Here is a 55837-nt window from a genome sequence, read left to right as displayed (position 1 = left end):
GAGGAGCGACAGGCTAAGCCCCGCCGACGAGGCAACCCCGACGGTCACGCCGTCCCAACGCTTTTCTCCGATGAGGTTCAGACCCCGAGCGAATATCTGCACGATGCCGAGCGCCGAAGCGTAGGTCAGCGCCAGCGCAGGGCTCAGGCCTTCGGCCTTCAGCAGCTCGATCAGAATGGAGCTGAAGCCGAAGGTGATGAAGGCATTGAGCGCGATGGCCGCAACGATGAAATAGAATGTCCGGTCATAGGACCTTGCCGGACCCGGGGACGCCGCCGCCTGGATATCCGCCGCGGCTTTGTTCCTGCGCGGCAGGCCGAAAATGTAGAGCGGCAGGCAGACCACGATCAGGACCGCCGCATAGGTTTCACACGTGCCACGCCATCCGATTTCCCGGGACAGGAAAGATGCCAGAGGCCAGAACACCGTGGCCGACAGGCCAGAAACCAGCATCAGGCTTGCGATCGCCCGCTTGGAATTGCGGCCGGCGATCTCGTTGAGAAGGATATGGGCCGGCGTGGTGAGAGTAGCGCTCCCGCCGGCGCCGAGAACCAGCCAGCCGAGGAAATAGATCGCTGGCGAGTACGACAATGCGACGAGCACGAGGCCGAAGGCCGACACGACCGTTCCGCCGATCATGACGGCACGCGCCCCGATCCCGGTAAAAAGGCGCGAAAGAAACGGCGCGCAGGCACCCATCGTAACGTAGAAGACGGTGGTGCCCGCAAAGACCGAGGCTATGTCGATATTGAGATCCGCCGCCATGTCCCGGCTGACGACCGCCGAGAAACTGACCGCACCCCAGCCGATCAGCTGCGCGAGGGAGAGTACGATCAGGGGCAGCAATATGCCCCTCTCCGATTCAGATTTGTCCACGAATCCATTCCTAATTGCAATTGCAAATCATTAGCAAATAAACAGCAACAGCTTTATGACAGCGAGCCCGATGCGGCAGGCTCTCTGGGCTTGGGTCGATATTCGGCCGCGTCTCCCATCCAGCTTTCCTGATCGCTCGCCTTCCCTTACAATCCATTTCGGACACGGAGGATTGCACCATGAGCGAAGACGCCTTCAATATGTCTATCCGGAAGTTCCTGAAGGAAGTCGGCGTGACCTCGCAGCGCAAGATCGAGGAAACCGTGCGTGACGGGCAGATCGCCGGCAAGAGGCTGAAGGTCCGCATGACGCTGACGGCGGAAGGCGCCGCCCTCAACCATGTGGTGGAGGGCGAAATCGAACTTCCCTAGAGCGCCGTGCGTCCATTCGAACGCACAAATTTTCGAGCCGATGCTGTAGAGCATGTCGCGCAATCTGTGCAGCGACATCAGCCGTCGGCGCGGCCATCATTAGTAAGGCGAGACGCACACTTGCCGCGGACCGTGATTGGGCTGGAACGTGTCGTCGTAAGCCCTATAGGACCGGTAGCGCGCGAGGCACCAGCGCACATGCGAACTGCCGCCATAGTAGTAGGCCCGGCGATAATAATAGCGCGGCGCATAGTAGTGCGGCGCGTAATATCGCGGGTGATGGCCGAACTCGTAATAGCCGGAGTCGTAATAGCCGGAATTATAATAGTTCCGATCGTAATAGCCGGAATCGTAGTAGCCGCCATAATAGGGCTGTGCCAGCGCTCCGCCGATGATCAAGCCGGTCGCCAGGCCGCCGAGCGCCCAGCCCCAGCCGTTGCCGCCATGGTGGTGATAGTATCCGCCATGGTAGCCGCCATAGTAACCGCCGTGATAGCCCCCGTGGTAATCTACCGGCTGCGCCTGCAACGCCTTGACATCGGGAGCGGCAATGATGGGAAAAGCCTCGGCCGGCAGCGCGCTCGTCAGCGCCGTCGCCAGCGACAGGGCAATGATTGGGAGCCTCTTCATTTGCTTCACCTCCGTCTAAATCGCAGCCGAGCATTATAGCGCGGAAAGGACGGCGTAGCACTTAATTTCGAAGTCGGGATGGTGCGTCAGTGGCCTCAGCCGCTCAGCGGAATATCGCATAGATGTGGAAACCGGCCATCTGTTAAATTGGCCTCTTCTTCTGCACCCCTGCCGAGTATCTGATTGCGATGAGGGTGGCGTCCGGCCCTCTGCTCATGGCCGCCCTTCAAGCGCCTCAAGCGTAATGTCCTGCCCGCCGTAGAAGATCCCCAACACCAAAACGTGCTCCTCTTCGACCACGAAGCGATACTCACGCTCCGGCGGTAACCAATAATGCGAAGGCCCGGGATGAGACCATCCCTGACCGTTCCCGCTTAGAGCGCCGTGCGTCCACTCGGACGCACAAAGGACGCTCTAACTCTTTGAATCTGCGCATCAGGCTTTCCGAAAATCGATTCCGATTTTCGGGCCGATGCTGTAGGGGAACGTCGCCAACTCCGCGATGAATTGGCCGATACCGCTGACATAATTCCAGGCAATAACAGGTCCGGCTTTGTCGTCGCTGGCAAGATCGAGGTAAAGCTGCCGCAATTCCCCTCAGCCCGCTCATGCAGGACAATCTTATATGTCTTCATCCTACTTGGTTTTCGTCAACCGGGCCTGATGTTCAGCCTCAAGGCGGGCGAAGGCATCATCAAGGGAAACACCCTTGGAAGGGTCACGCTTCAATTCTGCATAGCGGCTCGGAACTTCCTGACTCAGCCAGCGTTCGCGAGCTTCTTCCTGATCTTCCAGCAGCCGCAAGCCAGCCCGGACTTGTCTTTGCCTTAAATCCCGGTCACACCGAAGACATGGCCGAATTGAGGGCTAACGGTCTACCAGCCTTAGCTCGGCAATTCCTGCCGCAGCGATCAGGCCATTGCCCGCTCGCCGGCGGGTGCTGCGCGATAGGCCTCCCGGCCGCCGACGAAGGTGCGGCGAACGGCAGGCGTCCCACCTTCCGGCCAGTCGACCAGCACGAGATCCGCCCGCTTGCCGAGCTCGATCACGCCGCGATCGGTAAGGCCGGAAGCACGCGCCGGATTGCCCGAGACGAGCGGCCAGAGCGCATGGAGCGGCGCCACGCCATCGGCCTTCAGCCGTGCCAGGCCGAGCAGCATCGCCGGATAATAATAGTCCGAGGCGAGAATGTCGCAGAGCCCTTCGCGGATCATGTCGGCCGCGCCGATCGAAGCGAGATGGCTGCCGCCGCGGGTGGCGTTCGGCGCGCCGAAGACGATGAAATCGCCGGCATCGCGTGCGGCCCGCGCCACCCGCCGGTTCATCGGGAATTCCGAGATCCGCGCCCCGCGCTCACGGAAGAAATCGCGCGTCTCGATCTGGCTGTCGTCATGCGAGAGCATCGGTGCGCCGGCGGCCTTCCCGAGGGCTGCCACCTCCTCGACGGCACCGGGCACCTGCGGCCGTCGCGCCCACATGTCCCGCAGCAGCGCCACCATGTCCGCGACCGGGATTTTCGCCCGCTTGGCGCGCTCGGTCATCTTCTCGGCGAAGGAAGGCGTTTCAGGATCGACCGTCGGAAAATCCGGGTCGAAATCGAAGGGCCGCTCCTGCAGCGAGATCGAGGGATGCAGCATCGCCATCGACGTATGGTCGTTGAAGGCGATCGACGGCAGGCGCGGGCCGGCAAGCGCCTCGCGGATGAGATCGATCGCCTCGAAGCAGAAGGTTTCCCAGCGCAGCTGCACGCGATTGTCCACCGTCAGCCGCGGCGTCAGAGTATCGAGCGCCCGCACGATGGCATAACCGGTTTCGACCGAGCGCAGCCCCGGCTCCCAGCTCAGCGTCAACGCATGATAGGCGGTGGCAATACCGTTGGCGGCCAACTGACGATCGGTTTCGAGCAGCGCGGCTGCGACCGGCAGCATGGTGCCCGGCCGCGGCATGACCTGCCGCTCGAAGGCATCGCCATGAATATCGACGAAAGCCGGCCCAAGCAGATGGCCGCGCCCATCGACGATATCGGCTCCGTCGCGCGCGCCATCGATAGCAACGATCCGCCCGCCTTCCACGCGCACGGAGGCCCGTTCCAGGCGGTCCCTGAAAACCACGGTGGCGCCCTCGATGATCACTGGCCTGTTGTTCTGCATGGGTCTGGTTCCGGAAAAGAAGAGATGAAAGCCGCCGATCGGCTGCGCCGGCCGCCGCTTCTAACGAGACCATATGACAGATTTGCGAACGTTGTTGTGCATTGATGAGCATCGGTTTGTAAAGGTTCGTTTCGTGCCGCAACCACCGAAATTGCTGCACGCCACCAAGCAGAAATCGCATGCGCTTGATCTCTGCTATGGAACCTCAGCATAGCGGATGATGCTCTGGTTTTGGACGTTGGCGACCAATTCATCAGAGCGAGACAAAAATCGGCGGAGCAAAGGCGAGGAATTGGAATCGTTGTATCCTAAGGTGAGATCAATTGTCGGAGGCACACCCTCGAGTGCTCTGGCAACGACATTTGGCGTCAGCATATTTTGCGCATAAAGCGGAATAAGCGTTATTCCACCTGTAGACACGACGAGCGACATCGCTGACGGTAGACCGTCACCTTCGTACTCTGCCTTGAGTGTGATCCCAACGTTCGACGCGTAATCCTCGATCACGGATTGCAATACGGGAGAAATTTTAGCCGCACTGACGTAGGTTTCGCGGGCAAGGTCCTGCGGCTGGATCTTTTTGCGCGACGTCAAGCGATGGTCCGCCGGCAGCACGGCGATCAGTGGCTCCTTGGCTAAAAACTTGTAGGACACACCAACACTCAGCGTCTCGGGGCGAAGGAAAGCGACGTCCAGCTTGCCTCGCATCAGTGCCAGAGCAAGGTCCGGGGAAGACTGGCTGGACAATATGATTTCAACCTCCGGCGCTTCCTCACGAATAATGCGCAATGCATGGGGTAGCCACACAATCTCTTGCCCTGCGAGAAAACCGATCGTGAACGACTGCTTTTCCGGCCGTTCTGCCCGCCGGGCCCCTTCTGCAGCCGCCTCGACCTGCAATAGCGCCAGCCGCGCGTGATCGAGAAACACTTTACCGGCGGCGGTGAGCGTCACGCCGCGCGACTGTCGCTCCAACAGTTTTACACCGACCTCGGTTTCCAGATCGCGAATTTGCCTGCTGAGTGAGGGTTGGGACGTGTGAAGCCGCCGTTCTGCTGCAGTCAGTAGGCTTCCCTCCTCCGCAACGGCAACAAAATAGCGCAAATGCCTCAGTTCCATCGGGTCCCCGCTATACCTTCAAGGCATAGCTCGAACGTACAAGGTATTTGTCTTCGATAAAAGGGGGATTTAATTAACGTCGCAATTCGGAACATAATCTAACGCGCCTCACCGAAGTATTTCTCAATCAACTCTGTCCAATCGGAGAGGGAACGCTAAATGTCTGAAAGGGCTATTGCAGTAGCGCGTGGATAAATGGCTCTAATCGATTGATTCTGATCTTAAAATTAATGTTTAAACATCGCAGATGGAGCGACGCAATGCCTACGATCACAACTAAAGACGGCGTAAACATCTTCTATAAGGATTGGGGGGCAGGCCAGCCAATCGTTTTCAGCCACGGTTGGCCGCTGACAGCGGACGACTGGGATGCCCAAATGACATTCTTCCTTCATCAGGGCTATCGGGTGATCGCCCACGACAGGCGCGGCCACGGCCGGTCCGACCAGCCCAGCACCGGCAACGACATGGACCACTGGGTTGCCGACCTTGCGGCCCTGACGGACCACCTCGACCTGCGCGACGCGATCCATATCGGCCACTCGACAGGTGGCGGTGAGGTGGCTCGCTATGTTGCTCGCCACCAGGAGCGCGTCGCGAAGGCGGTGCTGGTCGCTTCGCTGACGCCGAACATGTACCGCAGTGAGGAAAACCCGGCCGGTCAGCCGCCGGAGTGGTTCGAAGCGATCCGGGCAGGCGTGCTTGGCAACCGGGCGGAGTTCTACCGCTTCGTCCCTGAGAATCCGTTCTACGGCTACAACCTCGATGGGGCGAAGCCTTCGGAGGCGGTCATTGCGAACTGGTGGCGCCAGGGCATGGCCGGCGGTGCCCTCGCTCATTACGCAACCGTCGCCTCTTGGCTCGAAGATTATACCGAAGACCTCAAGAAGATCACTGTGCCGGTGCTGGTGATGCATGGCGAGGCCGATCAAGTCGTCCCGTTCGCAAGCTCAGTGCCACGTGCGGTCGACCTGCTTAAGAACGGGTCGCTGAAGACTTATCCCGGCTACCCCCATGGCATGCTCACTACGCATGCGGATGTCCTCAACCCCGACCTGCTCTCCTTCATCAGGTCTTGACGACATTGAGCGGATCACGACCGACACCCAACGTCATCAGGACGATCTGTCACCCGGCAGTGCCGGGTGACACCTGTTGGTGCTGGCAGATGGAGCGTTCCCGAAAGGGCGCTTCCGGCAGTGGCAAATGGCAGCTTTGGGACGCTGACCATCGTGTCTGAACGGCTGAAATGTGGACTGTCATTCAATTATCCCGACTTCGAAGTCGCCGCGCTAGCAGCGACATCACACTTTTGGGAGCCACCTCATCGCGCATTGCCAGCAACACGGAATGACTTATCCTCCGCCCCCATATTTTCGCTGGAGAGCGGTGACATCTCATGTTCTGCACATTGCGACGCCTGCCATTTGCCGCCTTCCTTTTTCTCCTCGCCGGCACAGCCGCCCGTGCCGACGAAATCCTGACCTATAAATGGCAAGGCGTAGACCGCACCGCGATCCTGCATATTCCCGAGGGAGCGGCGGGGCGCCCTGCCCCTGTCGTCATCGTCATGTACGGGTCCGACGACAAGGCCGTCAATTTTCAGAAAAACAGCGGATTTGATGCCGTCGCGGATCGCGATGATTTCATCACCCTTTATCCCGAAGCGATCGATGGCGCCTGGAATATCAGATCCAGGAAACCCGCCATCAATGGCGAGCCGGTCGACGACATCGGTTTTTTCCGCACCATGATCGACGATCTGGTGAACCGGAAGATTGCCGACGGAACACGGATCTATGCCACCGGCTTCTCCTTCGGTGCGCTGATGACCTATACGCTCGGCTGCGCGCTGCCTGACAGGATATCGGCGATCGCGCCCGTCGCCAGCGCGATCAATGAGAGACAGGTCGAAGACTGCAAGCCCGGCCACCCCATGCCTGTCATGATGGTGAACGGCACGAGCGACGACGTGCAGCGTTACGACGGCTATATCCGCTCCTTTGGCAGGCTGCTTTCCGTGCCGGAGGCGGCGGAATATTGGCGCCGGGTCGACGGATGCAGCGGGGAAAACCTCACGCCGCTGCCGCATCTCAACCCGCATGACCTGACGCGCGCGAGCCTCGTCCAGTGGACCGGATGCCAGGCCGGGACTGCGGTCCAATTGTATCGCATTGAAAATGGCGGCCACTGCTGGCCGCGTCTTGCAAGATCCGATGCCGGCTCCGGTATTGATCCGGCAGACGGCCCCCGTTTCGGGGGATGCAGCAACGATTTCGAGACGGCGGTCGAAGTATGGAACTTCTTCCGACAGTATCACGGCGTATGATCGAGCCAGCACGATGAAGTCGTCGGTTATAGGGGCGAAAGCCTCGACTGCTTATCGGGGCTCGCCGTCAATGCATCCCTCGCCACTGTGCCGGCGTGACGCCCTCCCAGGATCGGAACGCCCGGTAGAACGAGCCGGTGTCCTGAAATCCGAGCAGGAAGGCGATCTCCTCGATGCCGTTCTGCTCGTCCGAAAGCAGGCGCCGGCCAAGCTCCTGCCGCGCCTCGTCCAGCAGCCCGCGATAGCTCGATCCCTGCGCGGTGATACGGCGTTGCAGCGTCCGCTCGCTCATGCCGAGTTCGCGCGCCACATCGGCGACATCGGGCCTGCCGCTTGCAAGGCGGCGTTTGATCAGGATCTTCACCTGTTGCGATAGCGAGGATTGTGCCTCGATCTCCCCGAGGGAGGCGGCAAGTGCCGGCTCCAGGATCGCCAGCAGTTCGGGGTTGTGCCCGGCGAAGGGAAGATCGAGATCGTCGCGATCGAGCACCAGCGCGTTCTCAGGACAACCGGTGCGCATGGGCGCGTCGAAATAGCTGCGGTGCGCCTCGGAAACCGGTCCCTGCCGCACCATTTCGGCTCGAAGCGGCCTGATATGCCTGCCGGTTCCCCTGCGCCCGAGTTCGAGGATCGCGGCGAAAGTGACATCGGCTGCGGCGTTCGGCTCGGCCTCGCCGGCATGGAGCCAGCGCACGGAGACCCGGCATTCGCCGCCGCTTTCCGTTACCGAAAGTCCTTCGGGCGTGCACAGTTGCTTGAAACGCGCCAGCCGGTGCAGTCCGTCGCGATAGTCGCGGGCAAAGAAAGCCGACATGGTGGCGGGCGGCTGCACCGACGTGTCGGTCTCGACCGTCATCCTGATGCCGGCGGCCGGATCCTGCGAGAGGTCCTCGACCGCCCGCCACAGCGCGAAATATTGCGCCGTGGTCAGCCATGCATCCGGCGTGACGTGCAGCGTGGCCGGAAGCTTGGCCTGCCGCAGCAGAGCCGGGGCTGGAAGCCCCATGCGCTCCGTCGCCCGCCAAAAGGCCTGCGGCAGCCTGCACCTGTCGCTCACATTCCTGCTCACGCACCATCCTCCAGTCTTTCTACATCTGGCTCTTGATCACCCTGTCGAAGGCCCGGTCGCCGAACCACTTGCGCACGCCGATCAACATCCTGGCATATTTGCCCGCCGCATAGCGCGTCCTCGGGCGAGTGGATCTGACCGCGTCACCCACCAAGTCGGCGATGACCTTGGGATCGGTGCCCTGACCCTTGCCGTAGCTTCGCTCTATGGAAGCAGCGATGCTCTGCGCCATCTTCGCATAGGGACCATTGGCCGAACGTTCGAGAAGACCCTTCGAGGCAGCCGAACCGAAGCCGGTCTCGATCAGGCCCGGCTCGATCACGACAACACGGATGCCGAACGGCTCGGCTTCCAGACGCAAACTGTCCGACCAGCCTTCCAGCGCGTGTTTGGTCGCGTGATACCAGGCGCCAAGGACGGTGTAGATCTTGCCGCCCATCGAGGTGATATTGACGATCGTGCCCCTGCCCTTGGCCCGCATGGCCGGCAGCAGGAGCTGGGTCAGGCGGGCGGGGCCGAAGACATTGACCTCGAACTGATAGCGCGCCTCGTCGAGCGGTATCTCCTCGACAGGTCCGTAGAGCCCGTAGCCGGCGTTGTTGACGAGCACGTCGACGCCGCCCGATCGCTCCGTGATCGCAGCAACGGCTGCGACGATGTCTTCGTCGCTTGAGATGTCCATGCGCAGCGGCACCGCACCGAGTCTTTCCAGATCCGCCATCCTGTCGACGCCGCGCGCGGCGACATAGACCAGATAGCCATCGGCGATCAGGCGTTTGGCGATGCTCTTGCCCATGCCGGACGATGCGCCGGTAACGAGGGCGGTGGGTTGGGTTCGCGTAGTCATGTCAGCACCTCTTGCTCTTGCATTTGAGGCAAACATAACTCGCTCATCATGCCACAGCATTGGCGGAAGACGCCACGGCTATGGCGAAAGATGCCAATGTTCTGAGCAAGGATCCGGAACAGGACAGGAGTCTCGAGGCGCCTAGCGCAAAGCCCTACGGCATCGGCTCGAAAATCGGAACAGATTTTCGGAATGCCTGATGCGTAGATTCAAAGAGTTAGAGCGTCCTTTATGCGTCCGAATGGACGCACGGCGCTCGAGTGACGGCCTTACTTCACCGAGATGCTCATGCCGCTGATATCGGCGTTGACTTGAAGGCCGACCTGCCTGCCTGTCAGTTCGAGCTCGGCGCCCTTGTTATTGGTCATGACGATAACCTGGGCTCCCTTGCCGACCGCGCCTCCGCCGCCCGCTGCACCGTAGACACCCGCCACATCCTGAGCGCGGCGAATGTTGCGCACGGTGCCCTGGAAATAGGTTTTCGAAGCACCGAAGGCGAGGCCGCCCGAGATGCCGCCGATCGAAATCGGATATTTGTGCCCATGGAAGGTCAGTGTGCCGTCGCCTCCGGAGCCGCCGACGAAGAAGGCGGCCTTGTAGACGGAAAAGCGGATCGTACCGCTATCTGCATGCGCGCCGCTCGCAAAGCCGACGCCCGTAGCGGCGATAACGGCAACGGTTGCCAAACGAAATCTGGACGAAATCTTCATGATGACAGGCTCCTCAAAAAGCACCGCTTACCCAGTCAGCCGGGGGACGTCGGCATCGTCTCAACGCCAGAGTCCGAACAGTCTCTTAAGTCATGAGTTCCAAGGCAGTTTCAAGGCACGGGGGGATGATTCATCTGAGCATTCTGCTTCGCTACGTCAAGCGCTTTCGAAAGCCAAAGGTCGCGTCTTTGATGCGCTCAGGCAGAAGCCTTAGACCGTTCCGGGACTCCGGAAGCAAAGACCCCTCCCCACAGGTGGGAGGGGCTAACTTGGCCGCACCACCTCGCTTCTTCCGAAACGTCGAAAGTTTGGAGAGCGGGTGCGGCAGTTCAAGCCCCTCCCCCTTGTGGGGAGGGGTTGGGGAGGGGTTTTCCCTGGGTCCGAACCGGCGACTTAGTGGACAGTGTAGACCGGAGACATAGTGGACACTTCCGACAGCAAAGGAGAGCTTTGCCGATGCTGTGGAAAGAGACCTGTACGATGGATAAGTGGATACGGTTTGTCCTGACTTGCCTGGAGGGCGGTTCCCGGATCAGAACGTGCCCGGCCACCAAATCAGCCCAGTCCCTCCTCGGCAAGCGCCTGGATCTCCGAGGGCCGCGCGCGCATGCGGTCGAAGAACCTTGCGAGCGCATCCGGCAGCGCGTCACTCTTCATCTCGCATTCAGGTTTGGTCCCCGAAAACAGCGGGAGAAGGCGAAATGGTAGGTACATGGCAGAGAAAGAAGCTAGCTCAGAGAGTTTCCAAATTGGTCTGAAATCCTTGCTCGACAGGCATCCTGAACTGAGGCCCTACGTGCCGGTAGCATCCCGTTGGACCGAGCTTATCGAAACATATGGTGATGCCCTCATGGCAAAAGCGAAGTGGCAGAGCGACACCTCCGATCACGAAATGATTTTGGACCACTACGTTGCCGTCTGCGATGAGCTGGAGGCAACTCTTCTTGCGAACTTCAGGGCCGAAGGCTGGTAGTCACGCCCGAGACCGCAACCTGCTGGTCATCGGCAGGTGGCAATAGCGCGAGAAGCTTGTTCTGCAGAAGTGACTGCGGAGAAGTCGTCATGGCCTTGTAGTTCGTCAGGATCACCCTGCCGCTGCAGCGGCAGGGTATAACGCTCAGCCGTGCGGCTTGTCAGAACGACAGCTCCTTGGCTTGCGCATTGATCTTCTCACAGGCCTCGCCGAGCGGATCGCGCCTCGGCACGAGTGGAGAAACGCCAAGCAGGAGAAGCGCTTTCAAGTGCATCCAGCCGCCTCCCAGCACTGGCGCATAGGATGCCATCACGACCTTCTCTTCCCCATAGAGGCGCTTATATTCGGCAAAGTTCGAGAAGATCTCGTGATTGCTATCCTTGAGATGGAAGCTCTCGGCGGCTGCCCCTTCGGCAAGTATGACTTCATGCGTATCGAGCATGAGGGCGTAATACTCGATCGCGGTGTCGTCGGCCGGAATGACCGGTGCGATTGTCTTGCCGTTCACCAGTTCTTTCACCTGGATCAGAACGCCGTCCAGAAACAGCGCATGTCCGGGCGACAGGTAGAGATCGGAATGTGGTGTGCGACCGTCCAGCGCGCCGCGGGAGACGCGGATCGGCACGACGTCTTTATGCCAGCGCGCGCCGCTCCTCTTGAAGGCTTGGCGGCCGATCCACTTGATCGGACGAGCGCTGCCGTCGGGAAGGGCAACGCGGTCGCCGATGCGCAGATCCTCGACCGGCTTTTCACCGCAATCCGTCAGGATCGCCGTCCCGCGCAGGAAGCAGTTTGCGCCACCGCCACCAGAGGCTCCATCGGGACGACTGCCATGGGAGCCTCCGTGTCCACCCCACCAGCCTCCATGTCCACCAGATTCGCCCCGCCCCCAACGGCGCCCCATGGCGCTTATGGGAGACGTCGAAATTGCCGTCGCCAAGGCTGCAAAGCCAGCAAGCTTAGCGCCGGCGGCGGCAGTAACACCTAGAAAATGTCTGCGCGCGACATCGCGTGGCAGCTTCGGATCTTCCGTGGATGACATACCTGGTGTCCTTTTTTTGAAAACAGTAACACCGGCGAATTTTACAATAGGTTCAATCCCATACAATTTCGCAGAACAGCGGTAGTATCTACCGAAAAGGGAGAGTGCATTCTCTCTAAGGCTTTGGACTTTGGTCTCTAAAGGCACCGGACTTTGGTCGGATTGCGGGCCGCGCTTCGTCCGCTAGTTACAGTCCTGCTGGCGCCATAGAGTCGGTAGGAAAAGGGGTGGCTCTCACCGTCAGGAGCCGCCCTTTTCTGTTTTTGTCGAGGCCTATTTGACCGCGCGGAGCTTTAAGCTGCACGCCGCCGCCCGCCATGATGTTCAGAACGCCCTCGCCTCGCCCTCACCCGCCCTCACCCGAATGCAGCATTGACTGTCCGCTGCCCCGGCCTAGAATCTGCGGCAGGTCGACGTATCGGGCTGGGGCGCACGCATCTATGGAGGGTGCCATGCAGAAATCCGATATCCGTGAATCCGATCCTAAATCCGGTGGGCAGAAAGCCGATATGAAGCAGCCCGACATGCAGAAGGTCGATGCGCTCGTCGGCCGTCTGGTGGGCGATCTCGGCGCCAGTGTGTCGGGCGTTCTCGTCGTGCTCGGCGATCATCTTGGCCTGTTCAAGGCGATGATGGACGGGCGGCCGCGTTCCTCGATGCAGCTTGCCGAAACGATGGGGCTCGCCGAGCGCAACGTGCGCGAATGGCTGGCCGCGATGGCCGCCGCCGATTACATCACCTGGCACGAGGCCTCGAACAAATTTCTCATGACGCCCGAACAGGCGATGGTCTTCGCCAATGAGGACAGCCCCGCCTTCTTCGGCGGCGCGTTCGAAATCGTGCAGTCCATGTGGATGGACGAGCCGAAGGTGGAAGATGCCTTTCGCACCGGCAAGGGCCTCGGCTGGCATGAACACAGCACCTGCCTCTTCCGCGGCACCGAGCGCTTCTTCCGCCCAGGCTATAACAGCCATCTCGTCGAGGAATGGATTCCCGCGCTGAAAGGGGTCAAGGAAAAGCTGGAGCGCGGGGCGGAAGTTGCCGATATAGGCTGTGGCCACGGCGCTTCGACCATTCTCATGGCCAAGGCCTTCCCGAAATCGCACTTCCACGGCTTCGACTATCACGGCCCCTCGATCGAGCGCGCCAGGATGGCGGCAAAGGAGGCCGGCGTCGACGATCGGGTGAGCTTCGACAAGGCCAGCGCCAAGGAAGTCCCCGCCGGCAACTACGATCTCGTCGCCATGTTCGACTGCCTGCACGACATGGGCGATCCTGTCGGCGCCGGCCGCCATATCCGCGAGACCATGGCCAAGGACGGCACCTGGATGATCGTCGAGCCCTTCGCCCATGACGGGCTGAAGGATAATCTCAATCCCGTCGGCCGCGTCTACTACGGCGCCTCGGCAATGATCTGCACACCGGCCTCCATGGCCCAGGAAGTCGGCCTCGGGCTTGGCGCGCAGGCGGGCGAATTGAAGCTGCGCAAGGTGGCGTTCGACGCGGGATATCACCATTTCCGCCGCGCGAGCGAAACGCCGTTCAACATGGTCTTCGAAGTGCGGGCCTGAATGGGTTTGACGGCGCACAGCTTCGCGCAAGAGGACCGGAAGGTGGCGCCCGGAGCCCCTCATCTGGCCCTTCGGGCCACCTTCTCCCCGGGGGGAGAAGGGGAGCCAAACACGGCGGCAACGACACCCCTTCTTCCCAATGGGGAGAAGGTTCCCGAAGAGCGGATGAGGGGGCCACAGCGCACTACCTTGCTGATTTTCTGATCAATCACGGGAGAGCAGACGGCCCCGCTAGACCCGTGTGAACAGGTACAGGGGCGGCGTTAGCCCGGCGAACTCCTGACGTCTCGACACCTCATGCAAATTGACGACGCCTTACGACAATTAACTCGTCCTGGAGCTTCGTCAGGCGTAGCAATCCAGGGCATCCGACGGCCGACCATGCCCAAGATCAATCAGTTTCGCCGTCACCCTGGAGGTTGAAATGAACAGATTGATGTTGAGCCGGGCAACGCTTGTCTTGATGTTCGCGCTTTCCGCGTCCACAACCATTCCAACGACATCCCTTGCCGCCAAGAAGTCCGCAGTCGAGCACGGGCTCGTCGTGCCGCAGGTTACCTACCACACGGTTGATATCGACGGCACCAAGGTATTTTACCGAGAGGCTGGACCAGCCGACGCGCCAGTCGTACTCCTGTTGCACGGCTTCCCGACCTCGTCGCACATGTTCAGGAACCTGATCCCGATACTCGCCGACAAGTACCATGTGATCGCACCCGACTATCCGGGCTTCGGGCAGAGCGACGCGCCCGATCACACCAAGTTCTCCTACACCTTCCAGCACTATGCCGACATCGTCGACAGCCTGCTGGGCAAGCTGGATATCAAGCAATATGCTGTCTACCTCATGGATTATGGCGCCCCGGTCGGCTATCGGCTCGCGTTGAAGCATCCCGATCGCGTGTCGGCACTGATCGTCCAGAACGGCAATGCCTACGAGGAAGGGCTCAAGGAATTCTGGGACCCGATCAAGGCGTACTGGAAGAACGATACGCCTGAGAACCGCCAGGCCCTGATGGTGCTGTTCAAACCTGAAACCACGAAGTTCCAATACACCGATGGGATGAGCGATATCACGCACATCGACCCCGACAATTGGGGGCACGACCAGCCGCTCCTTGATCGTCCCGGAAACAACGATATTCAATTGGACCTCTTCCACGACTACGGGACCAACGTCCCCCTGTATCCGAAATTCCAGGAATTCTTTCGCGAGAAGAAGCCGCCGACCCTTATCGTCTGGGGCAAGAACGACAAGATCTTCCCGGCGGACGGAGCGTCGCCATACCTGCGGGATCTGCCCCACGCCGAGATGCACCTTCTCGACAGCGGGCATTTCGCGCTCGAAGACAAGCTGCCCGAGATGGCGCCGCTGATCCACGATTTCCTCGATCGGAAGCTCAACCGAAACTAGATCGAGGCCCAGCCACCACGCTCGCCTCCCTGTATGGTGGCCCTCTCTTTACCGAGACTGTCAACGCTGATGGAGCCGGAAATGAACAAGCACGACTATGCACTGTCACGACGTGGTTTCTGCCTCTGCTGCCTCGGTGGAGCAACCTTTGCCGCCTCCGGAGGATGGCTGACGCCGGCAGAGGTATTCGCCGCGGCGAAGAGTATCGTCATCCAGTTCCGTGAGGCGGCGGCCGCGGCAGACATCAGGACCGCCACGCTTCGCGGCGGGATAAGCGCGCTTTCCGGTTCCGGAGGCAACATCGGCGTCCTCGTCGGCGACGACGGGAAGCTGCTCGTCGATGCCGGGCTCACAGGTTCCCGCCCCAGGATCGAGAAAGCTCTGGCCGACCTCGGTCAACAGCCGATCACGCACCTCATCAACTCGCACTGGCATTTCGACCACACCGATGGAAACGAGTGGCTGAATTCGGAGGGCGCGGTGATCATGGCCCACCCGAACTCGCTCAAGCATCTGGCTGCCGCGACCCGCGTCGAGGACTGGAACTTCGACTTCCCTCCGTCGCCGAAGGGGGCCCTGCCGACAGCCTTGATGAAGTCAGACGAGGAGACGCTGAAGCACAACGGCCAGACGATCAGGCTGAAATACTACGGTCCCGCGCACACAGACAGCGACATCTCCGTCTTTTTCCAGGAAGCCAATGTCGTCCATATGGGCGACACCTTCTGGAACGGCGTCTATCCCTTCATCGACTATTCGACGGGCGGCAGCATCGACGGGCAGATCCAGGCCGCCGAGGCGAACGTCAAGATGGTGGATGATGAGACGATGGTTATCCCCGGGCATGGAGAGATCGGAAGCAAGAAGGATCTCACCGCCTGGCGGGACATGCTCGTCGGGGTCAGGGAAAACGTCGCCAGGCTGAAGAAGGACGGGCGCAGCGCGGAAGACACCGTCGCCGCCAAGCCCACGGCGGAATGGGACCCCGTCTTCGGGAACTGGGCGATCTCGCCGGCGCTCTTCACCCGCCTGGTCTACGAAGGCGTGTGAACGGACACTCTCCGCGGTGTGCATGGCCGTCGGAAGCCCTCCTTCCGACACACTATGACTTGTCGACCATCAAGCCGGTTCATCTGTCAGCCATCAGCCTGGGCTGTACACTGAAAAAGACCCCTCCCCACAGGTGGGAGGGGCTTAACCTGCCGCGCCGGCTTTCCAAACTTTGGGCGTTCGAAAGAAGCGACGCTGTGCGGGCCGGGCTAGCCCCTCCACCTTGTGGGGTCCTTGTGGGGAGGGGTTGGGGCGGGTCTTGCGTTTGTCATATTCGAGCTAGCCGGCCCTTTCGGCGCTTCAGCCATGATCTGCACGCCCGCCTCCATGGCCCAGGAACCGGCCTCGAGCTCGGCGCGCAGGCAGGCGAGATGAAGCTGAGCAAAGTGGCGTTCGACGCTGGATATCACCATTCCTGCCGCGCGAGCGAAACGCCCTTTATATTAGATTTCGTCGAGCTGGAACAATGGCACGCCATGCATGTTAGGCAGTCCCCCCAATACGGATAAAGGACTTTCCCATGGCAAAGCAGGAACAGCGTAATCAGGGCCAGCGCGAACAAAAGAGTGGCCAGCGCGAGCAGCAAGGCGGCCAGCGTGACCAGCAGGCAGGCCAGCGCGACCGGCAGGGCGGCCAGCAGAACCGCCAGGACCAGCAGGAAAGACAGGATCAGCGCCGCTGATCCGGTTCGATGGAGGCGGGAGAAATCCCGCCTCTCTCACGAAAGCACCCTGCCGACCAGCCCATGTTCGAGCGCCTCTCCGGCCGTCATGTAGCAATTGGATTCCGCCCGGCGCAGAAGCTCGCTCGCCGATAATTTGCTGCCCTCGACAAACTCGGCAAAGCTCTCCATTTCCAGCCGCCGGCCCGTCTCCAGCATCGAGAGTTTCTCGCGGACGATCTGGATGCAGGCCGCAATCGGCCCTGTGAGCTCCAGGCTCTGCTGGAGCCTGCGCTCATGGATCAGAAGAACCGCATCCGAGGTCAGGTAGCGGTTCTGCGTCTTGAAGGCGGCCAATATGGTCACGCCAGCGGAATAGACATAGGTCTTGCCGACGCAATAGGCCGAGCGGCCTGAACGGGCGGTAAACAGCCTGATCTCCAGCGCGAGCCGCCGCGCCGCATCGGCGTCTCCGCCGATCGTGTTCAGTTCGAGAACGAGATCCTGAGTGCCGGCGCGAACAGCTGCCATCTGATCGAGGAATTTGGGAATGGTCTGTTCCTCAATCGGGCCATTGAGGAAGACGTTCGGTTCGAACAGAAACCTGTCTGCATCCCCGTTCCAACCGCTGATCGTCTCTTCCATCGCCTGATGCCTCATCCGTTCGGTCCGTTCCCGAAACCGGGCAGCGGGGCAGATGTTCCCGCAAGGGGCGCTTAGCGGCAGGCGATGCCATGCCAGCTTGAACCGTCGTGAAGACCCCTCCCCACAGGTGGGAGGGGCTTAACCTGCCGCGCCGGCTTAACAAACTTCCGGCGTTTCGAAAGAAGCGAGGCGGTGCCGCCGGGGTAGCCCCTCCCACCTGTGGGGAGGGGTTGGGGAGGGTTTGCATTTGTCATATTCGGGCAAGATCGGAATGCCCTACCGGCGGCTCCGAAACGAGCCAGAATCCGCCGTCAGCACCTAAGCCTCGATGATATAAACGATCGCGAGACTGTCGGGATCGACGATGACGATGCGGCCGTCTGCGAGTACGAAGTAGCGGTAACCCTTGTACTCTGGCACGATCTTCACGATTCGGTCCGGCAGTTTTGCAAGGTGGACCTTCTTCGGGATCGTGGTTCCGACAGACACCGTGAAATCCGTCTCCTTCACGGGCGCGACGTGAACTTCCTTTACGGCCTGGCGAATTTCGGTCTGCTGTTCCGTGGTGATGTTGACGGTCGTCGTGTTCGAGGTCTGGTTCTTCGTCGTGGTGCTGCCTGTGGTCTCACCGCTCGGTTGTTTCTGCTTCGTCATCGCGCTGCCGGAATCCGGTTGCGCTCCGGGCTGTTTCGTCGTGGCACCGCCGGATGCGTTGCCCGTTTCGGTTCCGCCGGCCGAGGGGTTGGTTTTCGAGGGCTGCTGGGCGTTCTGCTGCATGTCCGCGCCCTTGCTTGACTTCTGCTGCGCCTGGTTGCCCTTGCCTTGAGATGGGCAGGCGCCCGATGCATCAGGTGTTTGGCAGGCCGCGGAGCCTGACTGCGACTGATCGGAACCGGATTTTGACTGATCAGATCCCGGCTTCGCCTGGCCGGAGCCGGATTGCGACTGGCCGGAGCTCTGCTGGGCCGATGCTGGGAATGCTGTCAGCGGCGATACGCTGATCGACAAGGCCGCCAGTATCATGGTTAGACGAGTGGTATTCATGGTGAATCTCCTCAGATTCCAGGCGCGCCGTGCCATTTGATCCAACGGTCGCTTCAAGCGGCTCCGTTGGCCGTCTCACCGAACTGAAGAGTGCAAGAATAGTTCCCGATCGCCTCATTAATTCTAAGGATCTCAAGTCTTACGTCGGGAATTATTCGGCCAGATTGGAACAATGACTTGTCATGCCAGTTATCATCCAAGAAAAAAAGGGATAAGGCCATGACCAAAGTCCTGAATGCACGCACCATCGTCATCTCGTCGGATCGCCTCGACGACTGCAAGGAATATCTCGACAGCGAGTTCCACCTGATGGTCGATCATGCCCTCAGCGTCGGTTGGTCGCTTGACGAGGTGGTCGTCGCACTCAGCGGCCTGGCAGAGGAAGAGATCACCGTCCCGGAGCGCGCGATCACCCTGCACTGAAATCCGCAAACGTCCTTATGGAAAAGGCCGGGGCTTTGAAACCCCGGCCTTTTTGTGCGTTGGCGTTTGCTGTTACGCGCCACCAAAACAAGCAGGATGTGCGCCTGTGGCCCCTTCATCCGACCCTTCGGGCCCCCTTCTCCCCGACGGGCGAAGGGGGAGTTCGCGGCACTGTCCGCGATAGAATGAGACGTTTGATAGGAAACGGGGCATTGCGGCAAAACTCCTTCTCCCCTGGGGGAGAAGGTGCCCGAAGGGCGGATGAGGGGGCCACGGGTAACAGCCCGCAATACCCCACCAAAACAAACTACCGCTTCTTTACCGCCTTGACCTTCTTCGCCGGCATTTCCGGCACCTCCTGCGCGAGCCTCAGCGCACGCAGCTTTTCCGTTTTCTTCTGACGGGCGGCAGCTTCGCTGGCGAGAATCGTCTTGGCGACGGATGTCGTCTGCTCGGCCTTTGCCTGCGGCGAAAGCTTTTCTGGCTTGAAGAATGTGTCTTTCGTCTCGGTCATGTTTCCTCCTTCTCGATGGATTCGGAAACCGGGAAAACGTCAGCGACCGCCGCGGGCGATCACCTTCTTCTTCGGTGCCGGCAGGAGGCCTTCGCGCTGCGCCTGTTTGCGGGCGAGCTTGCGGGCGCGGCGGATGGCCTCGCCCTTTTCGCGGGCACGCTTTTCCGACGGCTTTTCATAGGCGCTGCGTTCCTTCATCTCGCGGAACACGCCTTCGCGCTGCAGCTTCTTCTTCAGCACGCGCAGCGCCTGATCGACATTGTTGTCTCGGACGAGTACCTGCAAGTTTTCTCCTTAATCAGCGTTTCGCTGCTACTTCTTGATGCGGATCACGTTCGAATTGATCCAGCTCGATTTCGTCTTTTCGGGTGCCGACACTGCTTCTGAAAGCAACGGCGCCGAAGGTGATGCCTGGATGTCGATATCATCCTGGCGGATGCTGCGCTCGAAATTCTCGTTCTGGAACCGGACGCGATAATGGGCAAAACCCTGCGCGGCCGGCAGAATGGATAGAATATTGCCGGAGCCCGCAGGCTGGGCACTGCCGAGAACGCCATGCTTGAGCATGATGGTGTCACCCGGTCGGTAACGACGGTTTACCATATCGTTCTCCTTAGGAATTGAAAAAAATAAAAGGCCGGGACTACTCCCGACCTTCCCCGGCCATTGCTGGCCTCAGTCATCGCCCTCGCGCGCCAGTACATCCGTGGTCGCGCGAAGTCGTGACAAGTTCTTAGGCGGCGCGCAGATTGTCAGCCGAGCTCTTGCCCGAGCGGCGATCCTGCACGATGTCGTAGGTGATTTTCTGACCATCCGAAAGCGAACGCAGGCCTGCGCGCTCAACTGCGGAAATATGGACGAAAACGTCCGTACCGCCGTTGTCCGGCTGGATGAAACCAAAACCCTTGGTGGAGTTAAACCACTTGACTGTACCTGTATTCATAACGATCTCCTTTCAAAGTAACCGTTGAAAAATCCCGCGATACCCTGCGGGCTTGGGTCGATTGTTTGGAGGGAAATCTGACGAGAGCGCAAAGGCCCTTGAATGACGTCACAAGCAATGGTCGATGATCGCAATATAAGATCAATTTTAAATTTGGCAACAGACGCTGGCGAAAAACATCGAATCGATCGCAGGTTTTTGCTATAAATATCTGATTTTTAGGTAGAATATTTATTATCAGAATGACTGGGAGACCCTCCCGCAAGCAACCGTGTGCTGTCGGGTAGCCCCTCTGTCCCGCCGGGCATCTCCCCCAACAAGGGTGGAGATCGGCTGGGCGCACTCGCTTCCCCAGACAATGAGCGTTGCAACTGCCGGAACGGTGGATGGATGGGAGGAGCACGCCACATGTCGATCTCCCCCTTGTTGGGGGGATGTCCGGCAGGACGGAGGGGGTGCCCCACGGCACAACCTGAAGACAAAGGATATGGCCCCGACAACGGCGACTCGGGAGCCTTCATCACCACCCAGACAGCATATGGCCTTACACCCAGCCGCAATGTAATCATCATCTTCGCCCACCCCGACGCGCCACGACGCAAAACCACTGGAACCACCATGCCGACGAAGCCGGTTGAACATGCAGTCACGATCCGCCCGGCCAGGGCCGGCGACATGGACATTCTCGGCGGCTTCGGCGCCCGGCTCGTCGCGCTGCATCATGAACTGGACGCGAAGCGCTTCATCGAAGCGGCCAAAAGCACGCCGCTCAGATACGCGCAGTTCCTCAAAAGCCAGCTGGCGCGGCCCGAGGTCATCGTTATCGTCGCCGAAGAGGACGGCGCGCTGCTCGGCTATGCCTATGCCGAGCTCGAAGGCTTCGATTACATGGCCCTGCGCGGACCGGCCGGCGTCATCCACGATCTCTTTGTCGATCCCTCCCGCCGGCGCAAGGGCGTCGGCCGGATGCTCATGGAAGCGGCGATGGCTGGCCTCAAATCGCGCGGCGCGGAACGCTTCGTGCTCTCCACCGCCCACCGCAACGAAACCGCCCGCAGCCTCTTTGCCGCCATGGGTTTCCGCCCGACGATGATCGAGATGACGCGCGAGACGGATGGCTAAGCAATTCCAGCAAAAGTGCGCAGCGGTTTTGCGTCCGGAATTGCGAGAAACAAAGAAGCAATTCCAGCAAAAGTGTGCAGCGGTTTTGCGTCCGGAATTGGGAGAAACAGAGAAGCAATTCCAGCAAAAGTGCGCAGCGGTTTTGCGTCCGGAATTGCGTGAGGCAAGAACTGAAGCAGTTCCAGAAAAAGTGCGCACCGGTTTTGATCGAATTGCGTGAAACAACGAAGCAAAAAGTGAACAGCGGTTTTGCCTCCACCGGTATCTAGCTACCGGCGGCACCATCCGAACCCCTCGCCTATATGCGCCATTGCGAATAAAATTGTGCAGGGCTGCCATCCTGTCTTGCCCTTGCCTCCGGTTGGCGATTTAGGGAACCTCCGGCTGCATGGAGAATTCATAGATGACGCATCCCTCGCCTTTTCCTCCTGTGGCAGGAGTGGACCATGGCAAAGGCAATTGAGTTCAAACCCATCAGGACGCTTGCCATCGCGCTCAGCGCCGCCCTGCTCTTCAGCGGCGCCGCCAAATGGCCGGCCTTGCCGAACTCGGGCTTTCTGACCGGCCGGGGCGCTGCACCGGAAGATGTCGATAACGGCACCGCGATCTTCGCGACCGGCCAGGACGGCGAAGGCTACGGAAAGCCGCTCGATATCAGAATCCCGCAATACGGCTATTTCCGCCAGGAGAACAAATACGTCATCATCCTGCAGGCCGAAAAATACGACGGCCAGAGCATCATCGGCGCCGAGACGTTCGACGGCAAGAAGGTGGTCGGCCTGCTCGACGAGTTCGACCTGCTTGGCGTTCACGCAAAGTAGTTTTTGTTGGCGTGATCAGCGCGCATCGCGACGAACGGCGCTGAAGCACGGAATTATATTGCAATGCCACCAAACGCCGCTTTCGGCTCGAAGCGGACATCGTATACATTGTCTGCATGGAGAGCTATGCACTGACCCTGATCGAAAGCGCTAACGATGCCGCCGCCTATCACGAGATTAGGCATCACGTCTTATTCGGTGGGAGCGAGGAGTACATTCGTAATGGCCCAGAGGAGGTAAAGGCGGAAAATCTGTCGCTTCTTTTGAAATTCGAAGGAACCCCAATAGGAACTGTGCGCCTTGATCAGAAAGGCGACAATAAAGCCATCGTCCGCCTCGTCGCAATCGTTTCCAATTTACAACGACAAGGACATGGTACCGCCCTTATGGATCAAGTGGCACGGCTCGCCTTGTCGCTGGGGATCAAGGAGCTTCTGGTCAACGCGCGTCCCAGCGCATCTGGATTTTATCTGAGGCTGGGGTACTCGCCATTCACTTTCGAGCCTGACAATTACGGGGGTATTCAGCTTCGCAAGATGATCTCGTAGAAGCCCGCTATTGGCGGCAAAGCTGCTAACGCCTCATCGTTATCCGTTCGTGGCAGTTGCTCCATAATTCCGATAAAGAATGGCGCGGTACAGTCCGGAGCCCCCTCACCCTAACCCTCTCCCCGCTGGGGCGAGGGAACGAGGCATACGACGCCTCGTTGTAAACGGAGACGGCGCGGGACACCCCTTCTCCCCAGCGGGGAGAAGGTGCCCGACAGGCGGATGAGGGGGCTCAGGGCACAAACGAAACTTCTACCCCGCCGTCTATGGAGTCAAAGCTGACTAGAGACGGGCGGCGCGACTGGTTTGCACCACTATTTCAGCCGAAGCCGAAGAGCGTTGTGCGCCCAGCACCCTGCTTGTAACCTCACGCTATCAGGAGATGCTATGCCTCGCACCCTATTCGCCCTTATCCTGCTCCTTGCCGGCACCCTCGCCGCCAGAGCGCAGGCCCCGGATGACGGCAGCAGGCCCGCACCCACAAACCCCTGCACCCGTCAGACCTTCGAAGGCATCGCCTATGTCGTCTGCAGCGTCGATGCCGCAAAGGCGGATCTGCGCCTGTTCTGGAAGGATGCCGCAGGCACGCCCTACCGTCTCTTTTCGGGCGTCGCCGAAGCAGTCACCGGGCAAGGACATCGGCTGCTCTTTGCCATGAATGCCGGCATGTACCGCGAGGATTTCACGCCGATGGGGCTTTATGTCGAAGATGGCGAGGCGCTGATCCCGGTCAACAGGGAGGCGCCGCCGAAGGTGTCCGGCCCGGTGCCGAATTTCTTCAAGCAGCCGAACGGCATCTTCTATCTCGATGACGCCGGCGCCCATATCATCCCGACTGCGGATTTCCTGAAGCAGGGGCCGAAAGCGCGCCTCGCCACCCAATCCGGCCCGATGCTGGTCATGGAAGGCAAGATCAACCCGATTTTCATATTGGGCTCGACTGACCGCACGCGGCGCAACGGCGTCGGCCTTGCAAGCGACGGCACACTCCGCTTCGTCATCAGCGAGGACAGCGTGAACTTCCACGATTTCGCACGCTTCTTCCGCGACGAACTGAATTGCGAAAATGCCCTCTTCCTCGACGGCGGAAACGGCACCGGGCTCTACAATCCGGCCCTTGGCCGCAACGACACATCCTGGCACGGCGGCTACGGCCCGATCCTGGGGCTGGTGGAAGAAAAGCGCGACTAGGCCTCTTTGCAGAGGGCCATCAGGCCGGCTGCATCGCCACCAGCTGCTGCGTCTGGACGATCTCGGCGAAATCGGATTTGAGATGCGCCATCGTCACGTCAGTTTATCGAGGGCAAGCCGCTACGAAACGTCGGCCATACCGATCCCGATAATAGCACTGCCCGGGTTGCCCCGCGACGTTGCCGATCACCGCGCCTGCAGCACCGCCGATTGCCGCCCCGACAGCGGCGCCACGCACGTTATTCGTCACCGCGCCGCCAACCACGGCGCCTGTGGCGGCACCTATTCCGGCGCCTTGCTGTGTTGGAGTGCAGCCTGCAATGATTGCTCCGCTCAGAAGCAACAAAGTTAAAACACGACGCATCGCTTTTTCCTTTCAGGTTTACACCGGTCGTGAGGACCTTGAACCCCTGCCGGTCGCTGGAGGATCAATATTTTAAAGGCAGAGCACGCGTTTATCATCCGGCGACCAGAAGGGAGCAGTCAGCTTTATCGAGACCAGGCACTATGAGTTCAGACATAGTTCCCTCCTTGATCTGCCGCATATCGAAATAGAGCCGGTCTGAACGACGTCCAGAGGGACGAACTACCTTTCGTTGCATTTGCGGCGCTCTACCATCGAAAATCCTTGTGGGCCGGACTCAGACTAGACCGCCGTGCCTACGATCGCACCTATCCCCGCCGTCAACGCCATGGCGAAGGCACCCCAGAACGTCACGCGGGCGCTGGCTTTCAGAACACTGGCACCGCCTGCCCTCGCCCCTATGGCACCGAGAAGCGCCAGGGAGATCAGCGATGCGATGGCGACCGAGTAGATCAGTGTCCGTGCAGGCGAAAGGATGACCATGAGAAGGGGCAAGGCAGCCCCCACGGCGAAAGTTGCCGCCGAGGTCAGGGCCGCCTGAATTGGGCGCGCCTCCAAATGTTCGACAATTCCGAGTTCGTCTCGGGCATGGGCCTCCAGGACATTGTTGGCTGACAATTGAATGGCGACCTGCCGCGCCACATCGTGAGTGAGGCCCCGCTCGACATATATCCGGGTCAGTTCGTCGAGCTCCGCCTCAGGCTGCGTCTGAAGCTCCACACGTTCGCGAGCGAGGTCGGCCTTCTCCGTGTCCGCCTGCGAGCTGACCGAAACGTATTCGCCCGCAGCCATGGACATCGCGCCCGCGACGAGGCCCGCCACGCCCGCCACCAGCACCTCCGATGTCCCTGGCGATGCGGAGGCGACGCCCATGATAAGGCTGGCTGTCGACACGATACCGTCGTTTGCACCAAGAATAGCTGCCCGCAGCCAGCCAATGCGGGCGATAAGATGGCTTTCGACATGCGGTCTGACCATATTCATCTCCCGTCACCGCGTTCCGGTGGGTTCGATTGTGGCGATGTCGCCTTGCCTGATCAACGTCGAAACAAGGCGTTTGTCTGAGACGTCAGGGGGCTGCGCCGACACTCAATTACCCGTCGTCTGGCAGTGAAGAGCGCCATTCCTTTGGTGGCAACGGGTCTGGAAATCGGTGAGCGGCCGCTGGTGTTGCTGTTGTTTTCTTTTCGCGTCGAGCAGGCCGGCTCTGACGGTTGCACTCCCCGCGGGAATTTCCGCTCGCGTGATATCGGCCGCAGGAGCCGCACTGCGACAGCCGGCCAGCGCAGCGACCGTCCCTACTGCTGCGGCGAGAAGGAACGTGCGATTCATCGATTTCGTCCTCTCCGGCTATCTGAAGGGGCATTCCATCGAGCTTAACAACATAGAATTGCGCTGAAGAATTCAAGACGCCAAAGACGACCCGTTCCGGTGCAATCCACCAGAGGCGCATCGGCGCCGCGTTCAGAATCGCGTGAAAACAATGAGATACAGCATTTTCGCGATCCAGAATGCGCTAAACCTTACCCAAGGTCAGGCGGGCTGCATCGCCACCAGCTGTTGCGTCTCGACCATCTCCGCGAAATCGGATTTTAGATGCGCCATCGTCACGTCGAAGATCGTGCGTGCCGAGAGATCGGCGTCCGGCAGGTCGAAACCAAGCACGGCATCCTTGACGACGCTCATCCTGAAGCCGAGATCCGAGCCCGCCCGCACGGTCGTATTGACGCAGAAGCCGGCGACCGCGCCGACCACCACCAGATCCGTGATGCCGACCTCGCGCAGATAGCCGTCGAGCTCGGTGGAGGCAAAGGCCGACGAGGTGGATTTGATGAAGACAGGCTCGTTATCACGCGCCTCGGCGCAAGGCATCGGCCGGCATCCCGGCGCATCCTTGTAGAGTGCGGATGCCGGGTCGGCCTCGACATGTCTGATATGGATGACCGGCTTGCGGGCGGCGCGGAAGGCGGCGATGAGGGCTGCGATATTCTGCCCCGCTTCGCCGTTCACATGCTCGCGCCCGGCATCGAGCCGTTCCTGCATGACCATCTGCATATCGATGATGAGGAGTGCAGTCGTCATGGTCGATGCCCTTCAGGTTCGGTGGATGACGCTCTCGGAATGTAATTTCAGCTTTACCATTTGCAGCGCAGCAAGTCCCTCCCGAAATGTCGCGAGGGGCTGAGGTCATGCAGTTGTGATCGTGGCTAGGGTCTGGCGCCGGCCCCGGCAGTGAAGACATATACTTTCGCGCGCTTCGCATGGCTGCACAATTCAAGGTAGTGCAACATCCGCTAGAACAATCCTCGGCCGCCAACCTACTTTCCTCGCATAATCAACAATGGCTAGTTGTTGTTACCGACACCTGCTGCGCATCATTGCCCGGCAGTTTGGGAGACGCGATCGAAGATCATCAACATCAAGATGGAGGGAAGAAACATGAAGCGCATCACAGCATTCGCAGTCACTCTTCTTATCGGCGCAATCCCCGCAATCGCCGCGACGGCCATGACGGGCAAGGAACTGACGGCCCTGCTGTCGAATGGCAAGGAGCTCACCCTGGGCGGACCGAAGGAAGGATACAGCGGCACGCTGTCCATATCGAAGGACGGAACCGCCAAAGGCCAGGTCAAGCTCGACAGCGGGAACGTAATCCCGATCGAAGGCAAATGGCACATCGCCGGCAACAAATTCTGCCGAACCTGGAAGGCCGGCCGGGACGCCGGAAAAGAGATCTGCGAGACCTGGAACAAGGTCGGTGCGAACGCGGCGCGTGTCATGAGCGGCAGCCGTGATCTCGGCCTCAACTCATGGTGATCGCCTGAACCGGCAGCCGCTCATCCTAGCAGAACAAAGAGGCGTGCCGCGCGGTACCCTCGGCTCGGGTTCCCCCGCCGGAGATGAAAGAAGAAATTCGTCCTACTTCAAAAGCTGGGCTTCAGCCCAGGTTACCAATTCTTCCAGGCGCTCCAGTGCGCGCTCGGCATCGTCGCGCGTCTTGGACCGTGAGCCGTATTGCACCTCGTCCTTCTGGTCCAGAAGCGCCTTGAGATTGGCCTCCTGACGGTTTGGTAATTCTTTGCCGAGGGCCGCCCGAAGCAGCTTGACCACAGCACTGTGGTCGCCCTGATTGATTTCGCCGCGATATTTTGCGGTTAAAGCATCGGCATAAGCAATCGCGCAATTTTTGACCGCCGAGATTGACGGGTTGCCGATATCGCCCGGGTCAGCCCAATCATTGCTGTTCCTGGCTTCCTTGAGATAGGCCCGGGCCACGGTCAGTCGCCCGGAAATATAGGTGGCATCCTTCTTCTTCGTCGATCCGGTTCTAGCCACTGAAAGCAAATCCAGGCGCGCGCGAAAGTTCTTCGGGACGCCGGCCTGCGAGCACCGTGGCATCCCGCACCACGTTGGACCACCAGGGATCGTCGTCGCGGGAAAGCCGGCGGACATCATCGAGATCGAGGCCAACAACACTTGGAGAAAAAGCCAGGCGTTCGGAAGGAATGACGAGACCTGCCCTGATCGCCTCGACGACTGCTTTCAGGTGAACGGCGTCCGCGACGACGCCAACGTCCAGATCGCTGTCGAAATGGTCATCTCCCCGCGCAACGCTGCCATAGACCCACAGGCTCTCGACATGCCGTGCTTGGTCGCCGGGGCCATTGCGTACCGCATCGAGAATGGCGGTAAAACGGCGATCTTCTGCGGTAAACAACGCCTCGATCGCTGACGACAGATCATGCCGGACATTCAATCTGTAGAGCCTGTTATATCCCGAGCCTTCAGCCTGCACGATGCCCGCCGCCTCAAGCCCAATGAGGCCGAGACGGGTACTGCTTTTCGACAATCGGGCGCGATGGCTGATATCAGAGCTGGAAAGAAGCCCGCCATGACGCGCAAGCACGCGCAGGACCCGGACGTTCGAGTCAACGCCCAGAATACGGTCGAGCGGATACCTGATCGTACTTTCCGGATTGGTTCTGGCCATTATAGTCCCTCCAATATCGAAGCGATGATCCGACAGCGATCCAATCGATCTAATATTAAATCAATCGATCCGATATTAAACACCACTCGGTCTCTGCACAAGAGCCCACCCTACGCAGCACCCCGCCGCGATTCAACGATAACCCCGCCCCACCTACTCCTCCCCCTCCTCCGCCCCCGGTTTGCTGCTGAACAGGTTCTTCAGCGCATTGGTCTTGGATTTCTGCGCCTTGCTGAGCTTCAGCGCGCGGTTGGCGGCCTTGGCCTGTTCCAGCATCATTTCGATCTGGATCTGCTGGATCTCCGTCAGCCGTTCCCACTGCCGGTTCAAGAGGTGGTCGACCTTTTCGTGCAGGTGGCGGATTTCCAGTTCGGCCTTGAGATTGACCTTGTAGTCGTTGAGCGCTCTCAGCCGGTCCTTCGCTTCCTGGCGGCGCTGGCTCATCATGATGATCGGCGCCTGCAGGGCGGCGATGGTGGAAAGGATCAGGTTCAGCAGGATGAAGGGATAGACGTCGAAGGCGTTCTTTTCGCCAAGCGCCAGGTTGATGCCCATCCAGACGGCGAGGAACAGGCAGAAGGAGATTATGAAGGTCCAGCTTCCGCCGAAAGCCGCGACGACATCGGCGACGCGGTCGCCGAGCGAGCGGTGTTCCTCGTAATCCTCTTCGATGTTTTCGGCGAGCGTGTCGTGCGTCTTCAGGCTCTCGACGACCTCGTCCTCGAGGTTGGAGAGCTCGCCGCGCTCGTCGCGCAGCAATTCGGCAATGTACTGGCCGCGATAATCGTCCACCAGCTTGCGGCTGATATAATCGTCCGAGCGGATGCCCGGATGTTTCTGCCGCACGAAATCGGCAAGCGAAGGGCGCAGGTCGTCGAAATGGAAGGCGTCTTTCTTCTTCAGTGTGTGGCCCGTGATCGCGTCCACGAGCTTGACGGATTTCGCCTTGGCCTGCGCCAGGCTCTTGGAATAGTCGTCCATCTCGACGGTGGCAGCCTCGCCGTGGCCCGCGTCGAAATCGACGATTTCGCCCGTCAAATCCTGGGCCTTTTCTTCTGCCATCCGCCGATCCTCGCTCGCGATTTTTTCGCCCGTCTAGTCATCAATTCGAACAGGATTGTGACAATTACCTTTCGATAGATTGAACGATATCTGCGGCAAATTGGCCGCCTCGGCGCGGGGTTCGGCTGCCCCGCGCGGAAGGGGTTTAAGCCTGCCGATTGCCGAAAGCGGCGAGGAACACCCCCACGGCCTGCGCGGCGTGCCGGCGCAGCGCATCAGGTTCCGGTATCCCCGCATCGCCAAGCAGCATCGCCTGGTTCAACGGCTGCGACATGATAAGCCAGTTGAAATGCATGGCAGCGACGCTAGCATCGTCGATCCGCAACAGGCCGCGAGCGGCCAGGCGCTCGAACGCCGCCGCCATCGCGCCCATCGCCCGCTTCGGCCCGCTTTCGTAGAGCGCCTTTCCCAAAGCGGGAAAGCGCTCGACCTCCCCGATCACCACCCGGCGCAGCTGCATGAGCCGGGGTGTCAGGACGATAGTGAGTTGCCGGTTTGCATAGTCTTCCAGAAAGGCGCGCAGGTCTCCGTCCGGCTCGAGGGCGGGAATGTCGTCATGCACGGCATCGCTACCCGCATTGGTCAGTCCGGACACGATTTCCAGGAACAGCGCCTCCTTGCTGAGGAACTGCTTGTAGATCGTCTGTTTGGAAACATCGGCTCGCTGCGCGATCTCGTCCATGCTGGCGCCGAGGTAACCGTCCCTCAAGAAAGCGATCGTACCGGCGTCGAGGATCGCCCGGCGCTTTCGCGCCGTGCGGCCGCCTTCGCCAGCGGGTCGATCGGTCGTGTCCGGGTGCTTCGCCATAATGTCTCGTCCTTACACCTTTCGATTGACAGGATCAAACTGATCAGTCTAGTTTTGCACAAGTGGACTCATCAGTCCAGTTTTTCGCGGAGCGCGCCCATGCATATCCAGTTTGCCGAGCTTCCGGTGTACGATCAGACCCGGGCCAAACAATTCTATATCGACAATCTCGGGTGCACGGTGGCGGCCGACGCGCCGATGGGGGGCGATTGGCGGTGGATCGAACTGGCGTTCGCCGGAAGCGAGACCAGGCTCCATTTCATTCGCGCCAGGGCGGGCGACATCGCCGACGATCCCGTCCTGGTCCTCGTCGCAGAGGATGTCGCAAAGACCGTGGATGCCCTTCGCACCAAGGGCGTGGAGATCCTGACCGAACCCCATTCGCCGCCTTGGCAGCCGGGACGGACCGTCGCCGAATTTCGCGACAGCGAAGGCAACCGCATGATGATCGGCAGCCGATGACCGCGAAAACCCGGCTATCCGCCACCTGCACGTGCGGACAGGTCGCGCTGGCGGCAACCGGCGCCCCGATCCTCAGCGCCGTCTGCTACTGCGGGGATTGCCGCACGGCCGCCCGCCAGTTCGAGGCAGCACCGGGCGCGCCGCCGGTTTTGAGCGCCGACGGCGGCGTGGACTACTGCCTTTTCCGCAAGGATCGGGTCGCCATTACCAGCGGCGAAGTCCATCTTCGTGAGCACCGTCTTACGGAGGCTTCGCCGACCCGGCGCGTAGTAGCTGCGTGCTGCAACACCCCGATGTTTCTCGATTTCACCAGGGGACACTGGCTGACGATCTTTCGCGATCGCCTGCCCGCGAGCGCCCCTCCCGTCGAAATGGGCCTTATGGTGAAGCAGAAGACCGGAGATCGACCCTGCCGCGACGGCCTGCCGGCTTACCCGGCTTACCCTGCCAAATTCATGATCAGGGTCGTGCTCGCCTGGGCTGGAATGGGCTTCCGACGCCCCACCCTGACCTGGTGACTAAGCTGGATCGACGGGCGGCCTCTCGTTTGAACATATCCGGCTTTCGCATCGGCTCGGAAAAACCAACGGAAACGATCGGCTGCCGCCATTGTTCCCAGAACTTGCCGCTTGGTACGGCAGCGCACCCTTCCCCCGTCCAGGCCGCAAAAGACGGAACATTGAGAACTCCCTCAGGTTGAGTCCCAGTTACGAAGCTCCAACCGAAAAGGCGGATATCCATGTTTCTGAAGATCCTCACGGCCTCGGCCCTTGTTCTCACCCTGGCAGCCCCTGTCATGGCGCAGTCGTCAGGCGCTTCCGGCGGCGCCTCCGGCAGCGGCACCTCAGGCACAAGCACCTCAGGCAGCGGCACCGCCGGCACCAGCAACTCTGGCACCAATAACAACGGCACCAACAGCAACGGCGCCGGCAGCAACATGAACGGCACCGGCACCAATAGCGGCTCCACCGACAGCAACTCGACCGGCTCGATCAAGGGCGCGGGCAATCCATCCAGCGGCACCCAGACTCCGGGCGCTTCCGGCGGCGATCCGAACGATTGCCAGCGCACGACCAACAGCGGCACCGGCAACCCGGCGCCCACGCCTTCGGTCAACTCGACCCTGCCCGACGCCGCCAACGCCTGCTGATCCTCCCTTGGCAGCAGCGGCCCGGCTCGTGGCAGATGAGCGTCTGCCACGAGCCGGGTGTGTCTCGAGAAACTTCCGGACCGTGTGAAACAAATCCTGGAGTTGCACGTTTACACGTGCTGCTTTGGGCTCGGCGGATAGCCGCATGGGGGGTAAAGATCGCGTTTTTGCATATGAAACTTCAATCGCCCGATTGCGACGAGACGATTGCGAGCGGAAGGTAACCAATGTCGAATATCGAGGAATTTCCGCTCGCTCACCGCAGGATCAGCGAATACGATGCGCTTGTCGCAGCCGCGCCGAGCGTGCTCGACGCCATCCCCGGTGCAGTTTATCTTTGCGACGACAGTGGCTGGCTCGTCCGTTATAACAGGGAAGCCGCCGAACTCTGGGGCAGAACGCCACCGCTAGACGAAAGGCGCGAGCGTTTCTGCGGCTCGCATGCGCTGTTCCTGCCGGACGGAACGCCGCTACCGCACGAAGCCTGCCCGATGGCGACGGCCGTTTTCGATGGAACGGTAACGCGCAATGCGGAGGTCGTCTTCGAAAGGCCGGATGGCTCGCGCTTCGCCGCGCTGGTCAACATCCGCCCGCTCAAAGACCACGAGGGACGGATTCAAGGAGCGATAAACTGCTTCCAGGACATTTCGGCGCAGAAAGCCATTGAAGAGGAGGCCCGGCGCAAGAACGCCGATCTCGAGGATTTCTTCGAAAACAGCGCAATCGGGCTGCACATCGTTGGCGGCGACGGCATCATCCAGCGCGCCAACAAGGCGGAGCTGACCCTTCTCGGCTACACCGCCGACGAATATGTCGGACGGCATATTGCGGAATTTCATGCGGACGCTCCTGTCATCGGCGACATTCTGCAGAAACTGTCATGCGGCGAGAAGCTCAATCGCTATCCCGCGCGCCTTCGCGCCAAGGATGGCTCCATCAAGCACGTGCAGATCACCTCCAACAGCCGGTTTGAAAACGGAGAGTTCCTCAACACGCGCTGCTTCACGACCGACCTGACCGATCTCCACGAGGCCGAGAGCGCACGCCGCGACAGCGAGGATCGACTGGCGGCGACCTATGAAGCTGCCAATATCGGCATTTCGGAAGCCGACTCCGCCGGACGCCTGCTCCGGGTGAACGACGCGCTGTGCCGGATGCTCGGGCGCTCCCGCGAAGAGCTCCTGACGATGACCTTCTGCGATTACACCCAGCATGACGACCGGGAGCGGGATGCTGCGCTCTATGCACGCCAGGCGGCCGGAGAACTCGACAGCTATGTGCTGCGCAAGCGCGCCACGAAACCGGATGGCAGCATCGTCTATCTCGATATTCACAGTTCGTCGGTCCGCGATGAGACCGGCGGCTTCCGCTACGGCGTGAGGGTGATCCAGGATGTCACCGTTGCGAAACATATGGAGGACCAGATCCGCGCGAGCGAGCAACACATGCGCGATCTGCTGGAGGCGCTGCCGGCCGCCGTCTATACCACCGATGCGACCGGACGGATTACATTCTACAACAAGGCAGCCGTGGAAATGTCGGGGCGAACGCCCCAGCCTGGCGACATGTGGTGCGTGACCTGGCGTTTGTTCAATCTCGACGGCACGCCGCTGCCGCATGACCAATGCCCGATGGCGGTGGCGCTGAAGGAAGACCGCCCGGTCCGGGGCGCGGAAGCGATTGCCGAACGGCCTGATGGCACGCGGGTCCCCTTCATACCCTATCCGACGCCGCTTCACGATGCCGACGGGCGTCTTGTCGGGGCCATCAACATGCTCGTCGACATTACCGAGCGCAAGCGGGCCGAGAGCAGGCAGAAGACGCTCATCGACGAGCTCAATCATCGCGTCAAGAACACGCTGGCAACCGTGCAGTCATTGTCGCGGCAAACGGCAAGATACTCCGACGGCGTGGACGACTTCCTGCGCCGCTTCGACGACCGTTTGCTGGCGCTTGCACGCGCCCATGATCTCCTGACCAAACGCCACTGGGCTGATGCCCCGTTGGATTTGCTCGCGCGGGAAGTGCTGCTGCCGCTCGCCGGTGAAGCGGGCGAGCGCATCGAAATCGACGGGCCGCCTGCTGCGCTCAATTCGCGCACGGCGCTCAGCCTGACGATGGCTCTCAACGAACTCGCCACCAATGCGATCAAATACGGAGCCCTGTCCTGCGAGGCAGGCTCGCTGTCCCTCGCCTGGGATCTGGAGGATGAGGCCGGCGCGCCCCCGAGGCTGATCCTCGATTGGCGCGAACATGACGGACCGCCTGTCACTCCCCCGACCCGCCGCGGCTTCGGCACCCGGCTGATGGAGCGCTGCATCGAGCGCGACCTCGGCGGCGAGTTCGACTTCGCCTTCGAGCGAGCCGGCATATCCTGCCGCATCTCGATACCGGTAGAACTGGTGAACGGATGAGACGCTTTTCCGGCCTGAAGGTTCTCGTGGTCGAGGACGAGGGCATGGTGGCTCTCATGATCGAGGACATGCTCCATGATCTCGGCTTCAAGGTCGTCGCATCCGTATCGCGGCTTGCCGATGCAAGAGCGGTCGCAGCCGAGGTCGAGGCCGATCTGGGCGTGCTGGATGTCAACCTGGCCGGCGAACCCAGCTTCTCGGTCGCGGAAATCCTGCGCGAACGCCAGATCCCCTTCATATTCAGCACCGGATACGGGCTGAGCGGATTGCCTGACGAATTTGCCGATCAGCCGCTCGTCGGCAAGCCCTTCTCCACGAGCGAGCTGCAACAAACGATCGAGGCGGCATTGAGCCGCTGATGAGAGCCGGGCGTGTCTCGAACGCCGATGAAAGATCGCTGCGAGCGGCTGGACGATAGTTTACCGCAATTTGGCTGCGCGCCCCCCCCCGACGACTGCCAACGCAACGGTCGCTTGAGGGCGCCACCTCTGCGAACGGATCAAAGCCGTTCGAAGCGGACATTGCGGATGCGGCCACTGTTCATCAGCAGGCCGGTGACGCGGCCGTTTTCGTCACGGGTGAAAGTAAACCGGTCACAATCACCGAGAAAATGGTCCGGAGCGACGGCTGTCAGCTTGATTTCCGGGGACTTCACGGATTTGAACACGAGACCCGCCTCCCCCACCCTGACCTGGTAGGGCATGTCGTTTTCGACTGGACGGTAGGAGCCCGCCAGAGCGGCAAGCTCAGTTGGCGACGGCGTATATGCCGGCAATCGCCGGTATTGGTGTCTTCGCTTGCCATCGAAATAAGACGTCAGTTCGCTCGCCGGCTCGCCTTCCTGTTGCTCTAGTTCGATCTCGCTGTTGGGAAAATCGCTGAAACGGAAACGACGATGATCTACCGCTTCAAGCGCATAGCCGTCGTAGTCGATGTCATAGCCCCCCAGCAACTTTCCATCACGAGTGGCAAGGCGGGCCACCCGTCCGGCTAGCCGCGGCTCGGCATAATAGCCGGTCAACAGTTCCAATGCATCCGCGGCGGGCTGCGGGAACGTGCTCGGGCCAGGCTTCGGCGCCGGCTGCAACACATCCGCGAGATAGATATCCGCGATCCGCCGGACGAGGTCACTGGGCACGATCGATCCGAAATTGGCGAGGATCGCGACGGAGAAATGCTGCTCTGGAAAGCGGATGATATCGGAGCGGAAGCCGGCATCGCCGCCGGTATGTTCGACGATCGTCAGACCGCGATAGGTGCCGATGCCGAGGCCCGAGGCGTAGCCGATTTCACTGCCATCGTTCAGCCGGCCGCGTTCGAGCATTTGAGCAATGACATCCGGACCGCCGACACGCGGATGGTAGAAGTTTTCGTCCCAAAGCGCGAGATCTTCGACTGTCGTCAGCAGGCTGGTCGCGCCCACGGTATCGAAATTGGTGTTGGATATCTCTATCCCGGACTGCGTCTCTACATAACCGTCGGCGACATTCCTGACGACCTCGGCGTAGTTGTCGCGAAAGAACGTATTGCGCATGCCGAGGGGTTCGAAAATCCGGGCCGAGGTAAAGGCACGCAGGGACTGACCGCTGACCGTCTTCACCACTTGCGCCAGCAAGGCATAACCCGTGTTGCAATAGAGATGTTCGTCGCCCGGCTGGAAATTCAGATCCTGCTGGCGGGAGACGACGGCCAGGATATCGTCGTCGGTGATCAGGTCCTTGGAGTAACGCCAGCCAGCGAGGGAGAGCAATTCCCAATGATCGCGCAGCCCGCTGGTATGGTGGAGCAGATGTCGCAGCGTGATCGGTGCGCCGAAATCCGGCAAGTCGGGCACGTATTTCTGCGCGTCATCATCGAGCGACAATTTTCCTTCGGCTGCGAGCAGCAGAATGGCAAATGCCGTGAACTGTTTGGAGACGGACGCCGAATGAAAGACAGTGGACGGCCCGATCGCAATGCCGTGGGCCAGATTGGCCATGCCGAAGCCGCGCTTATAGACGACACTGCCATCTCGCAAGACCGCAACCGCGCAGCCGGGTGAATCCAGATTGTTCCAAGCCTCGAACAGTTGATCGATGCGTTCGGCTTCCGTCATCCGTGCCTCCCCATTACTTTACAACCGTAAGGAAGCTGAGAGCCGGGCAAATTTCAAGGCGCTTTTCCGCCTTGGCATCGAAAACAGCCATGGTGGCGAGTGCTGCAGTGTCGCCCTTCGTTGGGCGAAGACGCCGTCGGCCACAAGCAAGGATGACGGCTCGATCGAGGCGGAGAGCGCTTGGACTACCCCTACCACGTGTTGACTCACCCGCAGTTGAACAATAATTTGCTAATTTGGTCATCGGGCTTGTCCTCACATGACGGATCAATCTCTTCAGCGCCGCCTTGCCGCCATCGTCGTTGCCGATGTGGTGGGATATTCACGCCTGATGGAGACAGATGAAGCCGCAACGCTTGACAACCTCAGGGAACTCCGTTCCGGCACGATCGAGCCGGCTGTGGAGCGCCACAAAGGCCGCATCTTCAAGGTCATGGGCGACGGCTTCCTGATCGAATTCGCCAGCGCGGTGGAAGCGGTCGCAGCAGCGTTGGAAATCCAACGCACCACCGCTGCTGTCGAGGCTTCCGGAGACCGGCGCCTGCTCTTGCGTATAGGCGTCAATCTCGGAGATGTCATTGACGAGGGTTCAGACGTCCTCGGCGACGGGGTCAATGTGGCAGCGCGCCTCGAGAGACAGGCCGCGCCGGGAGGCATCTGCATTTCAGCCGGCGTTCACGGCGAGATCCTCGGCAAGATCGACGACGACTTCTTCGATGCCGGCGAACGCTACCTGAAGAACCTCACTCGCCCGGTCCACATCTGGCATTGGCCGGATGAGCTGCAGAGCATATTGCCGCTGCCGGAAAATCCCTCGATCGCCGTATTGCCGTTCACGAATATGAGCGGGGATGAAGCGGACGCGCCTTTCGTCGACGGCTTGACCGAAGACCTGATCACCGACCTTTCGCGCACGGCCGGCCTGTTCGTCATCGCGCGCAATTCCGTCTACGGCTACAGGGGCAAGCCGGTCAACGTGAAGCTGGTCGCCCAGGAACTCGGCGTCCGCTACGTCCTCGAAGGGAGCGCCAGGCGCGCAATGGGCCGCGTCCGCATCAATGCCCAGCTGGTCGACACGCTGGGCGGCGGACACTTGTGGGCCGAAAGATTTGACAGGACAGTGGAAGATGTTTTCGAACTGCAGGATGAGGTCAACGCCAAGATCGTCGAAGCCCTCGTCGGCCGGCTGACCATCCCGCCGCCGCGCAATCGGCCGAAGAACTTCGAGGCCTACGACCTCTGTGTGCGCGCCCGCCTGCTGACGGAAGAGTCTCCGCAAACCGAGCGCGAGGCTCATATGCTGCTCCAGCGCGCGCTCAAGCTCGAGCCATCCTATGCCGAGGCGCTCGGTCTGCTCGCCTATAACCGCTGGCTGGCCTGGACCCATTTCGGCGAGCCCGAAGACCCGAACCGGAAGATGGCGGTAACGTCAGCGCAAAAGGCCGTCGACCTCGACCCCAACGATGCCGGCTGCCGTTACGTTCTGGGGACCATCTTGGCCTATGAGCGGCGATGGGAGGAATCCGAGGCCGCCTTCGCCAAGGCCCTGGAGCTGGACCCCAACCACGCCGACACCTGGGCCGCCATGTCGGACATTTCCGTGCTGGACGGCAGGGTTGCCGACGGACTGGCGCAGATCGAAAAAGCCCTGCGGCTCAATCCCCGCCCAGCCTGCTGGTATCTTTGTCACCTCGGACAGGCACAATATGCCGCGCGTGACTATGAGGCGGCAGCCGCGACACTCCGCAGGGAAGACACCTATCGCACCAACTCACGCAAATTCCTGGCTGCCACGCTTGCGCAGCTGGGCCACCAGGAGGAGGCGCGGCGGGAAGCCGAACTCTTCCTGATCGCCCACCCTCATTTCACCATCGCCCATTGGCTTAGCTCCCAGCCGCTGCGCGATGCATCCGTACGGGACCATTTTGTCGACGGTTTTAGGAAGGCTGGGCTGCCGGAGATGTGACAGGGGTGGGCGTGCGCCTATGCCGCCCGCACATCAAGGAGATATTGTGGGACTGGCGCCACCGCTTGCAGCAATATCACAGCGCGCGAAAGCAAACATTGCCTCAATTGCAGAGTGTCGCCGGGCATGCAAAATATTGATGTCTGCGCGTTTGCAAAATTTCATTCCTCTCCGATAGGTCCGTATGAACTACGTCGTTTTCATGCTGTGCGTGTTCTCCATTTTTATTCTGCTTTCCGTCGCCGCAACTGCAATTTTCTTTCTTTGGCTACGCCGCCTCTGGCGACGGACGCGACCCGACCAGTTCGTCCGAAGAAGACTGATTGTCGCTGTTGGTCTGGCGGCGATCGTATTGCCCTTCGTTGGGATGAAAATCTGGGAGCGAAACTTTGTTCTCGCACGCGTTCCCGAACCACTTGAAGTAGCGGAGATCGAGTATCGCCTGGAGGAATCCTGGGGCGTCGGTTTCATGCCCGGCGACAACGAGACCGGGTTCGTTGTCTATCGGCTGACCGATACGAGTGCAGACTGGGCACGGCAACAGGGAAGCAAGCTGAAGGACATGCTTTCAGGAGGACAGGGAGTCTGGCACGCAACACCGGTCGACGACCGTAGCGACGAAGCAGCCTTGGGCAGATGGCATCCTTACGACGACGATCCAGATATGATGTCCGTCGAGCTTCCAGAGCGCCATCCGCCGACGATCTCTGAATACCTGGGAAAATACGGCTTCGATATCTCGATTAAAGACGGGCGCGACGGCGAAGCGGACAAAGCGATCCAGTCAACCGGATCATTCTACTCATACGGAACGGGCGGCAGCATCACGATAGTCGATCCAGGTCGCGGCAAGGTTTTTTTTCCCTTATGCGGGGTGATTAGCCGGATTGATGGTGGTGTCCCATCGCTCCCGTCATCCTCTTCTCGTGCTGGCCCTCACAATAATCGTGACGGACATCAGCTATATCACAGCCCCGATGACGATGACCCGCAGCTTCGGCCCGCCGCTTCCCGCAGGCGACCCGAGCACAGTCCCGTGGCTCCGCCTCAAAGGCGTCCGACATCATGGCGGGGCTGCTCGAACTTGCTCATGCTTTAGGGCACACAGCGCGAAACCGGAACTATACTCGAACGTCGCCGACGAGCTTTACGGCATCAACCTAGTGAAGTTCGAAAACTGAGCCATCGTGTTCGTACTGGCTTCATCAGCAGGATTGGTCTACTCATGTTGCCAACCAACTCGCCGAAAGTTTTCCACTCATTGCCGAGCATTCACTAAGGCCGACGGCTAGGAGACGGTTACTACCGGAATCGGTAAACCTGAAGGGCGATTTGGGCTGTCACCGATCGTCATTGTTGGGCGATCGCATCGGACGACAATGCGACACCGGCAGCTGGATCGGTGCCGTTAGTGCTCGCTGGAAATAGAAGCTCCTGTAGTGGCACTGAACGGGCTGCGGCATCACGATACGCAAGCGGTGGATCTATGCTGGTCGCCGCCACCGCAACTTCGTCTGGCCTTAATCGAAACTCGATCGCAACATCAGCTAATTCCGCTGCGCGCTCAGGAGCCCATTTGTTAAGATATCCCATCATTGACGACCACCAAACTGCATCGTCTGGCCTTCTCTCCCACGTCTCAAGCTGCACGACAGGAAATCCTGCTCCAGAAAGCACCGACGATATATAGGTGGCGCAAGTTAAGCCTTCTCGATCACTTTGGGGAGTATAGCGTCCATCTGAATCGAAGGCACTTGCGGGGGGATTTGGTCCGTAAGGAATTTCCTTGGACTGTGCACAGAGTTCAATGAAACTGGCAACGAAGTCGCTCAAAGAGTCGTCTTGCGCAAGTGCTTCACATTCTGCCCACAGGTAATTCTCACCAGACGGAAGAGGTTCATCATGCAAGTCATTGTGCCAGGCCAGATGAGCGAACTTTACGTTACCATTGGAATGCCTGTAGAGAAGTCCAACATGCATACTTCTCTCGCCAAGCGGCGTAGATCTGATGGCAATACCCACATAATTCGGATTAGCAACAACGCTGTCGCAATGCTGAAACGTCATTCGTACAATCCGATCAGCAACCGATTCACAGGAGCGCCTCGCTTGTTAAGCTCGGAGGCGACGCGGTCACGGAATCCATCCCAATCTTTCAACCTGGTTTTGAAACGGTAGCTTCCGCGCAACAGCGTCATCAGGGACGTCTCCGCAAGCTGCGAAACGGGGGCTTGGCGGAGAGCTACATCGATTTCAGAATAGTCGCCAGACCGCGCAAGCTCCTGCAACTTAGCCAATACGCTCACCCTGTAGGCGCGATCAGTTCCTTCATGGCCTGTTTCAACGAATGGTCCGAGCCAATCAGGAAGCAAGCCGCCGGCTAGATTTTGCGCCAGCCGAATCGCAGGGGGGATAGACTCTAGTCCCAAGACTGCTGAGGCCGCGGCTTCTGCAATACCCTTGTCGGCGTCCGATCCCTTGTAGGGCCGTTCGTAATAAGCGTACGAGTACTTCGCCAAGATTTCGATTTCACGAGCGAAGAGATCACGCGAGTTAAACAAGTCTATCAGCGGAACATCAAGAATGTAGCGAGGACTCATATCGAACTGTCCGCCACTGGTGGGTGGCGCGTGTTCGGCAATCAGATTGAAGAATGCCTCGGAGTTGAGCAACGCCAAGTATGCGAGCTCGATATGCCTCAGCTCTAACGGCGGCAGATGCGAAATCGGATTCTGGCGGATGACCCATCCAAATCCCTGAAGTACGACAGCCTGAGCTGGAGTGTGGCGAACGAAGCCTCCAGGTTTTGCCCAGTATTTTGAGACAAAAGCGGGAGGGGCATTTTCCATACCTGACCGGCGTTCGCTGAGCTCCCACCACTTCCCTCCCTTCGCTCGCCGTTGGGCGAGCTTCTGCCGAAATGGCTCCAGGTATTTTACGCTAAATCGCGGCAGTCGCTCACGCAGGTCAAACTCAGTGTTTATAGTGTGCTCATTTCCATAGGGGTAAAACACGTAGAACAATTGGGTTACCCGACCGTCCAAGATACCCTTTGAGGAGATCGCAGGACGGAAAAACGGTCTTTCCTGCTCGGGTAGCTCCAGCCATTGCCCGTGGTCTAGAACAAACGCCGTGTTCTCCCCGGTTCGGATACCTTGCCTTACATCGAATATGTCCCTCACTGTCGTGGCGACAGATCGCTGTGCATTCGTTGTTAGCGGACGCAGTCGGCCGAGATGCGCACTCCAGTCTGTGCTCACTGGCGTCGCAGCTTTGTTCAGTGCGGAACTTCTCGCCGCGGGCACAAGACTGAGCGAAAATCCTACGTTCGCGTTGGAATTCCAGCGTTTCAGCCTCAACGCCCGTAAAGAGTCCCCCGCATTCTCCGGACCGGACCCTGCATGAATGCGAATGCTATCTTGAACATCTTTACCGCTTAGGACTAAGGCACCAACTCGAACCCGAGCATGCGAAAAGATACTCTGATCGTCGAACAGGGCTGACAAAAAAATCTGCTTTTGATCTAAGAGCCTGCTTCGCCATGCCGAGGCGGACTTCGCATCAAGAGCGGTGGCGGGCAACAAGGTCGCAACCGCACCGTCGGGCTTCACGATGTCGAGCGCGCGCTCGACGAACGCCATGCTGAGATCTGGCCGAGCTCCTGCATGCTTCCCAACGATGGCAGACAGCAAATCTCGTTGAGAGGCGCTCAACTCCTGCCATCTGGTGAAGGGCGGATTCATAACCACCGCATCTGCCAGAAGCTTCGGTTTATTTTGAAGAGAATCGGCTACTTCCAGATCCAGTGCAATCCGGTTGCTCCCCGGCCATTCCTGCCCGGCTACTCCAAGCACGAAACGCGCCATGTCGATTGCAATTGGCGACGTGTCTCGACCGATTAGGGTAATGTCCCCTCGATACTCCATTCGCTCCAACGCGCGAAGTGCTTCCACCAAGAATGCCGCGGACCCACACGCGATGTCCGCAATGACGATGTGCTTACGATTTTTGAGATCACCCAGAGCCTGCAACACTTGCTCGGACAAAGCCCGAGCCAGGAACGGGGGAGTGAAATGCACTCCTCCGCGATCCGGTTTGCGCGCAGTCGCCGGTGCCACATAGTTGAAGAGGTCGGGTGGAGGACCCTGAACAAGAACATGATGCGCTTCTTGGAAGATAGCGCCCGATGCGTGCCGAATGGCGAGGGACACGTCCGCGGCAAGTGATCTGTTGCCCAATCTAAGTGTTTGGAATTCATCGTAAATAGTCTCTACCTCCCCCTGTGGAAGCAAGGAGACAATATCCATCGCACCATCTGGCAATTGAAGGGCGTTATTGACGCTCGCAAGGTTTCTTTTGGTGACTTGTTGGCCGCTGGCAAATAAACCGAGGAATGTTAGATAGGCTGCTATCGATTTCTCATCTGGCAGATCCGCATGGTGAACAAGGTTGCGCACCCTTTTAAATAGGGACATCGAATGTTCAACAATCGTGCGAGGGTCGATTGTTCTATCGGAACGTAGATGCTCATAAAAATCAGCAGGATTGTCCAGCACGCGGCTGGCATCGAACTCACTCTTCTCGTCTGGACGATCCCACCTCGTCACTCTAACTCGGTCGCCCGTCATCAAAACGTGGTGCGGAACGTTTGATGACCATACCCAAGACGAGGCGTCTACAGGATCGATATCGTCGGCTATTGACACCGCGAAGCTGCCAAACGCTCCGTCGAGCAATACCTCGTGTTCGCCCTCGCGGGATCTATCATCTCCACGGAACAAGCGCGCTCGGGCCAAACCGTGCTGTTGCGCCATTGCGCCGATTTGGTCGTGGGACGTGGCCATTGCTTGCTACAGACTCGTGTTCAGAAGGTCATTCAGTAAACAGACTAGCTCATCGTAGAACCAACTACAATCTGGGTATTGAATTCTGGTTAACCACCATCTCATCTGCTCGATGTCTTTCCATGGAACGTTGGCTGCAATGGCGAGTTCTCATTTTGTTCTCTCTCAATCCTATGTCAAGGCCAACACCTAATGATATTCTGTGGGACGGGTCGGATGCCCACTTCCGAGCTCTCACATTAGATATCGCAACGCCTTCTATGAAGGCGCAAAGCAATATTATCCTTCGAAAAGTAGGCTTTTCCGCAGAAGCGGCCGGCGAGCCCGCTGCAAACGTCGCCGCGAAAGATCCCCAGTGCAACGACGGAGACGAGTGACGCGCGACCCTCCCTCCAACCTCGCGGCTCTGAATCCCGCGCCCCCCCAAAACAGGTCTGGGGGCAGCGCCCGCGAACCCTCGGCGCCGCCCCCATCCCCTGGCAAGTGCAGAAGCCCCTCCCTGCACCTCGCCTGCGGACCCCTCAGTTCGGTTCGCGGATGGCGTCATCCAGCCCGCGCAGCAGCGGATAGAGGAAATACGAGATCACCGTGCGTTTTCCGACCTTGATTTCGGTCGACACAGTCATGCCCGGCAGCAGCCGAACCGGCACGTCCGAGGCGTTCAGCCTTGTATCCGCAAGCAGGATGCGAGCCTTGAAGAAGGGTGCGGCCGGCTGGCTGGGCGTGGCGGTTTGCTCCGGCTGCTGGCCGGTCATGAACGTGTCCTGGCTGATGGTGCGTACCTCGCCAGATGCGGTGCCGTATTTCTGGAAGGGATAGGCGTCGAGCTTGATGCGCGCCTCCTTGCCGACGGCGATGCGGCCGATGTCGCGGGTGTTGATCGACACTTCCGCTTCGAGCGGCACATTGATCGGCACCAGCGTGACGATCGGTTCGGCCTCGCGCACGACGGAGCCGATGGAGCGCTGGGCTAGATCGAGCACGACGGCATCGGCGGGTGCCGTCAGCGACACCATGTTGCGGCGCAGCTCCATCTTCTTCAGCTCTTCATCGGCCACGTCGCGCTGGCCGCGCAACTCCACCAGCTGTTCCATCGCGGCGCGGCGGAAATCCTCGATGAAGGCCTGGCGGTCTGCGCGCAGCTTTGAATAGGCATGTGCGGCCTCGTCACTCTTGCCGCGCACGGCGGTCAGGTCGGATTCGACCTCGAGGCGGGCGTCGCGCGAGCCGAGCATGGTGATCAGCGAGCCGCTCTGCTTGTCGTAGAGCCGCGTGCGCGCATCCTCGACCCGGCCGAGCGTATCGCGCCTTTCGGTCAGCACGGCCTCCTGGTTCTTGGCCGCGGCAAGGGCTGCCGACTGGCCGGCGATCTGCTGGTCGAAATTCTGCAGCTGCGCCGTGTAGAAGGCGTGCCGCTGGCCAAAGAGCTGCACCTGCAGCATCTCGTCAGGCGTGTTGCCGGCCATGACAGTGTAGTCGTTGCCGGCAAGCTCCGCCTCGATGCGCTTCACCTGGGCGTCGAGTGCGGAAAATTTCGCGTGCTGCTGGTCGACATCGGCCTGGCTGAAGGTGGCGTCGAGTGTTGCCAGCGTCTGGCCGGCATGCACCACCTCGCCGGCCTTCACGTCGATCGTGCGGATGATCGAGGTTTCGAGCGGCTGGACGACGATGGTCGGCTGCGTGGTCACGAGCTTGCCGGGCGCGATCACCACCTCGTCGATCTCGGAGACGGTGGCCCAGATGATGGTGGCGGCAAGCAGCGCCGTCACGCAATAGAGCGTCATGCGCGCAATGCGCGGCGGAGCGCGCTCTTCCAGCTCGACGGCGTCGGACTGGAATTCGGCGATGACAGGCGGCAGCGGCGGGCGCGCGACAAGCTGCCCGCTCCTTGCCTGCGGCGCCTTCTCCGAAGAGGCCTTGTCCGAAGGTTCGTTGTCTGCTGCAACGGGCAGGTTCTCGCCGGATTTTCTGACATGCGCGTTCATGCGACCTGCCTCATCTGTTGTGCCCAGAGATGGCGGTAGGTCATGCAGCGCGACACGAGCTGGTCGTGCCGGCCGATATCGGCGACCTTGCCGCGTTCGACGACGAGAATGGCATCGGCATCGACGAGTGTCGAAAGCCGGTGCGAGACGATGACGACGGTGCGCCCGGCGGCGATGCGGCTCAGGTTCTCGCGGATGATCGCCTCGCTGTCGGGGTCGAGCGCGCTGGTTGCCTCGTCGAAGATCAGAAGCTTCGGATCGGTGATCAGCGCGCGCGCGATGGCGAGCCGCTGCTTCTGGCCGCCGGAGAGATTGGCGGCGTTTTCTTCAAGCATCGTGTCGAAGCCGCGCGGCAGGCGCTCGATGAATTCTTCCGCGCCGGCGATGCGGGCGGCCTCCATGATCTCCTCGATGCTGGCATCGGGCTTGGCGGCTGCGATATTGTCGCGCACCGTGCCACGGAACAGGAAATTGTCCTGCAGCACGACGCCGATGCTGGTTCTGAGATGCACGAGGTCGATCTCGCGGCTGTCATAGCCGTCCATCCGCACCAGGCCTTCCTGGCTCTGGTAGAGCCCCTGGATCAGCCGGGTAATCGTCGTCTTGCCCGAGCCGCTCTTGCCGACGATGCCGAAGACGGAGCCGGCCGGAATGGCGAAGGAGACGTTGTCGAGTGCGGGTGCGGCATCCGGCGCATAGCGGAAGCTGACGCGGTCGAATTCGATACGGCCATGCAGATGTGGCCTGACCCCTCGCCCACGTCCGGCCTGTTCCGGCCGCTGGTTCATGATCTCGCCGAGCATGCGCACGGAAAGCGCCACTTCCTGATATTCGTGGACCATGGTGACGATCTGCACCAGCGGTCCCGATACGCGGCCGGCGAGCATGTTGAAGGCGACCAGCGCGCCGATCGTCATCGAGCCGGAGAAGACATCCAGCGCGCCGAGCCCGATGATCGCGACACTCATCAGCTTTTCGAGAAGCCCGGTCAGCGACTGGGCGATGGTGGAGATCTTCTCGACCCGGAAACGCACCGAGATCGACTGGGCCGAATAATCGTCCCACACCTTGCGCTGGCGCGGCTCCAGCGCCAGCGATTTGACGGTGCGCATGCCGTGCACGGTTTCGACAAGCAAAGCCTGCCGGTCGCCTTCGGCCTGGTAGAGCGCCTTGAGCCGCCGCTGGAACGGCCCGACGAGCAGCATGACGACGAGCCCGACAAGGGCTGCAAAGCCGAGCACGACGAGCGTCAGCTTGACGCTGTAGAGAAGCAGGATCGGCACGAAGACGAAGAGCGATACGCCGTCGAGCAGCGTCAGGAACAGCCGGCCGGTCAGAAACTCGCGGATACGCCCGGTCTGCTGCATATGCTTGACGAGAACGCCGGCAGAGGCCTGCTCGAAAAGCGAAATCGGCAGGTTGAGCAGATGGCCGAAGGTGCGGGTCGCGACGCGGATGTCGATCCTGTTGGTGGCATAGAGCAGCAGGTAGCGGCGCAGGAAGCTGAAGGTCGCGTCGAAGATCAGCGCCACGGCGATACCAACAGTCAGCACCGTCAGCGTCGCGTAGCTCTGATGCACCAGCACCTTGTCGATGACGAGCTGGAAGAACATCGGTGTTGTCAGCCCGAGGCCATAGAGCACGAAGGCTGCGAGCGCCACGTCGCGGAAGAAACTGCGCTGTTTGATGAATTCAGGAACGAACCAGCGGAAGCCGAAGGGCCGGTCCTCGTCTGCCATGCGATAGTTGCGCTTCAAGAGAACCACCGAGCCGAGCCAGGCCTTGGCGAACTGCTCCTCGTTCAGCATCATCACTTCCGGGCGGGCCGCCAGCGGGTCGAGAACGCGGATCCGCTCCTCCTCGCCCTCGCCGATGGCGCCCGCGATCACCACCCAGTTGCCGTTCGAAAGCTCGGCCAGCACCGGGAAGGCCTCGCGGAGCTGAAACAGGCCCCGCCAGTCGAGCGTCAGATGCTTGGCCCTGAGGCCGGCGTCCTTGGCCATGCGCAGCATCTGCCGCACGGCAACCGGATCGTTGCCGACGGCATAATCGTGCTGCAGGCGCTCAGGAGAAAGATCGACGCCGTGATGGCGCGCGACGAGCGCAAGACAGTGCAGGTTCGTATGCAGAAAACCACTCATGGCCCACCCGAAACAAAAGAGACCGAGGCTGTTGCTATCAGTTGAAGTTCGGCGAAGCGTTCGACCCGCCGGCCGTTGCCTGAATATCGGCAGCCGCGGCAGCCGACATGTCGCCGATGCGGCGGATCGCTCCTGCCTCGACCAGCCCGCCGAGCGCCTTCTGCATGAGATCGACAGCATTGGCGAAGGCATCGACCGGCATGATGATCCGCTGGCGGAAGACCGGCTTCGGATTGTTGTTGGCGTCACGGTCGGTCGCCGAGAGCGACATCAGGTCGATCCGCACGATCGTTCCCGTGATGGTGATCTCGCCGATGCCGTCTGCATAAAGTTCGCTGCTCATAACTCTCTCCTCTGGTTGATAAGCAAAACCGTATTCACCTTTGAGTCCGACGCATCGGATTATCCGAAAACCGCTTCACACTTTTCGGTCCGATGCGTGCATATCGTGCCGCCATGCCGGAAACGGGTCGCGAAGGCCGATGGCGGTCTGCGGATCGAAACCCGTCTCTTCCCCGACAAGGCAATCGTCGAGCGCTGCGCGGATCGCCTCTTCGTCGAAGCCGGAGCCGATGAAGACCAGCTCCTGGCGGCGGTCGCCCCAGATATCGTCCCAATGCCTGTCGATGAGCTCGCGGAATTGCGGAAATCGCGGCCATTGCGCCCGCGGCACCGAAGCCCACCAGTAGCCGCGGGTGCCGATGCGGCATTGCGTGCCGGCAATCGACAACAGGCCGATCTCGTCCGGCCGGGTCGCCAGCCAGAAATGCCCTTTCGCCCGGATGATGCCAGGCAAAGGCTGGTCGATGACGGCGCTCAGCCGTGCCGGATCGAAGGGCCGGCGGCTGCGGTAGACGAAGCTCGATATGCCGTATTCCTCGGTCTCCGGGCGATGCGCGCCCCAGCCGTAAAGCTCCTTGTGCCAGAAGGGATGGCGCGCGGCCTTCGCCTCGGAAAAGAGGCCGGTATCCATGATGTCAGACAGCGGTACCTGGCCGAAGACCGCCTCGATGACATGGGCATCCGGATTGAGCGCCATGACGACCCGGCGAACTTCCGAAAGCATCGCGGGCGGCACGTCGCCTGCCTTGTTGACGATGACGACATCGGCAAATTCGATCTGCTCGACGAGGAGTTCCACGAGCTTGCGCTCGTCGTCCCCGTCCCGCCTTTCGCCGCGCTCGGCAAGGAAATCCGCGCTCCGGTAATCGGCGAGAAGATTGACTGCGTCAACGACGCAGACCATCGTGTCGAGCCTTGCCACGTCGCAAAGGGCAGCCCCGCTCTCGTCGCGGAAGGAGAAAGTGGCTGCGACCGGCAGCGGCTCGGCAATGCCGGTGCCCTCGATCAGCAGGTAGTCGAAACGGCCGGCGGCCGAAAGCCGGCGCACCTCGCTCAGGAGATCGTCGCGCAGCGTGCAACAGATGCATCCGTTGGTGAGCTCTACCAGCGTCTCGTCCGTGCGCGAAAGGTCTGCACCCCCTTCGCGCACGAGATCCGCATCGATGTTGACCTCGCTCATATCGTTGACGATGACAGCAACCCGACGACCCTCCCGATTACTCAGGACATGATTGAGGACAGTCGTCTTGCCGGCGCCGAGGAACCCGGCGAGGACGGTAACCGGCAATCTGTTGTCTGCACGCGCCATCGATACTCTCACTCGTTACAATCGCTTGGCCTTACATCCTCGCGGCCTCTGGAGCGCCGTCTCCCCGTTCGGGCGCACGGCGCTCCAGCTTTCAGTCAATTCCAGCACCCCCCTGCACGCTTTTGCTGGAATTGCTTTAGGCCGCGAGCTGCGGTTTGAATGCCACGTCCACATAGTAGTTGCTGTTGTTGTAGCTGGCGGTCGGGAACAGCCCGCCAGCCCCATAGGCATAGACGCCGTTATTGCCTGATGGCGCCTTGAGATCGCCGTTCGTCACGTCGCTGGCAAAGTAATTGCCGGTCGCCGAATAATTGCCATTGGTCGAGTAGGAGACGACGTAGGTCGTATTCGCCTCGATCGCCACCTGCTGGGTCAGCTGCGCCGTCTGCCAGCCGCTCACCGTTTCATTGCTGAACGCGACGCTGCCGATGAGCGTGCCCGAAGCGGTCCAGAGATAACCGTTATGCGGGCCTGTATTGTCGGCACCCTTGTAGAAGCGGATGCCGGTGATCCAGCCCGACGTATCGGCCTGGAATTTCATGCCGAGATTGACCGGCTGGTTGTCGTTGGTCGCGACGACGGCGGGCGTCGCATCGGCGGCAAACAGGTGCTGCTCGGCTGCCGGGTCGTTGATATCTAGCGAAACCTGCGCCGATGCCGTGCCGCCCTGTCCGTCGGCAATGGAATAGCTGAAGCTTGCCGGGCCGGAATAGCCGGCGTCAGGCGTGAAGGTGACGGTCTTCGCCTGGCTGTCGAAGGAGACCGAGCCGTTGACCGCGCCGCTGACCCCGGTGATTGCGATGGGATCGCCATCGGCATCCGTGTCGTTGGCAAGGAGCACCGAGGCCTGGATGGTGATCGGCACACCCTTGTTCGTCGAGAACCCGCCGTCATTGGCCGCGACCGGAGCGACGTTCTGCTTTGCCTGATAGAGCACGTCGACCCAGTAATTGGTCGCATTGTAGGAAGCGGTCGGGAACAGGCTGCCAGAGCCGTAGGCATAGACGCCGTTGCCGCCGCTCGAAGCACTCGACGGCGCCGTCAGCCCGTTGCCCGTATGGTCTGATGTGAAATAGTTCGCCGTTGCCGAATAGAAGCCGTTGGAATGATAGCTTGCCACATAGGTCGCACCGGCCGAAACGGTGATCGGCTGGGCAAAAGTAACCGTCTGCCAGCCGCTTCCCGTTTCGGCGGTGAAGGTCGCCTGCGCCAGCAGCTGACCGCTGCTGCTCCAGAGCGAGCCGACATGCGTGCCGGTATCCTGCGCGCTCTTGTAATAGCGCAGGCCGGTGATCTCGCCGCGGGCGGACGCCACGAACTTGACGCCGAGCTCGACGGACGAATTGTCGGCGGCAGCACCCGCCGGTGTGTCGGAATCCGCAAACAGGCCGGAACCGGGCTGCGGCCCGACATTGAGGTTGACGGTGGCCGCCGCCGTGCCGCCATGCCCGTCGGAGACCGCATAGGAGAAGCTCGCCGCACCCGTATAACCCGTCGCCGGCGTGAAGGTGACGGTATTGGTCTGGCTGTTGAACGTTACCGTCCCGTTGACCGCTCCGTTGACTCCGGTGATCGAGAGCGGATCGCCGTCGGCATCGGTATCGTTCGCCAGCAGGCTAGCCGCGGCAATCGACAGCGCCGTGTTGGCATAGGTCGTAAAGCCGTTGTCGTTGGCCGCGACCGGGGCCGTATTCGATGTCGACTGGTTATAGACGACATCGACCCAGTAATTGGTCGACTGGTAGCTCGATGTCGGGAAGGCCGTGCCGCCCACTGCATAGACGCCATTTGCGCCTGATGGTGCTGTCAGCGAGCCGTTCGTATGGGCTGACGTAAAGTAGTTTGCCGTCGCCACATAGCTGCCGGTCGTGTGGTAGGAGGCGATATAGGTTGCGCCGCCCGTGATCTGCAGCGGGCTTGAGAAGGTCGCCGTCTGCCAGCCGGAAAGCGACTCGTTGGTGAAGCTGACGGTGGCGACCAGCGTGCCATCGGCCCTCCAGAGCGAGCCGGTATGGACACCGGTATCGCCGGCAGCCTTGTAGAAGCGGATGGCTGAAATCGTGCCGTTGGCCGAAGCGACGAATTTCATGCCGAGTTCCATCGGCGTATTGTCATTGAAGCCGGCGCCCGCCGGCCCTTCGCTCGATGTAAACACCGTCTCGCCGGCAGCGCCCTGTTGGACCGTGAGGCCGACATTGCCCTGCGCCGTGCCGCCGCGGCCGTCCGACAGCGTATAGGTGAAGCTTGCCGGGCCGGTATAGCTGGCACTGGGCTTGAAGATCACGGTTCCCGACTGCTTGTCGAGCGTGACGGTGCCATGCAGCGCATTGCCGACGCCGGTAATGGTCAGCGCATCGCCGTTCGCATCGGTATCGTTTGCCAGAAGCGTGGCAAAGGAGAGCACGAGCGTTCCGTCGTGGGCAATCGTAAAGCCGCTGTCGTTCCCTGCGATCGGCGCCGTGTTGGGCCCGGCGTCGAAGACCACGTCCACCCAGTAATTGGTGCCGCCGGGGTTCTGGCCGGGAAATGTGGCGGGCGTGGTGCCATAGGCGAAGACGCCGCCGCCATCGACGGCCTTCAGCTGGCCGCTGGCATAGGGCTCGTTGAAGTAGTTCTTGCTGAGCGAGTAGTAGCCGTTGCTGTGATAGGAGGCCACATAGGTCGTGCCGGCCTGGATCTGGATCGGGCTGGAGAACATCACCGTCTGCCAGCCGGAAAGCGATTCATCGGTGGCCACGCCGGTCGCCAGCAGCGTCCCGTCGCTCGCCCAGAGGCTGACGACATGTTGGCCGATATTGTAGAAGCCCTTGTAGAAGCGGATGCCCTCCACCGAGCCTGCGCTCGTCGCCTGGAAGCGCAGGCCGAGCTCGACGGAATCGCGGTCGATCGCCACCTCGGTCGCGGGCTTTTCGGCGAGCGTCCACAGGCCCTGCGTGCCGGGCAGCGTGACGGTGACCTGCTTGCCGGCCGAAGGCGTCTCCAGATTGACGCTGTCGTCGACGGCGCGCGACATGATCGTGTAGGTGCCGCTTGCCTGGACGACCCAGTTATAGCTCCAGTTCTCGCGGCCGGTGGCCTTGAACCAATGTTCGCCGCCATCGGTGGAAACTTCCACGCCGGCAATGATGCCGCCGCCGAAATCCTGCGCCGTGCCCGTGATCGTCACGTGCTGGCCTTCGAGGAAGGAGGCGCCGACGATGGGCGTCGATATCGACGAGGTCGGCTTCAGCGTATCGGTCGATTGCGTGGCGAGGATCAGGCTCGCATCGAGCGTCGTCGGCTGGATGCCCATGTCCGCGAACATGTTGACCATTGCCTGCTGCACGTTGCGATCGGTTGGCGTTGCCGGCCCCTGATGCTGGGCGTTCAGCCCCCAGGACCAGAAGACGGTGCCGGCGCCGAAGACGAGCGCGCCGCTCGCCGCCCGGTACATGGTCAGGCTGTGGGTCGCCACCGCATCGCCGATCGTCGAGCCGTAATCGCGCAGATAGGTGTTGACGGCGACCGACGACAGCGACAGGTCGATCAGTCCGGCCGGACGGAAGCCGTTTTCGACATCGGAATCCCATTCATAGCCGAGAAGGTTCTGCGTCAGATTGTAGGTTTCGCCTTCATTCAGCTGAGCCACATCGGTATTGCGCCAGAAGCGCAGGTTCGAATAGTCGTAGGGAATGGAGATCGTGTCCTGGCGGTAGCTGTCCACCTGAAACATCGTGCCCGTCAGCGAATTTTCCGGCTCCTGCCCCGGATCGGCATAACGCGGATCGCGCCAGGTGCCGGTGCCGACACCGCTCGGGTCCGTGCTCGTGCCGTAGGTCTCCTTGTAGCAGACCATGGTGCGGTAGGCCTGACCGCTGCCGTCGATGCTGCTTTGCCAGCGGACCTTCCAGTAAACCTCGTTGCCGCTCCAGAAGGCGAGGTTGACGCCGGCATCGCGCGCGGCCTCGACATTGCTGCGCTGCTCGGCCGACCAGTATTCGTCATGCCCGACCGACAGGAAGGCCTGATGGTTGAGCAAGAGATTGCCGCTGCGCGTCGCATCGACGCCGGAGATATAGGAAACGTCGTAGCCGTTCTGCTCCAGCCACTGGATGGCCGAATGCTCGACGCCGAAGATGAAATCGTGCGAGCCGCCGACCGGGCTCGTCGTCGTGATGATCGGCCGGTTATAGCTGATCGCCGAGGCGCGGCCGATCGCCTGCAGGCCGCAGCTGCAGTTCGGCGGCAGGTAGCCGATCATGGCGGCGGGATCGACGGGAACGTCGCCGTAATAGAGGCTCGCCCCGCCCCAGGCATTATAGGCCTGCCACGTCGTGTCCGAGGTCTGGAAGACGATATTGCTGTGCGAGGAGTCGTCGCGCACGACGAAGGGGATGATGCTGGCATCCTCGGTGCCGTCCTCGCGCACCAGCTTGGCGAAATAGACGCCGGAGACGGCGTCGGCCGGGATCTGCCAGCTTGCCGAAACCGACCAGTTGCCGCAGTCGATGAGGCCGAGCGACATGTCGACGATCGGATGCGGTTGGACCTGCGCCGTGGTCAGCGACTTCTCGATCGAGTCGACCTTGCGGGCGCCTGCCCCGCCGTAATAGCCCATGCGGTAGATATCGATACGGTAATGGGTGGAATCCGTGGCGATCTTGAAATCGACCGTCTGGCCGACATTGGTGCTGATCTCGGTGGCAAAGCCCTGGATGGTGCCTTTGCCATCGTCCTCCATGCCCCACTCGCTGATCGGATTGCCCGTCTTCAGGTTCTCGAGCGCGATCTTGTTGAGAACGGGCGGTGTCACAGGCGGTGTCACAGGCAGCGTCGTTCCGAGCGTCGCCGTGGCAAGCGGCGCGGAAGCGCTGAGATTAGGCGTGAGCGAGATCGAGGCGATCGAGGTCTGGAGCGTAAGCGGCGTCGTGCCGGCAGTCGTGGATGGGCCGAGCGGGGCCACGGTCTGGGTGCCGGTACTGGTTTCTCCCCCTGTGCTCGTCAGCGTCGGCGCGGGAGGCAGCGTCGCGGCCTCCTGATACGGATCGGGGCCAAGCACGGTGCGCTGCAAGGTCGTGGTCGTCGTCTGCAGCGGCGAGGTTATCGACGCCGTCGTGGAAGTGTCCTGACCGCCGCCATCGGGCGCCGGTATCGCCGTCGACGGTGCGGTGGGCGATTGCCCGCCCACCGACGCCCCAGTCCCCGAAAGCCCAGCCCCCGAAAGCCCACCCCCCGAAAGCAGAGAAACAGACGCTGTGCCCGCGTCGGTCAAGGATGACGGCGGGGCTGCACTGTCCAGGCTGGCAAAGCTCTGGGAACCGCCGAGGCCCGAAGAGGAGACGAAAGCGGCGGTTCCAATGACTGCGCTCCATGTAGAAGGAGCAGGACTGACACTCAGAATTCCACCAACACTACTGAGATACTCGTTATCAGTGACTCGAATTCTCCGCATCAGCGGCGCCCCCTTACGCAACTTCGGCTCTTTTTGGCCGTTATTACAAGACCTTCATCATTGCACCTTTTGCGAGAGAACGGACGACAGCAATCAGGGGTACGCGGGTGGTGCCCCCTTACGCCAATATGATGATGCACCCGCTCAGGCGGCCTTTCGTGCATGCGCCTGGGGGCGCGCCGAAACCCTACCCGTCAACGACTTCGCTGATCTGCACGATAGGCGCGATGTCCGTATAGTTGGCGATGTCGGCGACGATCTCCGCACGGTGGGGATCGAACGCCTTCTGGAACATCTCCAGGGTCGGCGAGTAGACGTGGCACGCCGCGACGAACTGCGGCGCGCTTCCAGGTTCGAGACCCGCAAGGCCCTTGTCGATGTCGTAGCGCAGACAGGCATCGCCGAGCCGTTCCCTGAGCAGCGGCATATGGCGGGTGCGGTAGTACTCGTGATCGAACTTCGAACCGCGATCGGCCGGATAGTAGACGCTCAACTTGATCATGATCGGGCTCCTGCCTGAACGCCGCTCCTAATGTCCGACGGGCCTTTCTGAACGGGAAACCGCGCGGCGAAGACGTCCTTGGCCGCAAACAGCCCGTTGAGCGCAGCGGGAAAGCCGGCATAAACCGCCATCTGAATGATGATCTCGGTGATTTCGTCCCGGGTCAGTCCGACATTCAGCCCCGCCTCGATATGGACTTTCAGTTGCGGCGTCGCGGTTCCCATCGCCGTCAGCGCCGCGATGGTCGCGATCTCGCGGGAGCGGAGATCGAGGCCGGGGCGGCTGTAAATGTCGCCAAACGGGAACTCGAACACGTAGTTTGCGAAATCGGGGGCAATGTCGGCCAGGGCCGCAATGACATTGCGGCCGGCTTCGCCGTCGATTTCAGCGAGCGCCCGCTTGCCGCGTTCCAGCCGGCTTTCGCCGCTGTTCGGGGCGCCCGTCTTCGGGGCGCTGGCGTTCGGGGATTGATACGTCATAGTCCTTCATCCTCTGTTCCTTGCCGGCATATCCGGCAATCTTGGTGTCGAGGACGAGAAGGCAGGCTTGCAGTTTGGCCACATGCGCGCGGACACGCTCACGGTGCTGTTCAAGCAACACGCCGCGCTCCGCTTCCGTGTCGGCGCCGCGCTCCCGCAAGGCCGCGTAACGCAGCATTTCCCGAATAGGCATCCCGGTCGTCTTGAGACGGTCGAGAAACTCTATCCAGGTCAGGATCGATGCGTCGTAGTCACGTTGGCCCGATCGGTCCCTGTCGGCATGCGGAAGCAGCCCAATCCGCTCATAGTAACGGATCGTGTGGGCAGACAGTCCCGAACGCTTCGCCAGCTCGCCAATCTTCATCAACGCCTTCTTTCGTCACGACGCAGGGAAAGCTACTTGTTAGAGCGCGCTCTAAGTCAAGAGGC

The 55837-nt window shown here is 60.6% G+C and carries 55 protein-coding genes and 1 pseudogene (1 of these 56 running past the window's edge); 24 read left to right on the top strand and 32 right to left on the bottom strand.

From position 1 onward, the window contains the following. A protein-coding gene (locus tag FHX15_RS09280) for an MFS transporter (protein WP_184395901.1) crosses the window boundary here: on the bottom strand, positions 1-876 show its 5' portion. The gene continues 330 nt to the left of window position 1, outside the view; the window shows 876 of its 1206 coding nt (coding positions 1-876); it begins with the start codon at positions 874-876; its stop codon lies off the left edge, out of view. Between the two features lie 179 nt (positions 877-1055). Here FHX15_RS09280 and FHX15_RS09275 point away from each other — a divergent pair, with 179 nt between their 5' ends. Then, positions 1056-1247 (top strand): DUF6494 family protein, encoded by a 192-nt coding sequence (locus tag FHX15_RS09275; protein WP_184395898.1) that lies wholly within the window; start codon positions 1056-1058, stop codon positions 1245-1247. A 99-nt stretch (positions 1248-1346) separates the two neighbouring features. Here the strand turns inward: FHX15_RS09275 and FHX15_RS09270 are convergent, their stop codons facing one another. Next, on the bottom strand, positions 1347-1877 hold the full coding sequence (locus tag FHX15_RS09270) for a BA14K family protein (RefSeq protein ID WP_184395895.1): 531 nt from the start codon (positions 1875-1877) through the stop codon (positions 1347-1349). Between the two features lie 507 nt (positions 1878-2384). Here FHX15_RS09270 and FHX15_RS09265 point away from each other — a divergent pair. Beyond that, positions 2385-2708, top strand: a complete 324-nt coding sequence (locus FHX15_RS09265; protein WP_184395892.1) for a hypothetical protein — start codon at positions 2385-2387, stop codon at positions 2706-2708. An 80-nt stretch (positions 2709-2788) separates the two neighbouring features. Here the strand turns inward: FHX15_RS09265 and FHX15_RS09260 are convergent, their stop codons facing one another. Together FHX15_RS09260 and FHX15_RS09255 are read right to left on the bottom strand one after the other, a co-directional pair. Further along, a complete protein-coding gene (locus FHX15_RS09260) occupies positions 2789-4027 on the bottom strand; it encodes an alpha-D-ribose 1-methylphosphonate 5-triphosphate diphosphatase (RefSeq protein WP_184395889.1) in 1239 nt (412 codons plus the stop codon). A 195-nt stretch (positions 4028-4222) separates the two neighbouring features. Continuing rightward, the gene (locus tag FHX15_RS09255; protein WP_184395886.1) at positions 4223-5146 is read right to left on the bottom strand and encodes a LysR family transcriptional regulator; all 924 of its coding nucleotides are present in this window, start codon (positions 5144-5146) and stop codon (positions 4223-4225) included. Positions 5147-5406: 260 nt separating this feature from the next. On the opposite strand from FHX15_RS09255, the gene FHX15_RS09250 reads away from it, so the two are divergent. Together FHX15_RS09250 and FHX15_RS09245 are read left to right on the top strand one after the other, a co-directional pair. Next, a complete protein-coding gene (locus tag FHX15_RS09250) occupies positions 5407-6225 on the top strand; it encodes an alpha/beta fold hydrolase (RefSeq protein WP_184395883.1) in 819 nt (272 codons plus the stop codon). 320 nt (positions 6226-6545) lie between these two features. Then, a complete protein-coding gene (locus FHX15_RS09245) occupies positions 6546-7475 on the top strand; it encodes a PHB depolymerase family esterase (RefSeq protein ID WP_184395880.1) in 930 nt (309 codons plus the stop codon). Positions 7476-7542: 67 nt separating this feature from the next. On the opposite strand, the gene FHX15_RS09240 is transcribed toward FHX15_RS09245, so the two are convergent. The 3 genes from FHX15_RS09240 to FHX15_RS09230 form a co-directional block, all read right to left on the bottom strand. Then, complete coding sequence (locus FHX15_RS09240; protein ID WP_184397098.1) at positions 7543-8481, bottom strand: AraC family transcriptional regulator; 939 nt, start codon at positions 8479-8481, stop codon at positions 7543-7545. Between the two features lie 82 nt (positions 8482-8563). Beyond that, positions 8564-9391 (bottom strand): oxidoreductase, encoded by an 828-nt coding sequence (locus FHX15_RS09235; RefSeq protein ID WP_184395878.1) that lies wholly within the window; start codon positions 9389-9391, stop codon positions 8564-8566. Positions 9392-9660: 269 nt separating this feature from the next. Beyond that, complete coding sequence (locus FHX15_RS09230; protein ID WP_184395876.1) at positions 9661-10101, bottom strand: hypothetical protein; 441 nt, start codon at positions 10099-10101, stop codon at positions 9661-9663. 712 nt (positions 10102-10813) lie between these two features. Between FHX15_RS09230 and FHX15_RS09220 the strand changes: the two genes are divergently transcribed. Then, positions 10814-11074, top strand: a complete 261-nt coding sequence (locus tag FHX15_RS09220) for a hypothetical protein (protein ID WP_184395873.1) — start codon at positions 10814-10816, stop codon at positions 11072-11074. A gap of 160 nt (positions 11075-11234) precedes the next feature. Here FHX15_RS09220 and FHX15_RS09215 read toward each other — a convergent pair whose 3' ends face one another. Further along, complete coding sequence (locus tag FHX15_RS09215) at positions 11235-12116, bottom strand: Hint domain-containing protein (RefSeq protein ID WP_184395870.1); 882 nt, start codon at positions 12114-12116, stop codon at positions 11235-11237. A gap of 509 nt (positions 12117-12625) precedes the next feature. Between FHX15_RS09215 and FHX15_RS09210 the strand changes: the two genes are divergently transcribed. The 5 genes and pseudogenes from FHX15_RS09210 (at position 12626) to FHX15_RS09195 (ending at position 16833) form a co-directional block, all read left to right on the top strand. Further along, positions 12626-13687: a class I SAM-dependent methyltransferase gene (locus FHX15_RS09210; RefSeq protein ID WP_184397096.1), complete on the top strand. Its 1062-nt coding sequence runs from the start codon at positions 12626-12628 to the stop codon at positions 13685-13687. Positions 13688-14111: 424 nt separating this feature from the next. Further along, positions 14112-15101: an alpha/beta fold hydrolase gene (locus FHX15_RS09205; protein ID WP_184395867.1), complete on the top strand. Its 990-nt coding sequence runs from the start codon at positions 14112-14114 to the stop codon at positions 15099-15101. Between the two features lie 81 nt (positions 15102-15182). After that, a complete protein-coding gene (locus FHX15_RS09200) occupies positions 15183-16151 on the top strand; it encodes an MBL fold metallo-hydrolase (RefSeq protein ID WP_184395864.1) in 969 nt (322 codons plus the stop codon). Between the two features lie 291 nt (positions 16152-16442). Next, positions 16443-16660, top strand: a pseudogene (locus FHX15_RS30930) (hypothetical protein); the annotation flags it as partial. Between the two features lie 11 nt (positions 16661-16671). Further along, positions 16672-16833 (top strand): hypothetical protein, encoded by a 162-nt coding sequence (locus FHX15_RS09195; protein ID WP_184395861.1) that lies wholly within the window; start codon positions 16672-16674, stop codon positions 16831-16833. A gap of 36 nt (positions 16834-16869) precedes the next feature. Here FHX15_RS09195 and FHX15_RS09190 read toward each other — a convergent pair whose 3' ends face one another. Next, on the bottom strand, positions 16870-17472 hold the full coding sequence (locus FHX15_RS09190) for an ATP-dependent Clp protease proteolytic subunit (RefSeq protein WP_184395858.1): 603 nt from the start codon (positions 17470-17472) through the stop codon (positions 16870-16872). 303 nt (positions 17473-17775) lie between these two features. Next, complete coding sequence (locus FHX15_RS09185) at positions 17776-18501, bottom strand: DUF1236 domain-containing protein (protein ID WP_184395855.1); 726 nt, start codon at positions 18499-18501, stop codon at positions 17776-17778. Between the two features lie 219 nt (positions 18502-18720). Between FHX15_RS09185 and FHX15_RS09180 the strand changes: the two genes are divergently transcribed. Then, positions 18721-18924, top strand: coding sequence for a hypothetical protein (locus tag FHX15_RS09180; protein ID WP_184395852.1), 204 nt, complete (start codon positions 18721-18723; stop codon positions 18922-18924). 307 nt (positions 18925-19231) lie between these two features. Here the strand turns inward: FHX15_RS09180 and FHX15_RS09175 are convergent, their stop codons facing one another. The 4 genes from FHX15_RS09175 to FHX15_RS09160 form a co-directional block, all read right to left on the bottom strand. Next, on the bottom strand, positions 19232-19438 hold the full coding sequence (locus FHX15_RS09175; RefSeq protein ID WP_184395849.1) for a hypothetical protein: 207 nt from the start codon (positions 19436-19438) through the stop codon (positions 19232-19234). A 39-nt stretch (positions 19439-19477) separates the two neighbouring features. After that, positions 19478-19723 (bottom strand): 30S ribosomal protein S21, encoded by a 246-nt coding sequence (rpsU, locus tag FHX15_RS09170; protein ID WP_184395846.1) that lies wholly within the window; start codon positions 19721-19723, stop codon positions 19478-19480. 27 nt (positions 19724-19750) lie between these two features. Then, positions 19751-20041, bottom strand: coding sequence for a cold-shock protein (locus FHX15_RS09165; RefSeq protein ID WP_184395843.1), 291 nt, complete (start codon positions 20039-20041; stop codon positions 19751-19753). Between the two features lie 130 nt (positions 20042-20171). Further along, the gene (locus tag FHX15_RS09160) at positions 20172-20381 is read right to left on the bottom strand and encodes a cold-shock protein (RefSeq protein ID WP_184395840.1); all 210 of its coding nucleotides are present in this window, start codon (positions 20379-20381) and stop codon (positions 20172-20174) included. 618 nt (positions 20382-20999) lie between these two features. On the opposite strand from FHX15_RS09160, the gene FHX15_RS09155 reads away from it, so the two are divergent. From FHX15_RS09155 to FHX15_RS09135, 5 genes are all read left to right on the top strand, one after another. After that, complete coding sequence (locus tag FHX15_RS09155; RefSeq protein WP_184395837.1) at positions 21000-21503, top strand: GNAT family N-acetyltransferase; 504 nt, start codon at positions 21000-21002, stop codon at positions 21501-21503. Further along, on the top strand, positions 21496-21723 hold the full coding sequence (locus tag FHX15_RS09150) for a hypothetical protein (protein ID WP_184395834.1): 228 nt from the start codon (positions 21496-21498) through the stop codon (positions 21721-21723). Before FHX15_RS09155 ends, FHX15_RS09150 begins: the two co-directional genes overlap by 8 nt. A gap of 226 nt (positions 21724-21949) precedes the next feature. Continuing rightward, a complete protein-coding gene (locus FHX15_RS09145; protein ID WP_184395831.1) occupies positions 21950-22324 on the top strand; it encodes a hypothetical protein in 375 nt (124 codons plus the stop codon). Positions 22325-22440: 116 nt separating this feature from the next. Then, the gene (locus tag FHX15_RS09140) at positions 22441-22872 is read left to right on the top strand and encodes a GNAT family N-acetyltransferase (RefSeq protein WP_184395828.1); all 432 of its coding nucleotides are present in this window, start codon (positions 22441-22443) and stop codon (positions 22870-22872) included. A gap of 387 nt (positions 22873-23259) precedes the next feature. Further along, positions 23260-24063 (top strand): phosphodiester glycosidase family protein, encoded by an 804-nt coding sequence (locus FHX15_RS09135; protein WP_184395825.1) that lies wholly within the window; start codon positions 23260-23262, stop codon positions 24061-24063. A 103-nt stretch (positions 24064-24166) separates the two neighbouring features. Here the strand turns inward: FHX15_RS09135 and FHX15_RS09130 are convergent, their stop codons facing one another. From FHX15_RS09130 to FHX15_RS09120, 3 genes are all read right to left on the bottom strand, one after another. Then, the gene (locus FHX15_RS09130; RefSeq protein ID WP_184395822.1) at positions 24167-24427 is read right to left on the bottom strand and encodes a YMGG-like glycine zipper-containing protein; all 261 of its coding nucleotides are present in this window, start codon (positions 24425-24427) and stop codon (positions 24167-24169) included. Between the two features lie 282 nt (positions 24428-24709). Continuing rightward, a complete protein-coding gene (locus tag FHX15_RS09125; RefSeq protein ID WP_184395819.1) occupies positions 24710-25405 on the bottom strand; it encodes a VIT family protein in 696 nt (231 codons plus the stop codon). A 555-nt stretch (positions 25406-25960) separates the two neighbouring features. Then, the gene (locus FHX15_RS09120; RefSeq protein ID WP_184395816.1) at positions 25961-26509 is read right to left on the bottom strand and encodes an isochorismatase family protein; all 549 of its coding nucleotides are present in this window, start codon (positions 26507-26509) and stop codon (positions 25961-25963) included. Between the two features lie 357 nt (positions 26510-26866). Between FHX15_RS09120 and FHX15_RS09115 the strand changes: the two genes are divergently transcribed. Continuing rightward, the gene (locus FHX15_RS09115) at positions 26867-27244 is read left to right on the top strand and encodes a hypothetical protein (RefSeq protein ID WP_184395814.1); all 378 of its coding nucleotides are present in this window, start codon (positions 26867-26869) and stop codon (positions 27242-27244) included. Between the two features lie 102 nt (positions 27245-27346). On the opposite strand, the gene FHX15_RS09110 is transcribed toward FHX15_RS09115, so the two are convergent. The 4 genes from FHX15_RS09110 to FHX15_RS09095 form a co-directional block, all read right to left on the bottom strand. Beyond that, a complete protein-coding gene (locus FHX15_RS09110; protein ID WP_184395811.1) occupies positions 27347-27763 on the bottom strand; it encodes a HEPN domain-containing protein in 417 nt (138 codons plus the stop codon). Beyond that, positions 27756-28418 carry a helix-turn-helix domain-containing protein gene (locus FHX15_RS09105; protein ID WP_184395808.1) on the bottom strand — a complete coding sequence of 221 codons (663 nt, stop codon included), beginning with the start codon at positions 28416-28418 and terminating at the stop codon, positions 27756-27758. Before FHX15_RS09105 ends, FHX15_RS09110 begins: the two co-directional genes overlap by 8 nt. 153 nt (positions 28419-28571) lie before the next feature. Further along, the gene (locus tag FHX15_RS09100; protein WP_184395805.1) at positions 28572-29480 is read right to left on the bottom strand and encodes a DUF1003 domain-containing protein; all 909 of its coding nucleotides are present in this window, start codon (positions 29478-29480) and stop codon (positions 28572-28574) included. 145 nt (positions 29481-29625) lie between these two features. Beyond that, positions 29626-30288 (bottom strand): TetR/AcrR family transcriptional regulator, encoded by a 663-nt coding sequence (locus FHX15_RS09095; RefSeq protein WP_184395802.1) that lies wholly within the window; start codon positions 30286-30288, stop codon positions 29626-29628. A gap of 99 nt (positions 30289-30387) precedes the next feature. Between FHX15_RS09095 and FHX15_RS09090 the strand changes: the two genes are divergently transcribed. The 5 genes from FHX15_RS09090 (at position 30388) to FHX15_RS09070 (ending at position 34673) form a co-directional block, all read left to right on the top strand. Beyond that, a complete protein-coding gene (locus FHX15_RS09090; protein WP_184395800.1) occupies positions 30388-30750 on the top strand; it encodes a VOC family protein in 363 nt (120 codons plus the stop codon). Next, entirely contained in the window at positions 30747-31268 is a 522-nt protein-coding gene (locus FHX15_RS09085; protein WP_184395797.1) for a GFA family protein, read from the top strand. Before FHX15_RS09090 ends, FHX15_RS09085 begins: the two co-directional genes overlap by 4 nt. A gap of 221 nt (positions 31269-31489) precedes the next feature. After that, entirely contained in the window at positions 31490-31900 is a 411-nt protein-coding gene (locus FHX15_RS09080; protein WP_184395794.1) for an oxidoreductase, read from the top strand. A gap of 227 nt (positions 31901-32127) precedes the next feature. Continuing rightward, positions 32128-34314, top strand: a complete 2187-nt coding sequence (locus FHX15_RS09075; RefSeq protein ID WP_184395791.1) for a PAS domain S-box protein — start codon at positions 32128-32130, stop codon at positions 34312-34314. After that, on the top strand, positions 34311-34673 hold the full coding sequence (locus FHX15_RS09070; protein ID WP_184395789.1) for a response regulator: 363 nt from the start codon (positions 34311-34313) through the stop codon (positions 34671-34673). The genes FHX15_RS09075 and FHX15_RS09070 overlap by 4 nt, the downstream gene beginning before the upstream one ends. Positions 34674-34813: 140 nt before the next feature. On the opposite strand, the gene FHX15_RS09065 is transcribed toward FHX15_RS09070, so the two are convergent. Beyond that, positions 34814-36409, bottom strand: a complete 1596-nt coding sequence (locus tag FHX15_RS09065) for a serine hydrolase (RefSeq protein ID WP_184395786.1) — start codon at positions 36407-36409, stop codon at positions 34814-34816. A gap of 259 nt (positions 36410-36668) precedes the next feature. Between FHX15_RS09065 and FHX15_RS09060 the strand changes: the two genes are divergently transcribed. Further along, positions 36669-38375 carry an adenylate/guanylate cyclase domain-containing protein gene (locus tag FHX15_RS09060; RefSeq protein WP_184395783.1) on the top strand — a complete coding sequence of 569 codons (1707 nt, stop codon included), beginning with the start codon at positions 36669-36671 and terminating at the stop codon, positions 38373-38375. Positions 38376-38559: 184 nt separating this feature from the next. After that, positions 38560-39474 carry a hypothetical protein gene (locus tag FHX15_RS09055; protein WP_184395781.1) on the top strand — a complete coding sequence of 305 codons (915 nt, stop codon included), beginning with the start codon at positions 38560-38562 and terminating at the stop codon, positions 39472-39474. Between the two features lie 251 nt (positions 39475-39725). On the opposite strand, the gene FHX15_RS09050 is transcribed toward FHX15_RS09055, so the two are convergent. The 10 genes from FHX15_RS09050 to FHX15_RS09005 form a co-directional block, all read right to left on the bottom strand. After that, a complete protein-coding gene (locus tag FHX15_RS09050; protein ID WP_184395778.1) occupies positions 39726-40442 on the bottom strand; it encodes a hypothetical protein in 717 nt (238 codons plus the stop codon). Continuing rightward, positions 40439-43219 (bottom strand): N-6 DNA methylase, encoded by a 2781-nt coding sequence (locus FHX15_RS09045; RefSeq protein WP_184395775.1) that lies wholly within the window; start codon positions 43217-43219, stop codon positions 40439-40441. The genes FHX15_RS09050 and FHX15_RS09045 overlap by 4 nt, the downstream gene beginning before the upstream one ends. A gap of 521 nt (positions 43220-43740) precedes the next feature. Beyond that, positions 43741-45204: an HlyD family type I secretion periplasmic adaptor subunit gene (locus tag FHX15_RS09040; protein ID WP_184395772.1), complete on the bottom strand. Its 1464-nt coding sequence runs from the start codon at positions 45202-45204 to the stop codon at positions 43741-43743. Then, positions 45201-47345, bottom strand: coding sequence for a peptidase domain-containing ABC transporter (locus FHX15_RS09035; RefSeq protein ID WP_184395768.1), 2145 nt, complete (start codon positions 47343-47345; stop codon positions 45201-45203). Before FHX15_RS09035 ends, FHX15_RS09040 begins: the two co-directional genes overlap by 4 nt. Positions 47346-47382: 37 nt before the next feature. Continuing rightward, a complete protein-coding gene (locus FHX15_RS09030; protein WP_184395765.1) occupies positions 47383-47688 on the bottom strand; it encodes a hypothetical protein in 306 nt (101 codons plus the stop codon). A gap of 75 nt (positions 47689-47763) precedes the next feature. Continuing rightward, entirely contained in the window at positions 47764-48996 is a 1233-nt protein-coding gene (locus tag FHX15_RS09025; RefSeq protein WP_184395763.1) for a GTP-binding protein, read from the bottom strand. Positions 48997-49132: 136 nt separating this feature from the next. Next, positions 49133-54427, bottom strand: a complete 5295-nt coding sequence (locus FHX15_RS09020; protein ID WP_184395760.1) for a DUF4082 domain-containing protein — start codon at positions 54425-54427, stop codon at positions 49133-49135. A 187-nt stretch (positions 54428-54614) separates the two neighbouring features. Then, positions 54615-54929, bottom strand: a complete 315-nt coding sequence (locus FHX15_RS09015; RefSeq protein WP_184395757.1) for an EthD family reductase — start codon at positions 54927-54929, stop codon at positions 54615-54617. Continuing rightward, positions 54926-55408, bottom strand: coding sequence for a carboxymuconolactone decarboxylase family protein (locus FHX15_RS09010; protein WP_184395755.1), 483 nt, complete (start codon positions 55406-55408; stop codon positions 54926-54928). Before FHX15_RS09010 ends, FHX15_RS09015 begins: the two co-directional genes overlap by 4 nt. Then, positions 55314-55772 carry a MerR family transcriptional regulator gene (locus tag FHX15_RS09005; RefSeq protein WP_184395752.1) on the bottom strand — a complete coding sequence of 153 codons (459 nt, stop codon included), beginning with the start codon at positions 55770-55772 and terminating at the stop codon, positions 55314-55316. Before FHX15_RS09005 ends, FHX15_RS09010 begins: the two co-directional genes overlap by 95 nt. Positions 55773-55837: the final 65 nt, after the last annotated feature.

The organism is Rhizobium sp. BK650 (assembly GCF_014195325.1).
Classification (GTDB): Bacteria; Pseudomonadota; Alphaproteobacteria; order Rhizobiales; family Rhizobiaceae; genus Rhizobium.
The sequence above is the reverse complement of the archived record's forward strand: the minus strand, read 5'-3'. Positions and strand labels throughout refer to the sequence as shown.

Excerpts from the sequence above, each read along its gene's own strand:
- FHX15_RS09275 (WP_184395898.1), top strand. The coding sequence starts at position 1,056 with ATGAGCGAAGACGCCTTCAATATGTCTATCCGGAAGTTCCTGAAGGAA.
- FHX15_RS09270 (WP_184395895.1), bottom strand. The coding sequence starts at position 1,877 with ATGAAGAGGCTCCCAATCATTGCCCTGTCGCTGGCGACGGCGCTGACG.
- FHX15_RS09260 (WP_184395889.1), bottom strand. The coding sequence starts at position 4,027 with ATGCAGAACAACAGGCCAGTGATCATCGAGGGCGCCACCGTGGTTTTC.
- FHX15_RS09255 (WP_184395886.1), bottom strand. The coding sequence starts at position 5,146 with ATGGAACTGAGGCATTTGCGCTATTTTGTTGCCGTTGCGGAGGAGGGA.
- FHX15_RS09250 (WP_184395883.1), top strand. The coding sequence starts at position 5,407 with ATGCCTACGATCACAACTAAAGACGGCGTAAACATCTTCTATAAGGAT.
- FHX15_RS09245 (WP_184395880.1), top strand. The coding sequence starts at position 6,546 with ATGTTCTGCACATTGCGACGCCTGCCATTTGCCGCCTTCCTTTTTCTC.
- FHX15_RS09240 (WP_184397098.1), bottom strand. The coding sequence starts at position 8,481 with ATGGGGCTTCCAGCCCCGGCTCTGCTGCGGCAGGCCAAGCTTCCGGCC.
- FHX15_RS09235 (WP_184395878.1), bottom strand. The coding sequence starts at position 9,391 with ATGACTACGCGAACCCAACCCACCGCCCTCGTTACCGGCGCATCGTCC.
- FHX15_RS09230 (WP_184395876.1), bottom strand. The coding sequence starts at position 10,101 with ATGAAGATTTCGTCCAGATTTCGTTTGGCAACCGTTGCCGTTATCGCC.
- FHX15_RS09220 (WP_184395873.1), top strand. The coding sequence starts at position 10,814 with ATGGCAGAGAAAGAAGCTAGCTCAGAGAGTTTCCAAATTGGTCTGAAA.
- FHX15_RS09215 (WP_184395870.1), bottom strand. The coding sequence starts at position 12,116 with ATGTCATCCACGGAAGATCCGAAGCTGCCACGCGATGTCGCGCGCAGA.
- FHX15_RS09210 (WP_184397096.1), top strand. The coding sequence starts at position 12,626 with ATGAAGCAGCCCGACATGCAGAAGGTCGATGCGCTCGTCGGCCGTCTG.
- FHX15_RS09205 (WP_184395867.1), top strand. The coding sequence starts at position 14,112 with ATGAACAGATTGATGTTGAGCCGGGCAACGCTTGTCTTGATGTTCGCG.
- FHX15_RS09200 (WP_184395864.1), top strand. The coding sequence starts at position 15,183 with ATGAACAAGCACGACTATGCACTGTCACGACGTGGTTTCTGCCTCTGC.
- FHX15_RS09195 (WP_184395861.1), top strand. The coding sequence starts at position 16,672 with ATGGCAAAGCAGGAACAGCGTAATCAGGGCCAGCGCGAACAAAAGAGT.
- FHX15_RS09190 (WP_184395858.1), bottom strand. The coding sequence starts at position 17,472 with ATGAGGCATCAGGCGATGGAAGAGACGATCAGCGGTTGGAACGGGGAT.
- FHX15_RS09185 (WP_184395855.1), bottom strand. The coding sequence starts at position 18,501 with ATGAATACCACTCGTCTAACCATGATACTGGCGGCCTTGTCGATCAGC.
- FHX15_RS09180 (WP_184395852.1), top strand. The coding sequence starts at position 18,721 with ATGACCAAAGTCCTGAATGCACGCACCATCGTCATCTCGTCGGATCGC.
- FHX15_RS09175 (WP_184395849.1), bottom strand. The coding sequence starts at position 19,438 with ATGACCGAGACGAAAGACACATTCTTCAAGCCAGAAAAGCTTTCGCCG.
- FHX15_RS09165 (WP_184395843.1), bottom strand. The coding sequence starts at position 20,041 with ATGGTAAACCGTCGTTACCGACCGGGTGACACCATCATGCTCAAGCAT.
- FHX15_RS09160 (WP_184395840.1), bottom strand. The coding sequence starts at position 20,381 with ATGAATACAGGTACAGTCAAGTGGTTTAACTCCACCAAGGGTTTTGGT.
- FHX15_RS09155 (WP_184395837.1), top strand. The coding sequence starts at position 21,000 with ATGCCGACGAAGCCGGTTGAACATGCAGTCACGATCCGCCCGGCCAGG.
- FHX15_RS09150 (WP_184395834.1), top strand. The coding sequence starts at position 21,496 with ATGGCTAAGCAATTCCAGCAAAAGTGCGCAGCGGTTTTGCGTCCGGAA.
- FHX15_RS09145 (WP_184395831.1), top strand. The coding sequence starts at position 21,950 with ATGGCAAAGGCAATTGAGTTCAAACCCATCAGGACGCTTGCCATCGCG.
- FHX15_RS09140 (WP_184395828.1), top strand. The coding sequence starts at position 22,441 with ATGGAGAGCTATGCACTGACCCTGATCGAAAGCGCTAACGATGCCGCC.
- FHX15_RS09135 (WP_184395825.1), top strand. The coding sequence starts at position 23,260 with ATGCCTCGCACCCTATTCGCCCTTATCCTGCTCCTTGCCGGCACCCTC.
- FHX15_RS09130 (WP_184395822.1), bottom strand. The coding sequence starts at position 24,427 with ATGCGTCGTGTTTTAACTTTGTTGCTTCTGAGCGGAGCAATCATTGCA.
- FHX15_RS09125 (WP_184395819.1), bottom strand. The coding sequence starts at position 25,405 with ATGGTCAGACCGCATGTCGAAAGCCATCTTATCGCCCGCATTGGCTGG.
- FHX15_RS09120 (WP_184395816.1), bottom strand. The coding sequence starts at position 26,509 with ATGACGACTGCACTCCTCATCATCGATATGCAGATGGTCATGCAGGAA.
- FHX15_RS09115 (WP_184395814.1), top strand. The coding sequence starts at position 26,867 with ATGAAGCGCATCACAGCATTCGCAGTCACTCTTCTTATCGGCGCAATC.
- FHX15_RS09105 (WP_184395808.1), bottom strand. The coding sequence starts at position 28,418 with ATGGCCAGAACCAATCCGGAAAGTACGATCAGGTATCCGCTCGACCGT.
- FHX15_RS09100 (WP_184395805.1), bottom strand. The coding sequence starts at position 29,480 with ATGGCAGAAGAAAAGGCCCAGGATTTGACGGGCGAAATCGTCGATTTC.
- FHX15_RS09095 (WP_184395802.1), bottom strand. The coding sequence starts at position 30,288 with ATGGCGAAGCACCCGGACACGACCGATCGACCCGCTGGCGAAGGCGGC.
- FHX15_RS09090 (WP_184395800.1), top strand. The coding sequence starts at position 30,388 with ATGCATATCCAGTTTGCCGAGCTTCCGGTGTACGATCAGACCCGGGCC.
- FHX15_RS09085 (WP_184395797.1), top strand. The coding sequence starts at position 30,747 with ATGACCGCGAAAACCCGGCTATCCGCCACCTGCACGTGCGGACAGGTC.
- FHX15_RS09080 (WP_184395794.1), top strand. The coding sequence starts at position 31,490 with ATGTTTCTGAAGATCCTCACGGCCTCGGCCCTTGTTCTCACCCTGGCA.
- FHX15_RS09075 (WP_184395791.1), top strand. The coding sequence starts at position 32,128 with ATGTCGAATATCGAGGAATTTCCGCTCGCTCACCGCAGGATCAGCGAA.
- FHX15_RS09070 (WP_184395789.1), top strand. The coding sequence starts at position 34,311 with ATGAGACGCTTTTCCGGCCTGAAGGTTCTCGTGGTCGAGGACGAGGGC.
- FHX15_RS09065 (WP_184395786.1), bottom strand. The coding sequence starts at position 36,409 with ATGACGGAAGCCGAACGCATCGATCAACTGTTCGAGGCTTGGAACAAT.
- FHX15_RS09060 (WP_184395783.1), top strand. The coding sequence starts at position 36,669 with ATGACGGATCAATCTCTTCAGCGCCGCCTTGCCGCCATCGTCGTTGCC.
- FHX15_RS09055 (WP_184395781.1), top strand. The coding sequence starts at position 38,560 with ATGAACTACGTCGTTTTCATGCTGTGCGTGTTCTCCATTTTTATTCTG.
- FHX15_RS09050 (WP_184395778.1), bottom strand. The coding sequence starts at position 40,442 with ATGACGTTTCAGCATTGCGACAGCGTTGTTGCTAATCCGAATTATGTG.
- FHX15_RS09045 (WP_184395775.1), bottom strand. The coding sequence starts at position 43,219 with ATGGCCACGTCCCACGACCAAATCGGCGCAATGGCGCAACAGCACGGT.
- FHX15_RS09040 (WP_184395772.1), bottom strand. The coding sequence starts at position 45,204 with ATGAACGCGCATGTCAGAAAATCCGGCGAGAACCTGCCCGTTGCAGCA.
- FHX15_RS09035 (WP_184395768.1), bottom strand. The coding sequence starts at position 47,345 with ATGAGTGGTTTTCTGCATACGAACCTGCACTGTCTTGCGCTCGTCGCG.
- FHX15_RS09030 (WP_184395765.1), bottom strand. The coding sequence starts at position 47,688 with ATGAGCAGCGAACTTTATGCAGACGGCATCGGCGAGATCACCATCACG.
- FHX15_RS09025 (WP_184395763.1), bottom strand. The coding sequence starts at position 48,996 with ATGGCGCGTGCAGACAACAGATTGCCGGTTACCGTCCTCGCCGGGTTC.
- FHX15_RS09020 (WP_184395760.1), bottom strand. The coding sequence starts at position 54,427 with ATGCGGAGAATTCGAGTCACTGATAACGAGTATCTCAGTAGTGTTGGT.
- FHX15_RS09015 (WP_184395757.1), bottom strand. The coding sequence starts at position 54,929 with ATGATCAAGTTGAGCGTCTACTATCCGGCCGATCGCGGTTCGAAGTTC.
- FHX15_RS09010 (WP_184395755.1), bottom strand. The coding sequence starts at position 55,408 with ATGACGTATCAATCCCCGAACGCCAGCGCCCCGAAGACGGGCGCCCCG.
- FHX15_RS09005 (WP_184395752.1), bottom strand. The coding sequence starts at position 55,772 with ATGAAGATTGGCGAGCTGGCGAAGCGTTCGGGACTGTCTGCCCACACG.